We start from the raw sequence: 57,443 nt of genomic DNA, 5'->3' as shown, positions 1-57,443 counted from the left end.
CCGACCTCGGCAAGGACAAGGAAAAGCTGCTCGAAGTCATCGGCCAATATGACGGCCTGGCCATCCGCTCGGCGACCAAGGTCACCGAAAAGCTGATCGCTGCAGCGACCAATCTCAAGGTCATCGGCCGCGCCGGCATAGGCGTCGACAATGTCGATATTCCTGCCGCCTCGCGGCGCGGTATCATCGTCATGAACACGCCCTTTGGCAATTCGATCACCACCGCCGAACACGCCATCGCGCTGATGTTCGCGGTCGCCCGCCAGTTGCCCGAGGCCAATGCCTCGACCCATGCCGGCAAGTGGGAGAAGAACCGCTTCATGGGCGTCGAGATCACCGGCAAGACGCTCGGCCTGATCGGCTGCGGCAACATCGGCTCGATCGTCGCCACGCGCGCCGTCGGCCTCAAGATGCATGTCGTTGCCTTCGATCCGTTCCTGTCCGAGCATCGCGCCGAAGAACTCGGCGTCGAAAAGGTCGAGCTCGACGAGCTGTTCGCCCGCGCCGACTTCATCACGCTGCATACGCCACTGACCGACAAAACGCGCAACATCATCAACGCCGAGTCCATCGCCAAGATGAAGACGGGCGTGCGCATCATCAACTGCGCCCGCGGCGGCCTGATCGTCGAGAAGGACCTGATCGCCGGCCTGAAAAGCGGCAAAGTGGCAGGCGCCGGCATCGACGTGTTCGAGGTGGAACCGGCTGAGCAAAACGAACTGTTCGGCATGGACAACGTCGTCTGCACCCCGCATCTCGGCGCCTCGACCTCGGAAGCGCAGGAGAACGTCGCCTTGCAGGTGGCCGAGCAGATGGCCGACTATCTGGTCAAGGGTGCTGTTTCCAACGCCATCAACATGCCGTCCATCACCGCTGAGGAAGCGCCGCGGCTCAAGCCCTTCGTCAAGCTCGCCGAAGTGCTCGGCGCCTTTGTCGGCCAGGTGACGGAAGACCCGATCACCGAGGTCGAGATCCTGTTCGACGGCCAGACCGCACAGATGAACACCAAGGCGCTGATCAGTGCTGCGCTCGCCGGCCTGATCCGGCCGCAGGTCTCCGACGTCAACATGGTGTCGGCGCCGATCATGGTGAAGGAGCGCGGCATCATCGTCGCCGAGGTCAAGCGCGACAAGTCGGGCGTGTTCGACGGATACATCAAGCTGAGCGTGAAGACCGAGCATATGACGCGCTCGATCGCCGGCACGTGCTTCTCCGACGGCAAGCCGCGTTTCATCCAGATCAAGGGCATCAATCTCGATGCCGAGGTCGGCCAACACATGCTCTATACCACCAACGCCGACGCGCCTGGCATCATCGGCCTGCTCGGCACCGTGTGCGGCGAGAGCGGCGTCAACATCGCCAACTTCCAGCTCGGCCGCGACCGGCCGGGTGGCAATGCGATCGCCTTGCTCTATCTCGACGCACCGTTCCCCGAAGACGTGCTCGCCAAGGTGCGCGACCACAAGTCGATCGACTCGGCCAAGCGCCTGCAGTTCGACATCAACGGGATCTGACAAAGCCTCCCAAGGCACCAAAGGGCGCGGGCCGATCCCCGCGCCTTTTTCTTTTCAGGCATCGGAGCTGTGTTCTTCGGCAGCCAAAAGCTCCTCGGCGCTCGCCATTTTCCGCCCGGAGTGCTCGGCAAGCCAGATGCCGCCAAGCACCAGCACGATGGCGACTGCGTGGTAGAGCTGGAAGTCCTCGCCGATGATCATCACCGACAACAACGTGCCGAAGATCGGCACCATGTTGATGAACAGGCCCGCACGATTGGCGCCGATGAGTTCGACACCCCTGATGTAGAAGATCTGCGCCAGGATCGAGGGAAACAGCACCATGTAGGCGGTGATCGCCCAGCCCGTCGCATCGGGCGCGATGGCCCTGCCAGTGCCGATTTCCCAGGCGACGAACGGAAGCGAGGTGACGAATGCGGCCGATGTCATGACGATCATCAGGCTCAGCCAGTGGATGTCCGGCTTGAAGCGCAGCGCAACCGTGTAGGCACTGTAGACGAGAACGGCGATCAGCATCAGCGCATCGCCGAAATTCATGTCGAGCGCGAGCAAGCTCCTGAGATCGCCATGGCTGGCGGTCAGCGCGATGCCTGTCAGCGACAACAGGAAGCCCAGAATCTGGCCCCAGCTGACCCGCATGCGAAACAGGATGAAGTTGGCAGCAAAGATGACCATGGGCATGCCCGCCTGCTCGATGCTGGCATTGATGGCCGAGGTGAAATTGAGCGCGGAATAGAGGGCGGCATTGAAGGCGGTGAAGCCTAACCCGCCCAAGGCGACAAGCAGCCAGAGTTGCCTGCGCGCCACCGCCCAGTCCACCCGGAGCCTGGACCAGCCGACGGCGCCGAGAAATGCGGCGGCGAACGCCCAGCGCAATGAGGTCAAAAGCATCGGCGAGGCGTGGCCCACGGCAAGCTTGCCCGCCACCGCATTGCCACCCCAGAACAGGGTAGTCGCCAACAGCAGGACATAGGCGTTTCGATGCATGCGGCCGGACTTTCGCTGGCGAGGGGCACCATGCCGACCTAGGTGCTGGCTGTCGGCATGTAAATGCGCCCAAAGGCTGAATTTGTTGTGCCTGAGGCGGCAAAGAAAGGTCGCACATCCAATTGCTTGGCGTTATAGAGGCCTGTCATTTTGCACTGTTCGCGGCCTAGCCGCGATGTCGGAAGGAAAATATTATGGCCAATGTGGTGGTCGTCGGTTCCCAGTGGGGCGACGAAGGCAAGGGCAAGATCGTCGACTGGCTGTCGGAGCGCGCCGATGTGGTGGTGCGTTTCCAGGGCGGGCATAATGCCGGCCATACGCTGGTGGTCGACGGTGTGGTCTACAAGCTGTCGCTGCTGCCATCCGGCGTCGTGCGCGAGGGCAAGCTGTCGATCATCGGCAATGGCGTGGTCTTCGACCCGCATGCCTTTGTCGCCGAGATCGAGAAAATCCGCGCCCAGGGCGTCGAGATCGGCCCCGATCGCCTGAAAATAGCCGAAAACACCGCGCTTATCCTGTCGCTGCATCGTGAGCTGGATGGCTTCCGCGAGGACGCCGCCTCCAATTCCGGAACGAAGATTGGCACGACCCGTCGCGGCATCGGCCCCGCCTACGAAGACAAGGTGGGCCGCCGTGCCGTCAGGGTGATGGACTTGGCGGATTTGGAAACGCTCCCCCAGAAGGTCGACCGTTTGCTGACGCACCACAATGCCATGCGCCGCGGGCTTGGCCATCCCGAGGTGACGCACGACGTCATCATGGCCGAGCTGACCTCGATCGCCGACAAGATCCTGCCCTACATGGACCGCGTCTGGAAGGTGCTCGACGACAAGCGTCGCGCCGGCGAACGCATCCTGTTCGAAGGCGCCCAGGGCACCCTGCTCGACATCGACCACGGCACCTATCCGTTCGTGACCTCGTCGAACACAGTCGCCGGCCAGGCGGCAGCGGGTTCCGGCATGGGCCCGGGCTCGATCCACTACGTGCTCGGCATCACCAAGGCCTACACCACCCGCGTCGGCGAGGGCCCCTTCCCGACCGAGCAACAGAACGAAGTCGGCGAATTCCTCGGCACCCGCGGCCACGAATTCGGCGTCGTCACCGGCCGCAAGCGCCGCTGCGGCTGGTTCGATGCCGTGCTGGTGCGCCAGGCGGTTGCCGTCAACGGCATCAAGGGCATCGCCTTGACCAAGCTCGACGTGCTCGACGGTCTCGACGAGATCAAGGTCTGCACCGGCTATATGCTCGACGGCGAACTGATCGACTACCTGCCGGCGAGCCAGGGCGCCCAGGCGCGTGTCGAGCCGGTCTACGAGACGCTGGAAGGCTGGAAGGGCACCACCGCGGGCGCCCGCAGCTGGAACGACCTGCCGGCCCAGGCGGTAAAGTATGTGCGCTATATCGAGGAGCTGATCGGCGCCCCGGTGGCCATGCTTTCCACCAGCCCGGAGCGGGATGACACGATACTTGTGACCGATCCGTTTGAAGACTAGTTTTGGCAACTTTCCGGCGGCTGATTTGCCGCCGGAATCGCCGCGGCCCAGAAGAAGAGATAGGTCGACGAGAGAATGGCAGACTTCGTAGCGGTTCTGAAAAAGACGCTGGATGGCATGGGCGACACCACGCCGGCGATGCGCGCGCGGGTGTATGACAAGGCCCGCAGCACCATCGCGGCCAAGCTCGCCGCGCTCAACCCGCAGCCGCCCGCAGCCGTTGCCGAACGCCAGACCAAGTCGCTCGAGGACGCGATCGCGATCGTCGAGGCGGAATTCCATCCGCCCGTTGTGGAAGACGATCCGCTGGCCGAGCTGGAAAACGTCTTTACCTCGATCGCCCGCAACAAGGATCAGCCGGCCTATACCAGGGCAGCACCTGCACCGGAGCCACGCAGCCCGGTGACCCCGGTCGCGCCACCGCCTGCCGCAGACCCCATTCCGGCCTACACGCCGCAGCAGCGCGAGCCCCTGCCCGACTTCTCGGCAAGCGACGATGACGAAGCGCAGGACGGCGAAGGCGACAACAACTTCGGCGACGCCGCAGCCAACAATGGCGATCCATTCGCCAACACGCGGCAGAAGCCGCGCAAGCGCATCAGCGGCGGCCTTATCGCAGCGGCACTTGCCGTGGTGGTGGTCGGCGCCGGCGGCTATGCGCTGTGGTCCAACCGCGATGCCTTTGTCGGCAGTGGCGGCGACACGGCGGCGGAAACGCCCCCGCCAACGAATGAAGCAGCCACTCCTCCGCCCGCCAATGGCGGCCAGGCAGCACAAGCGCCGGCAAGCGACGAGCCCGGCAAGTTCACCCAGCGCATGACCGCGGATGGCAAGGAGGTCGATCCTGGCCCGGCCAGCGGCAGCAACACCGTCGGCGAAGGCACCTCGGTTGCAGCACTGACCCAGCCGGCTCCGGCAACGCCACCGGCGACGCCCGAGACCGCGCCGGCAACCCCTGCCACGCCCGCGACACCCGCCGAGGGAACACCGGCGACGACAACGCCTGCGGCAGGCGAAAACGCACCCGTGGCCGTCGGCCAGAAGGCGATCTTCTACGAAGAGCGCACCAACGTCGCCCAAGGCTCGGCTGAGCCGGGTTCCGTCGTCTGGACGGTGGTACAGGAATCGCCCGGCGGCGACCTGCCGCCCGAGCCTGCCATCCGCGCCGAAGCGACAATCCCCGGCAAGGACATCCAGTTGCGCATGACCATCCGCCGCAACGCCGACAAGACGCTGCCGGCGAGCCATATCCTGGAAATGATCTTCCTGACGCCTCAGGGCTTTGACGGCGGCGGCATCGAGAACATCCTGCGCGTGGCGATGAAGAGCTCGGAACAGGACGCCGGCAATTCGCTGCTCGGCATTCCGGCCAAGATCGCCGACGGCTTCTTCCTCGTTGCGCTCAACGACACCAAGGCCGAGGTCGACGCCAATCTGAACCTCCTGCGTCGGCAGAGCTGGATCGACGTGCCGGTCGTCTACAAGTCGGGCCGCCGCGCGCTGTTCACGCTCGAAAAGGGCATCCCTGGCGACAAGGTGTTCGAAGACGCGATGAAGGCTTGGCAGGCCAAGGAAGCCGGCTGATCTGGAGCTTTCGCTGGCGCGGATGATCATCCTCCGCGTCAGTAGCCTTGGAACGGCGCGCCTGCAGGGCAACTATGACCGCCGCGTGCACGACGACCGAGACGTACCTTTCGGTCCTCGCGCGTCGTCTCACGCCAGAGATTCCAGCCGGCGGCTTAAAGTAGAAACCCCTGAAGTAAGATGTTAGGCTGAAGAACGCGTTCGGCCGCGTCCAGGCTGACGGATATGACCCAGCCGACGGAAAGCCGAACGCCTTCGGTACATCATGTGCGCTGCGACGACAGATCTTCCGCATCTCGGCGCTTCCGTCGCACTCACCGACGGCGGCCTCGAGACAACGTTGGTCTTCCTGGACGGGATGGACCTGCCGTGTTTCGCAGCGTTTCCACTGTTGCTCGATGCGGCCGGCTGCGACAGGCTCGACGGCTATTTCAGGCGCTACCTCGATATCGCCGAACAACACGACTTGAGTTTCGTGCTGGACACGCCGACATGGCGCGCCAATCCTGACTGGGGTGAGAAGCTCGGTTACTCCCGTACGGCACTTTCGGACATCAATCGTCGCGCCGTCGCCCAGGCGAAGGCGCTGCGGGCGCCCTATCTCGCCCGCGGCATGACGGTGCTTGTCAATGGCGTGGTCGGGCCGCGTGGCGATGGCTACCGCCCCGACATGAAGATGACGCCTGTCGAGGCCTCAGACTATCATCGCGACCAGGTCGTCGCATTCCGCGACGCCGGCGCCGACATGGTCAGCGCCGTGACCATGAACTATCCGGAGGAAGCTGTCGGCATAAGCTGTGCCGCCATGGGCGAGGGCCTGCCATCGGTGATCTCTTTCACGGTCGAGACCGACGGGCGGTTGCCGTCGGGAGAGAGCCTGGCGGAAGCGATCGAGATCGTCGATGACGAGACGGACGGCGCGCCCACCTACTTTATGATCAACTGCGCCCATCCCAGCCATTTCCAGAACGTGCTGGCGGACGCCGGCAGCTGGGTCCAGCGTATTGGCGGCGTGCGGGCAAACGCATCGACAAAAAGCCACGCCGAACTCGATGCCGCAACAGAGCTCGACCCCGGCGATCCTGACGATCTCGCCCGCCGCTATCGCGCAATGCGGGACGGCTTCGGCCACATCAAGGTTCTTGGCGGTTGCTGCGGCACCGACCATCGCCATATCGCGGCGATCTGTGAAGCCTGCCTTTAGGCCCCTGGCTAGCCTTCCAGTTCCTCGCGCAGCATCTCCAGCTCCAGCCATTCCTCTTCGAGAGCGGTCAGCGTCGCGCGCTCCTTGTCGAGCGCGGCTATGGTCTTCTGGAAGCCGTGCGGGTCGCGCTCGTAGAAGGCCGGATCGGCGATCTGGTTTTCCAGCCGCGAGATCGAAGCGGTCACCGCCTCCATCTTCTTGGGCAGGCTTTCGAGCGCGAACTTCTGCTTGAACGACAGCTTTTTCGACGCGGCCTTGGGCGCTTCGGCCTCACTGCGGCCGGCTGAGGCCTGACCACTGGCCGCCTTGCGCGACTTGCGGTCATCGAGCTTGGTGCCTCCGCGCTGGGCCAGCATGTCGGCGTAGCCGCCGGCATACTCGATCCAGCGGCCCTCGCCGTCGGGCGCGATGATGCTGGTGACGGTGCGGTCAAGGAAATCGCGGTCGTGACTGACCAGGATGACGGTGCCGGCGAAACCGGCGACCAGTTCCTGAAGCAGTTCCAGCGTCTCCATGTCGAGATCGTTGGTCGGTTCGTCGAGCACCAGAAGGTTTGCCGGACGCGCCAGCACGCGCGCCAGGATCAGCCGGGCACGTTCGCCGCCGGAGAGTTCGCGCACCGGCGTCCGCGCCTGCTCGGGCTTAAACAGGAAGTCCTTCATGTAGGAGACGACGTGGCGCTGCTCGCCATTTATGACGAGGTTTTCGCCACGGCCATCGGTCAGGTAGCTCGACAGCGTCTCGTTCGGATCGACCGCCTCGCGCTTCTGGTCGAGGGTGGCGATCTCCAGATTGACGCCAAGCCGCACGCTGCCGGCATCGGGCTCCATCTCGCCGGTCAGCATCTTGAGCAAGGTCGTCTTGCCGGCGCCATTGGGGCCGACGAGACCGACGCGATCACCGCGCTGGATGCGGGTCGAGAAACCCTTGACGACTGAAAGCTCGCCAAAGCTCTTGTCGATGTTCTTGGCCTCGATGATAAGCTTGCCGGATTCTGCCGCCTCGCTCGCAACCATGGTTGCCACGCCCTCGGCACCGCGATGGCTGCGGAACGTCTGGCGCATCGTCTGCAGCTCGCCGAGACGGCGCATGTTGCGCTTGCGCCGCGCCGTCACGCCATAGCGCAGCCAATGCTCCTCGCGCACGATCTGACGGCCTAACTTGTGCTGCTCGCGCTCCTCTTCCTCCAGGATCTGGTCCCGCCATTCCTCGAAATGGGCAAAGCCGCGGTCGAGCCGGCGCGTCTGGCCGCGATCGAGCCAGACGGTGTTGCGGCTGACGCGCTCGAGGAAACGGCGGTCGTGCGAGATCAGGATCAGCGCCGAGGAGGTGCGGATCAGTTCCTCTTCCAGCCATTCGATGACCGAGAGGTCGAGATGGTTGGTCGGCTCGTCGAGCAGCAGGATGTCGGGCTCGGGCGCCATGACGCGGGCAAGTGCTGCGCGGCGCGCCTCGCCGCCCGACAGGTCGGCCGGAGGCTCCTCGCCGGTCAGGCCGAGATGGTCGAGCAGATAGGTGGCGCGATGCGGATCGTCAGCAGGTCCGAGCCCGGCTTCGACATAGGCGCGGACAGAGGCGAAGCCGTCCATGTCGGGCATCTGCGGCAAGTAGCGGATGGTTGCCGTCGGCTGGCGGAACACCACGCCGTCCTGCGGCTCGATCATGCCCGCCGCGATCTTGAGCAGCGTCGACTTGCCCGAGCCGTTGCGGCCGACAAGCGCGATCTTGTCGCCGGCAGCGGCCGTCAGTGCGGCGCCATCGAGCAGCGGCGTGCCGCCAAAGGTCAGACGGATGCCGTCGAGATTGAGAAGCGGAGGCGCCATGTTTCAGAAATCCGAGGCAGGAAAGGGATGAGCGAGGAGTAGGGCACGGCCGCTGCCGAGCGAAATCCGCAACGGACCCCGCACTTCATTGGAAAGGGTCAGCGACGAACCGAACGGCACGTCGACATTGTCGAGCGGCCACTTGGCGCCCTGTTCGGACAGCCCGGTCAGCTCGGAGAAGGCGAGCACCGAAAACAGCATGCCGTCTTCATAGTCGAAGCCTGCGCTGCCGGGCAGGAGCGGCAAAGCCTCCTGGCGCCCGCTGCTCAGCAGCACCTCGATGCCGGCTTCGGCAAGCCTGAGCGCAAGGGCGAAATGAAGGAAGGCGTGGTCGGCGCGGGCGCCGCCGAAGGCGCCGACAAGCACCAGCGAGGTCGCGCCGAGCCGAAGCGCGGCATCGATGGCCAGTTCACCGTCGGTCCTGTCCTTTTCGGCCGGAAAGGTCGCCCGCGGCAGGTCGGCAAAACGCGGGTCGAGATCTACCGGCACGGAATCGAAGTCGCCGAGCCACAGTTCCGGCATCAGCCCGAGCGTGGCGGCATGGCGGATACCGGCATCTGCCGCAATCACCCTGCTGCCCGCCACCTGGCGGTCGAGGCGCGGGGTGCGGAAAAGCTCGCCGCCGAGAAGTATGGTGAACCGGGTCATGGCATGCGCATTACCAGCCCGGCAGCCGAAACGGAAGGCCGCGACGCGGTCGGTGGCCGGCAAACTACCGCTTGCGTGGCCTGATGCGCGAGCCTATTTGTTGAACCGCTCTAACGGGGTGCCGGTCGCGCAATTGCGTGCCGGCTGAGAGGCATAGGGAACCGTCCCGGCCAACCCGCTGAACCTGATCCGGTTTGTACCGGCGGAGGGATTAGATGCTTCGGACGCCCGGCGCTTCAAATTCCCTTTCAACACCTATGAAGGAGGCGCCGATGCGCTCGTTGATCCTGTCCATGACTTCCGCCCTGGCGCTGGCCACGGTTGCTTTCCCTGCCGCTGCCGAAGGCAAGCTTACCGTCTACACCTATGAAAGCTTCACCTCCGAGTGGGGCCCCGGCCCGCAGGTCAAGAAGGCCTTCGAAGCCGACTGCGCCTGCACTGTCGACTTCGTCTCGGTCGCCGATGGCGTAGCACTGCTCAACCGCGTCAAGCTCGAAGGTGCATCGACCAAGGCCGACATCGTGCTTGGCCTCGACACCAACCTGACAGCCGAAGCCAAGGCCACCGGCCTGTTTGCGCCGCATGGTGCCGCCGGCGCCGACGTCAAGGTTCCGGGTGACTGGAAGGACGACACCTTCGTTCCCTACGACTACGGCTACTTCGCCGTCGTCTATGACACCGAGACGCTGAAGAACCCGCCGAAAAGCCTGAAGGAACTTGTCGAGGGCAATCCGGAAGAAAAGATCGCGATCCAGGATCCGCGCACCTCGACGCCGGGCCTCGGCCTGCTGCTCTGGGTCAAGTCGGTCTATGGCGACAAGGCGCCGGAAGCCTGGGCCAAGCTCAAGGGCCGCGTGCTGACCGTCACCCCGGGCTGGAGCGAGGCCTATGGCCTGTTCACCAAGGGCGAGGCGCCGATGGTGCTGTCCTACACCACCTCGCCAGCCTACCACATGGTCGCCGAGAACACCGAGCGTTACCAGGCGGCGTCCTTCGAGGAAGGCCACTACCTGCAGATCGAGGTCGCCGGCATCACCACGACCGGCGCCAAGAACCCGCTGGCCGAAAAGTTCATGGCCTTCATGACCAGCCCAGGCTTCCAGGACGCCGTACCCGAAACCAACTGGATGCTGCCCGCCGGCAAGACCGACAAGCCGCTCAACCCTGCCTTCGACAAGCTGGTGAAGCCGACCAAGACGCTGATCTTCAGCGCCGACGAGGTGGCTGCCAACCGCAAGGCCTGGGTCGACGAGTGGCTCGGCGTGATGAGCAAGTAAGGCTCTGTCGACCTGCCATGGTTGCGCTTGAACATCCCCTTCTGGCCTGCCGGCCATCTCCCCCGCAAGGGGGGAGATTGGTAGTGGAATGGCTCTCGCCAACCCCAGAGGTTGCCGGTGGTGCGTGGGCATCCAAGCCGCTGATCTCCCCCCTTGCGGGGGAGATGGCCGGCAGGCCAGAGGGGGGTGGGACAGAGCGCGACCCATCGCGGCTGCCGCACCTGCGCCTAGCCAATCGCGGCCCTGCATGTCGGTGAGCCGTACAGACCCCCGCATCGCCGCCGGCATCATCGCGCTGGCGGCCATCGGCATCCTGATCGGCGGCGCATTTGCCGGTCTTGGCATCGAGGCCGCACGCAATCCACAAGGTGCTGCCGACGCCTTCGATTCCTATCTCTTCCGCATTGCCCGTTTCACCCTGTGGCAGGCGCTGCTGTCGACCTTGCTGTCGGTTGTGCCGGCGATCTTCGTTGCCCGAGCGCTCGCACGGCATCCCGCCTTTCCCGGCCGCGCGCTGATCCTGCGCCTGTTTGCCGTTCCCCTCGCCTTGCCGGCGATCGTCGCAGCCCTTGGCATCCTGTCGCTCTACGGCCGCGCCGGCTATTTCGCTGAACCGCTGGCGGCGCTGACCGGCGGCACCTGGCCCGGCATCTATGGGCTGTCCGGCATTCTCGTTGCCCATGTCTTCTTCAACCTGCCGCTGGCGACGCGGCTGATTCTGGAGGCGCTGCAGACGGTGCCGGCGGACCAGTGGCGGCTGGCGAGCCAGCTCGGCATGGGCGCACGGTCGAGCTTCCGCATGATCGAATGGCCGGCAATCCGAGCAGCCTTGCCCGGCATTGCGGGCCTCGTTTTCATGCTGTGCATCACCTCCTTCACCATCGTGCTGACGCTCGGCGGCGGCCCGGCCGCAACAACGCTTGAGGTTGCGATCTATCAGGCGTTGCGCTTCGACTTCGACCCCGCGCGCGCAGTCGCCCTGACCCTGCTGCAGATCGCGCTCACGGCAGTTGTGGTTCTGGCGCTGATGCGGCTCGGTGCCAACACGACCGGCGACGCCAATCTGCCGGTGGCCCAGCGCAACTACATCAAGGCAAAGACCGGCGAGAAGGCGCTCAACACCGCCATCATCGTTGTGGCGCTCGTCTTCGTCGGCGGGCCGATGCTGGCGACAATCGTCTCCGGGCTTGAGGCCAATCTCGGCCGCCTCGCCGGCGAAGCGGCGGTGCAGCGTGCGACACTGACCAGCATCGTGCTTGCGACGCTGTCGGCAACACTCGCAACCATGCTTGCGCTGTCCCTCGTCATGGCGCGCCGGGCACTGGCCGGCAGCAGGACAGGCGGCGAAAAGACATTGCTCGAACGCTTCACCGACACCGGCGCCGGCTTCGTATTGGTGGTGCCGCCGATCGTCATCGGTGCCGGCTGGTTCGTGCTGGTGCGGCAGTCGGTCGAGGTGTTTTCGCTGGCGCCATTCATGGTCGTCACCGTCAACGCCGTTATGGCCATGCCATTTGCCGTCCGCGCCGTCCGCCCTGCCTATGACGCGGCCAGCGAACGTCACGAAAGGCTGTGCGCCCAGCTCGGCATCTCAGGCTGGAACAGGCTGCGGTTGATCGACTGGCCGGTGCTCAAGCGCCCGCTTGCAACGGCATTCTCCTTTGCCATGGCGCTGTCGCTCGGCGATCTCGGTGTCATCGCGCTGTTCGGCAGCGACGCGGTGCAGACCTTGCCCTACCTTTTGCTCGCCCGCATGGGCAGCTACCGCACAGATGACGCGGCGGGACTTGCATTGATGCTCGGCCTGTTGTGCCTGGCGTTGACAATGCTCGCCGACCGCCTCGGCAGGGAGACTGCGAAATGACCTCGACCAGTGCCGCGGTACGCCTCGACCATGTGGTGTTCAGCTATAGCGACACCATGGTGCGCTTCGACGTGACCTTTGCACCGGGCGAGATCACCGCGATCATGGGACCGAGCGGCGCCGGCAAGTCGACATTGCTCAACCTCGTCGCCGGCTTTGAGACACCGCGCGAAGGCCGCGTGTTGATCGGCGACGTCGACGTGACGATCGCACCGCCATCCGAGCGGCCGGTGTCGATGGTTTTCCAGGAAAACAACCTCTTTGCCCATCTCGACGTCGAGAAGAATGTCGGGCTCGGTCGCTCGCCTGCGCTGCGCCTGGCCACTGCCGACAGGCGGGACGTGGCAACCGCACTGACACGCGTCGGCCTCGCCGGCATGGAGAAGCGCCTGCCCCGCGAACTGTCGGGCGGCGAACGCCAGCGCGTGGCGCTGGCGCGCGTCCTTGTCCGCGACCGGCCGATTCTCCTGCTGGATGAACCCTTTGCCTCGCTTGGACCAGCATTGCGCGAGGATATGCTGGATCTCGTGGCGAGCCTTCATGCAGAACGCGGCATGACCGTGCTTTTCGTGACACACCAGCCCGAAGATGCCCGAAAACTGGCTAAAAACATGGTTTTCGTCGAGGCTGGCACTGTCGCGGCGGCTGGAAAGACTGCGGATTTCTTCACCAATGCTGGACCTGAAGCGTTCAGACACTATATCGGCGGTGAACGGTGATGACGCGATCACGCCGGGTTGCCCGGAAGCGGACATAATTTACAGCCAAATCGCCACATTGGCGGTATCGGCCTTATTGTGTCGGCGAGTCGTCTGTGGCTACGTCCATCTGGTCGGGCCCGCTTCTGCTTTGCCTGCCGCCTAAAGACTTCGAAAGGACGCGAGCTCTGCCCACCTGCCGCGACATGTTGATCGAGACGAGAACGCCCCGCTATGCGCGCCTGATGGTTGCCGTCGCGCTGTCGGCGCTTGTCTCGGGTTGCCAGATACTCAACCCCTCCGATGTCCGCGAGTCAGGCTTCCAGCCGTCCAACAATCCTGTCACCGTCGACAACGTCACCCGCAACGACAAGCTCGCCGAGATCGCCAAGGCGCAGCATCCGCGCATTCTGGCGACCTATGGCGGCGAGTATTCGGATCCCAAGCTTGAGCGCATGGTCGCCAAGGTTGTCGGCAGCTTGACCACCGTGTCGAGCAACCCGAACCAGACCTACCGCATCACTATCCTGAACTCGCCCAACGTCAATGCCTTTGCGCTGCCCGGCGGCTATCTCTACGTGACGCGCGGCCTGCTGGCGCTGGCCAATGATTCGGCCGAGCTTGCCGCCGTCATCTCGCACGAGATGGGCCACGTCACTGCCAACCACGGCATCCAGCGTCAGCAGAAGGAAGCCGAGGAAGTGTTGGCGACCAAGGTCGTCACCGACGTGCTCGGCGAAAGCCCGACCGCCAAGGCAGCGCTGATCCGCGGCAAGCTCCGGCTCGCCCAGTTCTCGCGCAATCAGGAGCTGGAAGCCGACGGCATCGGCATCAAGATGAGCGGCCAGGCCGGCTACGATCCGTTTGCCGCAGGACGCTTCCTGCAGTCGATGGCCGCCTACTCCGACCTGCGCGCGGTCAGCGGCGCCACCGACGCCAGCCTCGACTTCCTGGCGAGCCACCCCAACGCGCCGCAGCGCATCGACCTTGCCCAGCGCCACGCCCGCCAGTTCGGCGCGCCCGGCATCGGCCGCCGCGATCGCGATTCCTTCCTCGCCGGCATCGACGGCCTGCTGTTCGGCGATACGCCCGACGAAGGTTATGTGCGCGGCACCACCTTCATGCACCCCAAGCTCGGCATCTCGTTTGCCGTGCCGCAAGGCTTTGTCATCGACAACACGGCAGCCGCCGTCACAGCGACCGGACCTGACAATACGGCTATCCGCTTCGATGGCGTGGCGATCGACGCCAAGCTGCCACTGACCGACTACGTCAAGAGCGGCTGGGTCGCAGGCCTCGACCCGTCGAGCGTGCGCGCCGATACGATCAACGGCAACGAGGCGGCCTTCGCCCGCGCCAGCGCCGAAGGCTGGCAGTTCGATATCGTCGTGATCCGCAATGGCGCGCAGGTCTATCGCCTGCTGACGGCCGCTCCGACGGCCAGCACCGCGCTGGACCAGATCGCCCGTTCGGTCAGCTCCAGCTTCCGGGTCATGACGGCAGCGGAGAAGGCTGGTCTGAAGCCGTTGCGCATCCGCGTCGTCACCGTCCAGCCCGGCCAGAACATGGGCTCGCTCGCCGCCAGCATGGTCGGCGTCGACCGCAAGCTCGACCTGTTCAGGGTTCTGAATGCGCTGGCGCCCGGCGCCTCGGTCTCCGCCGGCGACAAGGTCAAGATCGTCACCGACCGGTAGCGCATCGGCCCGGAAATCGGGACGTTCGGCAAGCACGATGCAGGTCCAAGAGATCAGCGCTCAGGCGACCTGGAACGCCGAGTTCTTCCGCTCCAGCGCTGATTTCAGCTTTTCCATGGCGCGGGTCTCGATCTGGCGAACCCGCTCCTTCGAGATGCCGAGCGAGGTGCCGAGCTCTTCCAGCGTGGCACCTTCCTCCGTCAGCCGACGTTCTTCGATGATCTGCAGTTCCCTCGCATTGAGCACGGTGAGCGCGTCATGCAGCCATCCCGAGCGGCGCTCGATGTCGATCGCCTCGCCGACCAGCTCGTCCGGCAAGGGATCGTCCGAGACCAGCAGATCCATCCGTTCGCCCGAATCGCCATCGTCGCTGAGCGGCGCATTGAGCGAGGTGTCGGGCACCGACAACCGCATGTCCATCAGCGCGACGTCGGCTTCCGACACGCCAAGGGCTACCGAAATCTCCTGATAGGCTGCGGTGCCGCCGAGCGGGTCGCCGCCCTGGGCGAGCCGGGCGCGCATGCGCCGCAGGTTGAAGAACAGCGACTTCTGCGCCGAACTCGTGCCGCCACGGACGATCGACCAGTTGCGCAGGATATAGTCCTGCATCGAGGCGCGAATCCACCAGGTCGCATAGGTCGAGAAGCGGACCTCACGCTCCGGGTCGAAGCGTGCCGCCGCTTCAAGCAGCCCGACATGGCCTTCCTGGATGAGGTCGCCCATCGGCAGCCCGTAGCGCCGGAACTTGACCGCCATGGCGATGACGAGGCGCATATGGGCGGTGGTGATGCGGTTGAGCGCATCCTGATCGTGCCGCTCTTTCCAGCGGATCGCCAGCTCGAGCTCTTCGCCGCGCTCCAGATAGGGCGCGCGCGACGCCGCCCTCAGCATCATCTGCTCGCCAGACAGGCCTGCCCGATCCATATACATCTTGCGCCCCTTGTCCTGAGAGCAGCCAGACGCGCACCGCAATTGCCGCGCTGCCCCGCAGCGCCATTAACGCGCCGTATCGTCGAATGTTCCGGGGCGGCTGGCGGCCTTCAGTTGCGTAGATTCGCATTCCAGTATTGCGTCGATTTTGAAATTTCATTCCTTATGTCGAGAGCTGGCTTCTGACAGATTGCCGCCAATCACAACTTTCCCGGCCAGCAAGCCGGGCACAAAATCGGGATCACACAAAATGAAGTGGTTTAAGTCGCTGGCCGTTGCCGCAACGATCCAGCTCGCAGCCGTCGCCGCCGGCCATGCCGGTGAAAATCTCAATGAGATCAAGGCAGCCGGCGTATTCAAGATCGGCACCGAGGGCACCTACGCGCCCTTTACCTATCACGACGCATCGGGAGCGCTCGTCGGCTTCGACGTCGAGATCGGCAAGGAAATCGCCAAGCGCCTCGGCGTCAAGGCAGAGTTTCTCGAAGGCAAGTGGGACGGCCTGATCGCCGGCATCGACGCCAAGCGCTATGACGCCGTCATCAACCAGGTCGGCATCACGGAGGCGCGCAAGGCCAAGTACGACTTCTCCGATCCCTACATCGCCTCGAAGGCAGTGCTGATCGTCAGCGGCAAGAATGAGGACATCAAGGGCTTCGCCGACCTCAAGGGCAAAAAGTCGGCCCAGTCGCTGACCAGCAATTTCGGCAAGATCGCCGAGGCCAATGGCGCCGAGCTCGTCGGCACCGATGGCTTCGACCAGTCGATCCAGCTGGTGCTGAACGGCCGCGCCGACGCCACCATCAACGACTCGCTATCGTTCTTCGACTTCAAGAAGCACAAGCCCGACGCCGACGTGAAGATCGTCGCCGAAGAGGCCAAGGCCGACTTCTCCGGCGTGATCGTGCGTAAGGGTGAGCCCGAGCTGGTCGAGGCAATCAACAAGGCGCTGGCGGAGATCAAGGCCGACGGCACCTACAAGAAGATTTCCGAGACCTATTTCGGCGCCGACGTCTCGCAGTAACAGCATTGCCCTTCAGGCGGCGCCCGGCGTGGCGGCCGCCTGTCAGGCGCTCATTTTCCACCTCTCATTTTTTCCCATGAACTTGCCCGGAAAATCTGCGATTTTCCGGGCTTGTTTGTTGTGGAGAGGGAGCATTCATCTTGCCACACTGGCTTCAATTGATGCTGGACTCGCTCGGCCCACTGTTGTGGGCCGCGCTCGTTTTCACAGCCCCGCTGACGCTTCTCTCTTTCGCCTTCGGCCTGACCGTGGGGCTGGGCGCAGCCCTTGCCCGCCTGTTCGGGCCTACCTGGCTTTCTGGCATCGTCCGCTTCTACGTCTGGATCATCCGCGGCACGCCACTTCTGGTGCAGCTGTTCCTGATCTTCTACGGCCTGCCCAGCATCGGCATCGTGCTCGACGCCTTTCCGGCGGCACTGATCGGCTTCACCCTCAATGTCGGCGCCTATTCCTCCGAGATCATTCGTGCCGCCATCAGCTCGGTGGCCAAGGGGCAGTGGGAAGCGGCTTACTCTATCGGCATGACATGGTCGCAGGCGATGCGTCGCACAGTCCTGCCGCAGGCGGCCCGCGTCGCCGTGCCACCGCTGTCCAACACCTTCATCTCGCTGGTCAAGGACACCTCGCTGGCTGCCGCCATCACCGTGCCGGAGATGTTCCAGGCAGCCCAGCGCATCGTCGCCACCACTTATGAACCGCTGATCCTCTATGTCGAGGCGGCCATACTCTATCTCGCAATGAGCTCGGTGCTGTCGTCGCTTCAGGTCAGGCTCGAGAAGCGGCTCAACCGTTACGGCGGCTTCCTGGAGGCACGGTCATGATCGGACTGTCTCACATCGTCAAACAATTCGGCGACAATGTCGTGCTCAAGGATGTTTCGGTCGAGATCCGCGAGGGCAGCGTCACCGCCCTCGTCGGGCCTTCCGGCGGCGGCAAGAGCACGCTGCTGCGCTGCATCAACCTGCTGGAAATTCCGACCTCCGGCACTGTGCGCATCGGCGACGACACGCTCGAATTCCGCCCCGGCCACCGCGTCGCCACCAAGGCAATCCAGCAGTTGCGCCGCCAGACAGGCATGGTGTTCCAGAACTTCCAGTTGTTTCCGCATCGCACGGCGATCGAGAACGTCATGGAAGGGCTGGTGACGGTGCTGAAATGGCCAGATGCGAAGGCACGCGAGCGGGCCATGACGCTGCTCGACAAGGTCGGCATGGCGCACAAGCTCGACGCCTGGCCCGCGACCTTATCCGGCGGTCAGCAGCAGCGCGTGGCCATCGCACGCGCGCTGGCGCCGTCGCCCAAGGTGCTGTTGTGCGATGAGCCGACCTCGGCACTCGACCCGGAACTGGCGCAGGAAGTGGTCGACGTGCTCGGCCAGCTGGCGCGCGAGGGCACGACAATGGTGATCGCTACGCACGATCTGCGCCTGGCGTCGAAGATTGCCCATGAGGTGCTGTTCCTGGAAGCGGGCTCGGTGGTTGAAAAGGGCCCTGCCAACGAGGTGTTCGGCAATCCCAGGCACGAGCGCACCAAACGGTTCATCGCGACGATCACGCATCAGCACGACCACGGCAAGGGCGGCGAAGGCTAGATCTCGCTGCCGCCCCAGGCAGTGGTCAGAACGAGATTGCCACGGCCGGGCGGACATCGACCACGGCATCGCCGGCACCAAAACCGTCGAGCGTTTCGTTGTGGTGGGCGATGATGTCGACATGGGTGAGATGGGCCGAGTCGGCGGTCGTATGGCAGTCAGCGACGAGCGTGACGTCGTAACCGAGCGACACGGCCCGACGCACAGTCGTGTCGACGCAGAACTGGGTCATGCAGCCGCCGACGACAAGATGCGAGATACCAAGCTCCCCAAGGCGGGCGCCGAGCTCGGTCTCGTGAAACGAGTCCGAGCTCTTCTTGCGAACGAGAAGGTCACCGGCCCGCGGGGCCAGCTCCGGCCGGACTTCCCAACCTTCCGTGCCAACTGCCAGGCGGTGGCCCGCAGGGCCGTCATGCTGGATGACTATGACCGGCACGCCCGCAGAACGCGCTCTGTCCTGGAGATCACGCAGCCTGCCAATGGTATCGTCGAGCGCAGCCTCGAGCAGTGGCTGCCGCTCCGAGGTGCCTTTGCCCCTCAGGATCGCATTCTGCACGTCGATGACAAGAAGTGCGGTGCCCATATGCTGCCTCTCCTGTTGCGAGATTGGCGTCGGATACAGCAAAACCGATCGGCTCAGTAGCGGCTTTCACGCCGAACTGCTCGGCCAGCAGGGCCACCTTCTGGCCTGTCCCATCGGTCGCAGGGTCACGGCAACCGCGGTGACGGTCCAGAAGTGGCGGCATCTCATCCAGCCAGAGCCTCTAGGATATTTGCCAGAAGTGACTTTCAGCCGATTGGCCGCGCAACGCACCATTGTCTGCTGAGACGCACTGCCTCTCGGCAGACAAACAAAAAACCCGGCCAATGGCCGGGTTTTTCATAGCGGATCTTACAAGCCCTATCAGGCAGCTTCTTCCTGCTCGGCGTCGGCTTCTTCGTTGTCAGCCTTGGTGCCGCGCTTCGGACCCTTGTTGAGGTTGGTCTCGATGAGACGGACAGCCTCGGTCTCCGACAGGCGGTTGACCGCTGCCAGTTCGCGCGCCATGCGGTCGAGCGCTGCTTCATAGAGCTGGCGCTCGGAGTAGGACTGCTCCGGCTGGTTGTCGGCGCGATAGAGGTCGCGCACGACCTCGGCGATCGAGATCAGATCACCGGAATTGATCTTCGCATCATATTCCTGGGCGCGGCGCGACCACATGGTGCGCTTGACGCGGGCGCGGCCCTGCACGACCTTCAACGCACGCTCGACATAGTCGGTCTCCGACAGCTTGCGCATGCCGATGGACGTTGCCTTGGCGACCGGCACCTTGAGGCGCATCTTGTCTTTCTGGAAATCGATTACGAACAGCTCGAGCTTGTGTCCCGCCACTTCCTGCTCGTCGATCGATACGATCTGGCCGACGCCGTGCGCCGGGTAGACAATGTACTCGCCAGTCTTGAAACCGTGACGTGCTGCGGATTTCTTCTGCGGGATGGAAGTTGCCATACGCCCTGAACTCCTTCTTGTGACACCGGCCCGCCGAGGCCGGTTGATCGGGACGGTCGCAAAACGCGACCTTCTGCCGCACGACATTCGACCCCCAATCGGAAGAGCCTGGACCGGCAAACCGCAAAACGTTGCGACCGCCGGGCCCAGATTACTCTGGTCCGGATTAGGGTTGTCACCTTTCAGTGAATTAGGCTATGCGCCATAAATCGACGTTGTGTCATCGGCATGTTGGGCTAGCTCTAACACAAAAAGTCGGAAGAATCAAGATTTTGCTGCATACGCGAACAATCTGCCGCGTCAAGAGTCGACGGCGGCTCTCAATCCAACGATCTAGCGCCATTTAGGGCGCGCTACCCTCAGTTGCCTTCGCCAGGCTCGGCCGAAAAGAACTTCTCGAACTTGCCTTCGACGCCGTCAAATTCCTTGGCGTCTGCCGGCGGCTCCTTCTTTGCCGTGATATTCGGCCATTTTTCGGCATATTCGGTGTTGATCTGCAGCCATTTGTCGAGCCCCGACTCAGTGTCAGGCTTGATCGCGTCGGCCGGACATTCCGGTTCGCAGACGCCGCAGTCGATGCACTCGTCGGGATGAATGACGAGCATGTTCTCGCCTTCATAGAAGCAGTCGACCGGACAAACCTCGATGCAATCCATGTATTTGCATTTGATGCAGTTGTCGGTGACGACGTAGGTCATGAAGCAGGCTCCGGGACTTCCCGTAGTTTGTATCTTTCGGGTGAGGTATCCCCTTTGCGGGGTCGTTGCAAGGGCGGCCATTCCGCGCAGAAGCACGTTTGCGGAACGTAATTCTCAACTTCGTTGCCGCCGCTCCAGAGCCTTTGCGTCACTGGTCGCGCAGCCTGTCGGTGGCCCGCCGTTCTTTCTTGGTCGGACGGCCACTGCCAACCTCGCGCAGCGGCGGCCTGGCGTCGGGCGGCGCCTCATCCCTCGGCGTGGGTGCGGGAGAGATGTCGTCGTAGAGCTTGCGTGCTTCTTCGGCCGGCCCGCGACGCTCGCCAGCCAGCAGAATCTTGTAGACCAGGATACGACGATCGAGCGTAATCGTCAGCACGTCGCCTGCCTTGACGATGTCGGAGGCCTGGCTGAGCTTCTGGCCGTTGCACCTGACGCCGCCAGATTGCGCGAGCTTGGCGCCAAGCGAGCGCGACTTGACCGCGCGCGAGAAGAACAGCCACTTGTCGATGCGCTGTCTTCCCTCGCCGGCCAAGGCGCTTACTTCTTGAGCTGGTCGCGCAGCGCGGCGAGCTTGGCGAAGGGCGAATCCGGATCGATGCGCACCGGACGCTCCTCGCGTGGCTTGGGCTGGAAGGCGGGCTTGCCCTTGGGGCCGTTGCGGTCGCCGCCGTGCCTGTCGCCCTGCGGACGCTCATTGCGATTGCGGTGTTCGGGACGCCCACCCTCGCCCTGCGGCTTGCCGCCGGGCTTGCGGTCGAAACGCGGACGGCCGCCATCACGGCCTTCGCCACCCTCGCGCCCGCCACTGCGGTTGCCCTCGCCCTGGCCCTGACGGGCTGCGGGTGCGCCGGCGGCACGCTGCTCGCGCTGGCCGCCGCGTGGGCGATTGTCCTGGCGATGACGCGGGCGCTGCTCGAAGCGGCCCTGACGCCACAAAAGGATCGGCTTGGGTTCTTCGGCAGGCTCCGCGGCGGCAGTTGCCGGCTGGGCTTCGGCTGCAGCAGTCTCGACGGCCGCCGCTTCCGACAGCGTTTCGGCTACAGGTTCTGCGACGGCTTCCACTTCTGCGGCGGGTGCAGCAACTGCCTCGGGTTCGACGGCAGGCTCGGCCGCCACTTCGGCCACGACCTCAGCTGCAACCTCGGCAACAGCTTCCGGCGCCTGCTCGGCATCCGCTTCCTGCGCGTCTTGGGCAAATGCTTCCGTGGAAACCTCGGCGGCCTGGCCGGCAGCGGCAGCTGCCGCTGCGGCCTTGTCGGCCTGCGCCTTGGCCACGGCCTCGCGCGTGGCAGCATCGATCGTCTCGAGCTTGTCCTTGACCTCGGCAGCCGGCTTCGGCTCGGCGCGATAGCCGAGGCCCTTGAGGATTTCTTCCATGTCGTCGCCGGTTGCGCCGAGGATCGACATCATCTGCGGCGTGACGATGAAGGCGCTGCCGTCATAGGCTCCGTCAGGACGCGCACCGATGCCCTGCTTCCAGGCAAGCGCCGGGCGGATCAGATCGGCGAGACGTTCGAGAATGTCGACACGCACGGCGCGGCGGCCAAGATTGCGGAATCCGGCGAGCTTGTAGAAGGTCTTGTCGAAAGCCTGATCGATGACAACAGACGTACGGCCGGCGGCCAACGCATGGACGACATCGCCGAAGCCCGGCTTGTCCTTGCCGTCATTCTTGAGCGCCCAGAGCAGTGTCACCAGGCCGGACGGTGCCGGCTTGATCAGCGCCGGTACAAAGACGTGGTAGGCGCCGAAGCGGACGCCGAGACGGCGAAGTGCTGCGCGACCTTCCTGGTCGAGCGACTTCACCTCGTCGGCGATGTCGCGGCGATTGATCAGGCCGAAATTCTCGACCAACTGGAAAGCGATGCCACGACCAATGCCGGAAAGCTGTTCGCCGGCCTTGAGATCGACCAACGGCTTGAGCAGCGACTCAATCTGGAAATTGACGAAACGGTCGGCGCGCGCCGCGACCTTGTCACGGGCCGGGCCCGTCAGTTGCTCGTCGGCGAGCAGCACGACGCGCGGCTTGAGCGCGTCCTCGCCCTCGACCAGCGTGCCGATCGGCGCGCCGATCCAGCGCAGAACGCCGTCGGAGCCAAGCGCGATATCGCCATTGGGCGACGCCGAGAAACGCTCCGCGCGGGCATCGAATTCTGTGGCGAGCGCCTTCTGTGCTGCCGTGCGCACGGCCTTGGCGTCTTCTCCGCCAGCGCTCTGATCTGCGGTGAAACGGAACCCTTGCAGTTCGCCGACATGGTGGCCCTCGACGAGGACAGTTCCGGACGGGCTTATTTCGGCTTCAAGCATAGTGTTTTCTCTAAGGCGGCGCATGAGGACGGAAGTCCTGCGGTCTACAAAGCGTTTCGTCAACCGCTCATGCAGTGCATCCGACAATCTGTCTTCGATGTTTCGCGTTTTTTCTTGCCAGTGTGCCGGATCGGCAAGCCAGCCAGGGCGGTTTGAGACAAAAGTCCAGGTCCGGATCTGTGCGATCCGGTGGGAGAGCGTGTCGATGTCGCCTTCGGTGGAATCGGCGCGGCGCACCTGTTCGGCCATGTAGTTTTCGTCGACATGACCGTTGCGGGCGAGATCGTCATACATCGACGCAATGAGGTCGGCGTGCTGGGCAGGCGCAATCCTGCGATAGTCGGGCAGCGCGCAGGTCTCCCACAACAGGGCGACACGTTCGCGACCGGTGGCGAGCGAGCGGATGTTTTCGTCACGCGACAGGTGTTCGAGCGCCTGGGCGTCGACCGCAGGCAGCGCCCGCGTCAGGCCCTCGACGGGCGCCACCGTGTCGATCGAGCGCTTGAGCGTGTCGAGGCTTGTGAAGTCGAACGAAGCGGTGCGCCACTGCAGCACCTTGACCGGCTCGAAATCGTGCCCTTCGATCTTCTCGATCAGCTCCTCGTCGAACGGATCAACCTGGCCGGTAACGCCAAAGGTGCCGTCGCGAAGATGACGGCCGGCACGGCCGGCGATCTGGCCAAGCTCGGCGGCGGTCAGCTGGCGATACTGGTAGCCGTCGAACTTGCGGTTCTGGGCAAAGGCAACATGGTCGACATCGAGATTGAGGCCCATGCCGATGGCATCTGTGGCAATCAGGTAGTCGACGTCGCCGGACTGGTAGAGTTCGACCTGGGCGTTGCGGGTGCGTGGGCTGAGCGCGCCGAGCACGACGGCAGCGCCGCCCTGCTGACGGCGGATGAGCTCGGCGATGCCATAGACCTCATCGGCCGAAAAGGCGACGATGGCCGAGCGGCGCGGCAGGCGTGTCAGCTTCTTGGAGCCGGCATAGGCAAGATGCGACAGGCGCGGCCGGGTGACCACCGACACGCCCTTCAAAAGCTTCTGCAGGATGCCGTGCATGGTGGCAGCACCCAGCAGCAGCGTTTCCTGCCTGCCCCGCAGGTGCAGGATGCGGTCGGTGAAGATATGGCCGCGCTCGAGATCGCCGGCGAGCTGTACCTCGTCGATGGCGACGAAGGCGGCATCGGTCTGACGCGGCATCGCCTCGACGGTGCAGACGGAATACTTGGCACCGGCCGGCAGGATCTTCTCCTCGCCGGTCACCAGCGCAACCTTATGGGCACCAACCTTCTCGCAGAGCCGGCCATAGACCTCGCGGGCAAGCAGCCTGAGCGGCAGGCCGATGATGCCGCTTTCATGCGCGACCATGCGCTCGATGGCGAGATGCGTCTTGCCGGTGTTGGTCGGCCCGAGGACCGCTGTCACATCGCGACCCGACAGGATCAGGGGGTCATTCTGCTTGGAGTGAACATTCATTCTAAGGAACCGCCCTCGGCGCCGGGCCCACCCGGCGTTGCGCCGCTTTCACGACGACTGGACACATAGGGATTTGCGAGACGAAGCGAAAGCGGAATGTTCCAGATTTAAGAGTTGGAACGAGTCTGGAACGAATCAGCGACGAATCACTGACTCCGGCAGATTCAGGTTTTGTTCACCCCAACATATAGATTTCGTGCTGGCAAGTCGCACCACATGCAGATTCTCTAAAGTGGCCCGTTTCATGCTTTAGCCCACTGCTGTTAACCTTTGCCGGCCAAGCGCCCGAACGCTCTGGCAAACCCGACGCAAAATAATGATTTTGTTGATGTTTCCTATCTCCGGGTTAACGCTGGAATCGTCGATGAGCGGCATTTCGTTAAGATTTGAACCAAATGCGGAACGAACAGGCGACGAATCACTGATAGGACAAGTTTCCTGATTTGTTCACCGCTAGATGTTGTGTCTTCCCCAACGACTCCACCGATTATCCACCGTGGAGTCACAGGCTTGTCCACAACAGGCTCCCGGGCGCGTTAATCTTTGCGTGCCAAAGCGGCACACCGCTGGTTCGACGAAAATATCTGTGATTGCATTACGTTAAGGGAACCACACCCGTTGAATGCGACAGCGAGGCATGTCTCCATCCGCATGTTGAGTCTGCGCGGCGGGGATTGCCCAGGCGGGGCCTCCGGAAAATGCGGCGCACCACGCAGGCGCACGACATCTGGAGGGAAGATCATGAGCAAACGTCTATTCGCCGAGTTCCTCGGCACATTCTGGCTTGTCTTTGGTGGTTGCGGCAGTGCGGTGCTTGCGGCTGCGTTTCCCGAACTCGGCATCGGCTTTGCCGGCGTAGCCCTGGCATTCGGCCTGACCGTGCTGACCATGGCCTATGCCGTCGGCGGCATCTCGGGCGGCCACTTCAACCCCGCAGTCTCTGTCGGCCTGATGATGGCCGGTCGCTTCGAAGCCAAGAACCTTGTGCCTTATGTCATCGCCCAGCTTGTCGGCGCCATCGTCGCCTCGACGGTGCTCTACCTCATCGTCAGCGGTAAGGCCGACTTTGCCGGTATCGGCGGCTTCGCGACCAACGGCTATGGCGACGCTTCACCCGGCAAATATGGCCTGACCTCGGCATTGATCATCGAGGTCGTTTTGACCTTCATGTTCCTGATGATCATCCTGGGCTCGACCCATGGACGCGTGCCGGCCGGCTTCGCACCGATCGCCATCGGCCTTGCGCTGACGCTTATCCACCTGATCTCGATTCCGGTCACCAACACCTCGGTCAACCCGGCCCGCTCGACCGGACCGGCGCTGTTCGTCGGCGGCATCGCCCTGCAGCAGTTGTGGTTGTTCTGGGTAGCCCCGATCGTCGGCGCGGCGATCGCCGGCATCGTTCACAAGGCGATGTTCGAAAAGGACTGAGCCTCACCGGCCAGACGCGAAAACGGCGCCTTGCGGCGCCGTTTTCTTGTTTCGGGGCAGCAAGCCCGACGGTCAGACGAAATATTGTCCGCCGTTTGCGGACAGGGTCGCGCCCGTGATGAAGCCCGATTGTTCCGATGCCAGGAACACCACGCAGCGCGCGATCTCTTCAGGCTCGCCGAGCCTGCTGACCGGGATCTGGGCGATGATCGATTCCCGCACCTTTTCCGGAACCGCCATCACCATCTCGGTGGCAATGTAGCCGGGACAGATGACATTGACGGTGATGCCGGCGCGGGCGCCTTCCTGGGCCAGCGCCTTGGTGAAGCCGATGTCGCCTGCCTTGGAGGCCGAATAATTGGCCTGGCCGGCCTGGCCCTTCTGGCCGTTGATAGAGGAGATGGTGATGACGCGGCCGAACTTGCGGTCACGCATGCCGCTCCACAGCGGATGGGTCATGTTGAAGGCACCGTTCAGGTTGGTGTCGATGACTTCCTTCCACTGCTCGCGCGTCATCTTGTGGAACATCGAGTCGCGCGTGATGCCGGCGTTGTTGACCAGCACCGAGACGGGGCCGAGGTCAGCCTCGACCTGCTTGATGCCGGCCTCGCAGGCGTCGTAGTCGGCGACCGACCATTTGTAGACCGGAATGCCCGTCTCGGCCTTGAACTTCTGCGCAGCTTCGTCATTGCCGGCGTAGTTGGCCGCAACCGAGTAGCCCGCCTCCTTCAGCGCGATCGAAATAGCAGCACCGATGCCGCGCGATCCTCCGGTAACCAGTGCAACCTTGCTCATGCGTTTCCCCTTTTCTGCTGCTTGATGGACTGCCCTTGCGACAGGCTTTTCCCTTGCGAGAGGCTTTTAGAGACAAAAAGGGCGGCACATCGGCCGCCCTTTTGTTTTCGATTTACATCGCCTCGACACACATCGCGACGCCCATGCCGCCGCCGATGCACAGGGTCGCCAGACCCTTTTTCGCACTGCGCCGGCGCATTTCGTAGACCAGCGTGTTGAAGACGCGGGCGCCGGACGCGCCCACCGGATGGCCGATGGCAATGGCGCCGCCATTGACGTTGACGATCGCCGGATCCCAGCCCATGTCCTTGTTGACCGCGCAGGCCTGTGCGGCGAAAGCCTCGTTGGCTTCGACCAGGTCGAGATCGCCGACCGACCAGCCGGCCTTTTCCAGCGCCTTGCGCGACGCCGGGATCGGGCCGGTGCCCATGATCTGCGGGTCGACGCCGGCTGTCGCCCAGGAAACGATGCGGACCAGCGGGGTGAGGCCGCGGCGTACAGCCTCGGCTTCGGTCATCAGCACGACAGCGGCAGCGCCGTCATTAATGCCGGAGGCATTGCCGGCGGTGACGGAACCTTCCTTGTCGAAGGCAGGCCGCAGCTTGGCAAGCGAATCGAGGGTCGCACCGTGGCGGATGTATTCGTCCTGGTCGACGATGGTGTCGCCCTTCTTGCCCTTGATGGTGACCGGAACGATCTCGTCCTTGAAGCGGCCTGCAACCTGCGCGGCTTCGGCCTTGTTCTGCGAGGCGACGGCGAACTGGTCCTGCTCGTCGCGGGTCAGCTGCCACTGGCGCGCGACGTTCTCGGCGGTGTTGCCCATGTGGTAGCCGTAGAAGGCGTCGGTCAGGCCGTCCTTGATCATCGTGTCGATCATCTTGAAGTCGCCCATCTTCACGCCGCCACGCAGGTGCTGGCAGTGCGGCGCCATCGACATCGATTCCTGGCCGCCGGCGACGATGATCTTGGCGTCGCCGGTAGCAATCTGCTGCATGCCGATGGCAATGGTGCGCAGGCCCGAGCCGCACAGCTGGTTGAGGCCCCAGGCGGTCGCCTCCTGCGGCACACCCGCCGCCATGGCCGCCTGGCGGGCCGGGTTCTGGCCGGCGCCGGCGGCAAGGATCTGGCCGAGGATGACTTCGTCGACTTCCCTGGGGTCGACACCGGCGCGTGCCAGCGCCTCGCGGACCGCGACCGCGCCGAGTTCATGGGCCGGGGTGTTGGCGAAGGCACCGTTGAACGAGCCGACCGGCGTTCGAGCGGCGCTGGCGACGACGATGGAGGACGAGGCGGACATGTTTCTCTCCAGACTTCGTTTGACGAATGGTTCTTGCGCCTCGAGGACATTGGCGCTCATGACTTTTCTTGCCCGTTCCAGGACCCGAGTCAAACCGGAAAATCAACGGATCGCCGATGCTGCGGCCGCACTGCAGCAATGCTGCGCAGCATTTTTTTGCCGGCGTTGCCTCGCCTTGCCTTCTCGCAGTGCACAAACCACTTGGATTTGCGATTGCTTTGCGCTTATCCTCGTGGCCGGCGAAATGTTACCGGCTGCTTACACGGCATTCCGGTCTTCCGGGGGAGGATGCTGATGGTTGCCAAAGACACGCCAATCGTAATCAAGAAATACGCCAACCGCCGTCTCTACAACACCGGCACGAGTACTTACGTCACGCTCGAGGACCTGGCCGAAATGGTCAAGAAGGGCGAGGAATTTACCGTGCAGGACGCCAAGACCGGCGAGGATATCACGCACCCGGTTTTGACCCAGATCATCTTCGAACTGGAGAACAAGGACGGCCAGAACATGCTGCCGATCCCGTTCCTCAGGCAGCTGATCTCCTATTACGGCGACCAGATGCAGATGGTCGTGCCGAGCTTCCTCGAACAGTCCATGCTCGCCTTCTCGAAGGAACAGGAACGCTTCCGCGAGCAGATGAAGGCGACCTTCGGCAAGGCGCCGATGGACATGATGAAGGGGACCGCGCCGATGAAGGCGCTGGAAGAGCAGACGCGCCGCAACATGGAGCTGTTCCAGAACGCGATGCGCATGTTCACCCCGTTTCCGATGCCCGGCACCGCAGCGCCCGCAGAGCCGGCGAAGAAAGAAACGCCCGAGAAGCCGGACGAGCTCAAGGAACTCAAGGACCAGCTCGCCGCCATGCAGCGCAAGATCGATTCGATGGGGTGAGCACCCGGTCCGCCTTGGCGGATTGAAACGTCCGGTGGACGTTTCAAAGGGTGCGAACGCCGGGAAGCTGCCGGAGGCAGCGGGGCCCGGCAGGGAACTGCGGCACTTAAGGCCGACGGAAAGCCAACTGCTTGGCTTTCCGAGCGTCGAACGCCCGGAGCGACAGCGAAGGGCCGGAGAGACTTGAAGCTTGAGCTCTTCCTTGAACCACCGGCAAGCCAACGCAGCACGCCCCCGCCCCTACCCTTTAGGACGAGAGATTTTCAACCTGACGCAGGGTTTTGCCGGGCGTCGGGAGGGTGTTTGCTAGACGCCCATCGATCTTATCAGGAGGACTGCACATGACCGAACTGACGCTGGCCAAGGCCAACGCCATCATCGACACCGCTTTCGGCCTTGCCGCCGAGCAGAAGTTCAAGCCCCTGGGCGTCGCCGTGCTCGACGCCGGCGGCCACCTCCTGGCCTTCCAGCGCCAGGACGGCTCGCCCTTCATCCGCGCCGAAGTGGCGTCGGGCAAGGCCTATGGCGCGCTTGCCGTCGGCTCGAGCTCGCGCGCACTCGGCGTTGCCGCCGTCGAGCGTCCGCATTTCTTCCAGGGGCTTTCGGCGGTGTCGGGCGGAAAGATCGTACCGGTGCCGGGCGGCGTGTTGATCCGCAACAAGAATGGCGACGTGCTCGGCGCGGTCGGCATTTCGGGCGACACGTCGGACAATGACGAACTGGCGGCCATGGCCGGCATCGAATCGGCCGGCTTCGTCGCCAAGGTCTGACCTACCAAGCGCGCTCCTCGAGGAGCGCGCTTCTACTCGCGCCCAAACGTGACGTCCCGGTTGGCCGAACGGATCGATACCGAGAAGCCAGCCAGCACGTCGAGCAGCGAAATCACCATCAATATGAAGAAGACCGAGCTGGTGGCGCCGCGCACCAGCAGGAATTCGACCAGGAACGCGACGAAGACGAAGGTCGAAAGCAAGTGATCGACGACAGAGGCGCTGCCCGTGCGGGTCGCCTTGACGATCTCGACGAAGAAAAGCAGCAGCGCCACCACGATCAGCAGGTCGCCGAGGGTAAGCGCAAAACTGCCGCCCGACATCATCCCCAACGTGAGGATCTCGGTTGCCCACGGATTGCCGTCGGGGCCGCTGCCGAACAAGCCGGCCACGCCGATATTGTAGAGGACGAAGGGGATGATCAGAAGGGGAATGCCCGCGAGCATGGACCGGTCTCCGCTTTGCGCTGGCACCTTCTAGAATCCCCGGACGGCCGGGCGTCAAGGAAATTCAGCACCATCATCCGGACATGCAAAAAGAAAGGACCGGCAAGGCCGGTCCTTTCCCAATTTGCTCGCTCGGGTAAAGCCGCTTGGCTTTCCCTCGGGAAAAGCTGCTTAGCTTTCCTTCGGCGTCAGAACCTGGCGACCGCGATACATGCCGGTCTTGAGGTCGATGTGGTGCGGGCGGCGCATTTCGCCGGAATTCTTGTCCTCGACATAGGTCGGGGCCTTCAGCGCGTCGGCCGAGCGGCGCATGCCGCGCTTGGACGGGGAGGTTTTTCGTTTTGGAACAGCCATGGATATACTCCACCAATCGGTCAAATGACCCTGTCCGCCCTCGTGAAAGGGCCGCGCATGGGCCGGAAACTGAGAAAGTTGGCGAGCCTATACACGGCGAACGCAGGCTTGACCAGCCCGAAGCGACTCTTTTTTCAGCCGACAGCCGTCTATCTAGTTCAGGCACTGCACATAGGCGCCTGCCTTGGTGGCGCGGCGCTCGATGAGCGATGCGAGCCGCCTCAGCCCGGGTCCAGGCTTGGCTGGATTGCGTGCCGCCGGATTGGGCAAGGTTACCGCCAGAAGCGCTGCCTGGCGCCGCGACAGCTGGCTGGCCGGCTTGCCGAAATAATGCTGCGACGCCGCCTCGACGCCGTAGATGTTGGGGCCCCACTCGGCGATGTTGAGATAGATCTCCATGATCCGCCGCTTGGGCATCAGCGCATCGAAATAGATCGCCAGCGGCAGTTCCAGCGCCTTCCGCAGGAACGAGCGGCCATTCCAGAGATAAAGATTCTTCACCGTCTGCATCGGGATGGTCGAAGCACCACGAGTCGATTCCCCGTCGAGCGCATCGCTGATGACACCACGCAACTCACCCAGGTCGACGCCCCTGTGGGCGCAGAATTGCCCGTCCTCGGACATGATGACGGAATGCGCCATGACGGGCGCGATGTCGTCGAGCGGCACCCACTGGCGGTCATAGCCCTGCAGCGTGACGACATCCTTGATCATCAGCGTCGAGATCGGGCGCACGACCGGAGGCAGATAGAGGATGGTCAACACCACCGGCAGCGCGATCATCAGCGCGGCGAGCAGCACACCGAGCCGCACCCAGCGGCGCAGGCTTCCGCGCGAGAACATCCCGCGTCGCGCTGCTGCCATCTCCAGCCTTTCGGTTTCCGGCTCTATGATCGGTTCCGACAACCCGTCCGCCCTGTCTTGTCAGCCTTTTGGCATAAAGGCGCTTGGCTTCTTGCGCAACGTCTGACTGTCGGCTACCGCTCGCCGCCATGACGATCGACAGCGATATCATGTTCGAAACCTTCCTGCGCATGCGCGCGGAAACAGTCGAAACGCGGTTGCGGCAGTTGCTCGGCGAGAGCCCCCTGTCCGGCGAGATCGCACGGCCCGGGCATCTGATGGCGGCGATGCGCCATGGCGTGCTCAACGGCGGCAAGCGGCTGCGCCCATTCCTGGTGCTGGAGAGTGCTGCCCTGTTCGATGCTGATGGCGAGGCAGCTCTGCGTGTCGCAACTGCGCTCGAATGTGTGCATTGCTATTCGCTGATCCATGACGACCTGCCGGCGATGGACGACGACGACCTGCGCCGCGGCCAACCGACGGTGCACAAGGCTTTTGACGAGGCGACGGCGATCCTCGCCGGCGACGGCCTGTTGACCTTTGCCTTCGACATTATTGCCGACGAGGCGACGCCGTTGCCGGCCGACCGCCGCGCAGCCCTCGTCTTGGCGCTGGCGCGCGCTGCCGGCCCCGGCGGCATGGTCGGCGGCCAGGCGCTCGATCTCGACGCCGAACACAACAAACCCGACGAAACAGGCATCATAAAACTGCAAGCGATGAAGACCGGCGCCCTGATCCGCTTCGCCTGCGAGGCCGGCGCCATCGTTGGCGGCGCATCTGCCGACGAGCGTGAAAGACTGGCCGAGTTCGGTTCGGCGATCGGGCTCGCCTTCCAGCTTGCCGACGACCTGCTCGACCTCACCGCCGACGCCGAGACGATGGGCAAGGCAACCGGCAAGGACGCAGCCGCCGGCAAGGCGACGCTGGTTTCACTCCACGGCCCCAACTGGGCCCGCTCCCAGCTTGTTGGCCTGGTCAACCAGGCGCACGACTTGCTGGAGCCCTTCGGCGAACGCGCAATCATGCTCAAAGCTGCCGCAAGTTTCGTCGCAGAGCGCAACAGCTGATCTTTACTGTCAGCCGGCAAGCAACATTTCGCGGACAAGTTGTGCGGGTCAGAAACTCTTAATGTTAATGGTGTCTATTCCGGCTCTGTAAAATTGTGCGTATGTGTTTGGGGTTGCGCATGCCGGAGCACTCGTCCTTCATCCGTTCCATACGGATCCGATATCTTTCGGGTCTCCTGATCTTCGCCCTGACGTCTATCGCCGTCATGCTGGCCTTCAGCCAGGGCAATACTTATCGCCGCGACGTCGATGCCATTGCCGCCGAGCTACAACTGTTCTCACGCGAGCTGCGCAATGCCAGCAGCTTCGCCGAGACGACGAACGGTACCTGGCGGCCGGAAACGCAGGAAGCGCTGGCGGCTGCCGCCCGCAACCATGCTCTCAGGCTCGACGCCCGCATCAGCCACCTGGCCAGCTCGATCGACACCGTCCGCCCCAGCCTGTCCGACAAATCCGTGCGCGAACTCGACAGCGCATCCGTCAATGGCGATCTGTTCTGGTCGGCACGCGACATCACCCACAACCTCGGAGCGCTGGCGAGTGCCAAGACCTCCGACGAATGGAGCTATCGCGAGATCCGCAACCAGAACGATCTTTTCGCCCAGCCGATGCTGCTGCGCGCCACGGCCGCCATGGAAAACGAACGCCGTTATGCCGAAGCGCGCAGCGACCGGCTGCTGACCACGGCCGCCGCACTGCTGATCCTGGTCATCGGCGGCGTCGCTGCGTGGGTCTTCCGCCCGATGGAACACGCCATCCGCAAGGCATTCTCCGAAAGTGCCGAGTCGCTGTCGAAGGCCGAAGCGGCCGACCGGGCAAAGTCGGAATTCCTTGCCAATATGAGCCATGAGATCCGGACGCCGATGAACGGTGTCCTCGGCATGGCCGAGCTCTTGGCACGCACCGACCTGACCCCACGCCAGAAGACCTTCACTGAAGTCATCGTGAAATCGGGCAACGCGCTGCTGACGATCATCAACGACGTACTCGACTTCTCCAAGATCAACGCCGGCCAGTTGACGCTCGACCCGGCCCCGTTCCATCTCGGCGAGGCGGTCGAGGATGTCGCGACGCTGATCTCGGCCCGGGTTGCCGAAAAGAACCTCGAGCTCATCGTCCGCGTCGATCCCCGCCTGCCGAGCCATGTCACCGGCGACGTCGGGCGCTTCCGCCAGATCATCACCAACATGCTCGGCAATGCGGTGAAGTTCACCGAGCGCGGCCATGTGCTTGTCGACGTGACCGGCGAGGTCGTCGATGGGACCGTGGCACTCAGCATCCGTGTCGAGGACACCGGCATCGGCATCCCCGCGGACAAGCTGCAGAGCGTGTTCGAGAAATTCGCTCAGGTCGACGGCAGCTCGACGCGTCGCCATGAAGGCACCGGCCTCGGCCTTGCCATCGCGGCCCGCCTTGTCGACCTGATGGGGGGCCGTATCGGCGTCGAAAGCGAGCTGGGCAAGGGTTCGGTGTTCTGGTTCACAGCGATGCTGCCGGTCCATGAAGCGCAACAGGAAAGCAGCGTCGTGCCGGTCGACGTCACCGGCGCGCGCGTGCTGGTCATCGACGACAATCCGGTCAACCGCGAAATCCTGCTGGAGCAGCTGAAGAGCTGGGGTTTCGACTGTGCAGCCGCGGAAAGCGGCGCCATCGGCCTCGCCTTCCTGGACCGCGCCGCCCAGCTCGGCGCCAGCGTCGACTGCGTCATCCTCGACTACCAGATGCCCGGCATGAACGGCGCCGATGTCGCCAAGGCAATCGCCGCCGACAGCCGCATCTCGTCGATCCCGGTGGTGCTGTTGACTTCGGTCGACCAAATCGATTTCTCCCGCATGGTGCTCGATTTCGGCATCGCCGCGCATCTGACCAAGCCCGCCCGCTCGGCAGTGCTGCTCGGCACGGTGATCGCTGCGGTGCAGAAGGCCCGATCGCAGGCCGGCCGCACCGAATTCGTGCGCGAGCCGGTCCGACACACACCTGCATTCACGGTCATCCGCGGCCCTTCCGTCGCACCGGTCGCCCATCACGAGCCGGCAGTGTTGCAATCCAGCGGGCTCGACGTCCTGGTGGCCGAGGACAATGAGGTCAACCAGCTCGTCTTCGGCCAGATTCTATCCGGCCTCGGGCTCAGCCACCGCATCGCCGGCAATGGCCGCACGGCGGTGGAGATGTACCGCACCTTCAAGCCCAAGCTGATCCTGATGGATGTTTCGATGCCGGAGATGAACGGCTACGAGGCGACACGCGCCATCCGCTTGGAGGAAGCGGCCAATGGCAGCCGCACGCCGATCATCGGTGTGACAGCGCATGCGTTGAAGGGCGACCGCGAGAAATGCATTGACGCCGGCATGGACGATTACCTGCCCAAGCCGGTGTCGCCCGACAAGCTCGGCGCCAAGATCGGCATCTGGCTGAGCGAGAGCGCCGAGCTCGTCCAGTCTGCGTGACGACGCAAACTGCCTATGACTTCTTTATTTCTTGGCAGTTCCGCCCGTCTCGAATCCTGATGCGGCTGATTTTACCTTCCTGACGCGACCGGACGACGGCGACCTCGCCGCTCCGGCGTGAACAACAAGGAAGTAAGAAAATGCTTCGTACCCAGATGCCCGACCGGTTCGTCAGTGCACGGACCACAGAGCCCACGCGCCGTGATGCCGCCAATGACGGTAAGCTGGTCAAGGGCCAGACCGAGCCCTTCATGTTCACCCGCCTGTTCTTCGTCACCGGCGTGCTGCTGGGCGGCCTGGCGTTGGCCACCATGCTTTCAAGCTGACAATGGAAATCTCGGACGTCATTTCGGTCGAGGATGTGGTCCTCGACCTCCGGCCGGAGAGCAAGACACGACTGCTCAAAGCGCTTGCGGCGCATGCCGCGCGCCGCACCGGCTGTCCGGCCGCCGAGATCAGTTCGATGCTTGCAGCCAGGGAAAAGCTCGGCTCGACCGGGCTTGGCCAAGGCGTCGCCATCCCGCATTCCAGGTTGCGTGGGCTGCAGACGCCCTATGGCGCGTTTGTAAGACTGGCCGCCCCCTGTGCCTTCGAGGCTATCGATGACCGGGATGTCGACCTTGTCGTGCTGCTGCTGTTGCCGGAGGCCTCGCCGCAGGAACATCTCAACGTGCTGGCCAAGATCGCCCGTCGGCTGCGCGACGTCGAAGTGGTGGCAAGCCTGCGCAAGGCAGGCGACGCTGCCACTTGTCATCGCTTGCTCACGGACCAGCCGCTCAAGAGCTCGGCAGCCGCCTGAACAGACCGGCCGTCAGCGGTTCCTGACCACGATGCAGGAGCCGCCGATGCTGCGCAGGCTCTGGCAGATCTGGCCTGCTTCGTTGCGGTCGTCGGCGCCGATGCGCACGGCATAGATGCCACGTCGGCCGATTGGCGTACGCACCCGACTTACGACAGGATCATGCGACGACAGCAGCTTCGGAAATCGTCCCTCGAGCCGCTGCCACTGCCTGATCGCCGCCGCGCGGCGGAAATTGCCGGCGACCTGGATGCCCCAGGGTTTCACATGCACGCTGGCCATGGCGACTGTCTGGGACATGATCACCTTCAGGTTCTGGCAGGCGGCGGCAAAAGACATGTTCGGATCGAGCGGCCGGTTCGTCCCGACATGGGCCTTGTCGGCAAAATTGTCGGCCGGCTCGCCCATGATGTCGAGCACATAGTCCTCGGTTTCGAGCGGCAGGAAGCCGCCTGACGACAGCCAGCCCGCGACGCGGTTCTCGCCGGCATTGTAGGCAGCCGCGGCCAGGCCAAGATTGCCGAAGCCGGATTTGAGCTCGCCGAGATAGCGCGCCGACGCCGGGATCGCCTGCTCCATGTCGAACGGATTGGCGAGGCCGCGCATCGCGGCGGTACCGGGCATGAACTGGGCAATGCCTTCCGCACCTGCCGGGCTCACCGCATTCGGATCGAAACGGCTCTCCTTCCAGATCAGTCTTGCGAAGAACTCGCTGGGCAGGCCGTGGCGTCGGGCATGGGTGTCGATGAGCTCGCAGACGCGCGCGGCATGGGTCTTCTTCGGCGACCGTGGCGGATCGGCCAATGCAGGCAGGCACATGGCAAGCGAGACGAGGAAAGCCAGAGCTGCCCTCGACAGGTTGCGCATCCCTATTCGGCTGCCGCCTGGCCGCGGCCGAAACGCTGCTCGATATAATCGGCAACCATCTTTTCGAAATCCGCGGCGATCGCTGGACCGCGCAGCGTCGCGGCCTTCTTGCCGTCGATGAACACAGGCGCCGTCGGCGTCTCGCCGGTGCCAGGCAACGAGATGCCGATGTCGGCATGCTTGGATTCGCCCGGACCATTGACGATGCAGCCCATCACCGCAACCTTCAGCATTTCGACGCCGGGATACTTCTCGCGCCAGACCGGCATGTTCTTGCGCAGATCGTCCTGGATGTTCTGGGCCAGCTCCTGGAACACGGTCGAGGTGGTGCGGCCGCAACCCGGGCATGCGGCAACGATCGGCACGAACTGGCGGAAGCCCATCGTCTGCAGTAGCTCCTGCGACACCTGGACTTCCCTGGTGCGGTCGCCATTGGGCTCAGGCGTCAGCGAGATGCGGATGGTGTCGCCGATGCCCTGCTGCAACAGGATGCCCATCGCCGCCGACGAGGCGACGATGCCTTTCGAGCCCATGCCTGCTTCGGTCAGGCCGAGATGCAGCGCGTGGTTGGAGCGAGCGGCGAGCATTGTGTAGACGGCGATCAGGTCCTGGACGCCGCTGACCTTGGCCGAAAGGATGATGTTTTCACGCGGCAGGCCGATTTCTTCGGCGAGATCCGCCGAGATCAGCGCCGACTGCACGATCGCCTCGTGCATGACCTGGCTGGCGGTGAGCGGCGAGCCGTTCGCCTGGTTCTCGTCCATCAGCCGGGTCAGCAAATCCTGGTCGAGCGAGCCCCAGTTGACGCCGATGCGCACAGGCTTTTCGTGGCGGATCGCCATCTCGACGATGTCGGCAAACTGCTTGTCCTTCTTCTCCTTGAACCCGACATTGCCCGGATTGATGCGGTACTTGGCCAGCGCCTCAGCACAAGCGGGATGGTCGGCAAGCAGCTTGTGGCCGATGTAATGGAAATCGCCGACCAAAGGCACGTTGATGCCAAGGCGGGCGAGACGGTCGCGGATATGCGGAACGGCGGCGGCACTTTCGTCGCGGTCGACGGTGATGCGCACGATTTCGGACCCGGCGCGATGAAGCGCTGCGACCTGGGCGACGGTCTTGTCGATGTCGGCCGTATCGGTGTTGGTCATCGACTGCACGACGACGGGTGCTTCGCCACCAACGATCACGCCGCCGACGCTGACGCCGACCGACTTGCGGCGGGCAAATGGGGACGAAAAATAGCCGGTCATCGACGGCCTTCTTGAAGCTCGAGGTATCCGCGCCTGAGGTGGCGCGCGCTGGGCGCGATGTCAATATCGCAGGTGGTCGCGCCCGCCAAGGGCGGCGTTAACCTGGCAGCAAGCGGAGATGAACAACGGCGTCCAATGCTGTAGTGTGGACCCACATCCATGGGGGATTTCATGGCAGCATCGCTCCGCAGTCCCGTCTTGCCGCTTGTCGCCCTGTCAGCACTGCTAGTTTGCGCCCAAGCCCGCACCCAGGCAATCGAACCCGGCAAGGAGGGTGAACTCGCCAATTTCATCCCCCCTGAAGCCGGCGCACGCGCCTGTTTCGGCCGGATCTACGACGAAGCGCATCTCAAGGCGCATCCGAAGCAGCAGGTGACGGAAATGCAGTTCCGCATCGCCTACTACATTCACGAGCCGGACGCGTTTTACCCCAAGGGCCAGCGCAACTATTATTTCGAGGTCCTGGCCAAGCTGCGCGGCCACAAGCAGGCGAAGCCGCTCAGCGCGATGGGCGAATGCAGCCCCAGCGACGACGGCAAGTCGATCTTCTGCGGCGTCGATTGCGACGGCGGCGGCGTGATGGTCAAACGCAGCGTCGGCGGCAAGATAGTGGTCGATCTCGAGGCGCTCGGCCGACTGCGTATGACATCGGATTGCGGCGAGGACGAAGAAGGCGGGGTCGAGTTGTTGTCCGGCGCCGACGACAAGCGCTTCCTGCTGTCGAAGCAGGCCTCATCCGAGTGCCCGGCCTACGACGACTGGTAGGAAAAACTCGGTCCTCACCCCACAATTTCACGAAACTGTGCGACAGCGGTGCTTCTTTTGCGCCGCACAGCACGTATATGTTGCATCGCACCATAAAGATTCCCGAAGGATTTTCCTGCATGACCGCGACCAGGACCGCCATCGTCACCGGCTCGACCTCCGGCATCGGCCTCGCCATCGCCGAGGCTTTTGCCCGCGACGGCATGAACGTCGTCATCAACTCCTTTTCCGATACGCCGGCCGACCATGCCATCGCCGAACGGCTGTCGAAGGAACACAAGGCCGAGGTCGTCTACATCAAGGCCGACATGTCCAAGGCGGCCGAATGCCGGGCGCTGGTCGCCAGGGCCGCCAAGGAATTCGGTACCGTCGACGTTCTGGTCAACAATGCCGGCATCCAGCATGTCGCCCCGGTCGAGGACTTCCCTACAGAGAAGTGGGACGCCATCATCGCCATCAACCTGACGTCGGCGTTCCACACCACCGCGGCCGCGATCCCGCTGATGAAGAAGGCCGGCAGCGGCCGCATCATCAACATCGCCTCGGCCCATGGCCTGGTAGCCTCGGCCTACAAGTCTGCCTATGTCTCGGCCAAGCATGGCATTATGGGCCTGACCAAGACGGTGGCGCTGGAACTGGCGCAGGACAAGATCACCTGCAACGCCATCTGCCCCGGCTATGTGCTGACCCCGCTGGTCGAGGCGCAGATCCCCGACCAGATGAAGGCGCACAACATGGACCGCGAGACGGTGATCCGCGAGGTCATGCTCGACCGCCAGCCGACCAAGGAATTCGTCACCGTCGAGCAGATCGCAGCGACTGCCGTCTTCCTCGCCTCCCCGGCGGCAAGCCAGATCAACGGCACCCACATCTCGGTCGACGGCGGCTGGACGGCTCAGTAACGCTCCGCCAGGCGGACGAACCCCGACACAAAGGACAATGACGCCATGACTGGAAACGGCACGGCGGAGGAGAACAAGCCGATCAACGTGGCGCTGCAGGGTGGAGGTTCGCACGGAGCCTTCTCCTGGGGCGTGCTCGATCGCCTGCTGGAGGACGGCCGGCTCGACATCAGGGCCATCTCCGGCACCAGCGCCGGCGCGATGAACGCGGTGGCGTTGGCCGACGGCTGGGTCCGCGGCGGTGCCGAGGGAGCACGCGCCAAGCTCGCTGGGTTCTGGCGGGCAGTCGCACGAAAGGGACGCTTCAGCCCGGTGCAGCGTTCGCCATGGGACGTGCTGTGGGGCAATTGGTCGATCGAGAACACCCCCGGCTACATCTGGTTCGACACCATGTCGCGGGTGCTGTCGCCCTATGTCGCCAATCCCCTGAACCTCAACCCGCTGCGGGACGTCGTCGCCGAGGAGATCGACTTCGCCAATGTCCGCGCCTGCAAGGACATCGACCTGTTCATCTCGGCGACCAATGTCGAGACCGGACAGTTGCGTGTGTTCAGCGACGGCGAGATCGACCTCGACACGGTGATGGCCTCGGCCTGTCTGCCGCAGATCTTCCAGGCCGTCGAGATCAATGGCGTGCCCTATTGGGACGGCGGCTATGGCGGCAATCCAGCGATCTATCCGTTCTTCAAGGCCAATGAAACGGACGACGTCCTGCTCGTCCAGATCAACCCCGTCATCCGCGAACAGACGCCGAAGACGGCCAACGAAATCCAGAACCGCATCGACGAGATCACCTTCAATGCCGGATTGCTGCGCGAATTCCGCGCCATCGCCTTCATCAAGGAGCTGATCGCCGCAGGCCGCCTGCCTCATGGTGAGTTCCGCGACATCCGCATGCACCGCATCGACGCCGACGAGGCGTTCAAGGATCTTTCAGCGTCGTCGAAGGTAAATGCCGAGTGGGCGTTCCTCGAATACTTGCGCGACCTTGGCCGCACGGCGGCCAGCGACTGGCTCGAGGACAACTTTGATTCGGTGGGCACGAAGGCCACGCTCGACCTATCCGGGCAGCTCGACGACGGCTTCAAGCCGCTGCATGGCCCCTCGGTCGGGCGCCGCGTCCGCGAGTTTCTGGCCACCAGAACCAAGCCAGCTGCCGTTCGCCAGCACAACTAACCCGCGAAAATCCGCCATTGGGGACAAGCAACCACGGCGTGCTGACACCTCCTGCCAGTTTTGTCAGGATGATGTTTCCATTCTTTTTTATCACTATTTTGTAATCTTCATTTGATGTAGAAGACGCCCTTCCGCCGCTTTGCCCCCGCGGCGGATTGAATGCGGTATTGCGCGCCACCATATCGGGGCGACGCGCCAGGCAAGATGGCGGTAGCCGCAACCGTCCTTAACGGATAACGACAATGTCGAAGATTAGGTTCCATAAGCTTGCAGCCTTGGTCGTGCTCGTGGCATTCGCCGCGTGGATGGGCACTGGCGAATTCTCTTCGGTGGGCAGCGCTCAGACTCAACCCGACGAAAAACCTGCCCAGGCCGCAGAACAACCAAAGGCGTCGCTGCGCACTGTCATGGTTGTCGCGCCGCCACGCGTCGAACACGCCCGCGCCATCCGCATTTCCGGCCAGACCGAAGCAGAAAAGCGCGCAACGCTTGCCACTCGTGCGGCCGGCATCATTGCCGAACTGCCGGTCAAGCAGGGCGACCACATCAAGCAGGGTGACCTGATCCTGATGCTCGACGCCGAAGAGAAGGCCGCAGCCGTCGAAACGGCAAAGGCGGTGCTGTCGCAGCGCAAAGCCGAATGGGAAGCAGCGCAGAAGCTCACCAAGGCAGGCTCTGCAGCCAAGCTGACCGGCGACATTGCATGGTCCAACTACCAGACCGCACAGTCGCAGCTCCAGGCATCCGAAGCCGAGCTGTCGCGCAACCAGGTCAAGGCTCCGTTCAACGGCGTCGTCGATCGTGTTTCTGTGGAGCTCGGCTCCTCGGTCGCGCAAGGCGGCGAGGTTGCCACGATCCTGAGTCTCGATCCGATCCTCGCCAAGGGCGAGATCAGCGAGCGCGACCTGCGCTACGTCAAGATCGGCGATGAGGCCGATGTCAGCCTGATCAACGGCGAAGTGGTCAAGGGCAAGGTTCGCTATATCAGCCGCGACGCCACCGCCAAGACCCGCACCTTCCCGATCGAGATCGCGGTCCCCAACAAGGACAATGCCATCCCGGCCGGCATGACCGCTGAAATCACCGTGCGCGCCAACCCGACCGACGCGGTGGTGTTGCCCCGTTCGGTGGTGACGCTCGGCCAGAACGGCGACCTCGGCATCCGCGCCATCGACGCGGCGTCGAAGGTGGTCTTCTTCCCGATCGACCTGGTCGACGACACCCAGAAGGGTCTCGTCCTCGGTGGCATCCCAGCTGACGCGAAGGTCATCATCGCCGGCCAGGACCTCGTCAAGGAAGGCGACGAAGTGCAGGCCCAGGTCGCCGACGAGGCGGCCCTCAAGAAACTCGCTGAAAGCGCAGCCGGGACGCAGTAAAAATGGACATCGTCAGCCTTGCGATCCGCAATGCGCGACTGACCCTTTCGGTCTTGCTCTTCCTGGTCATCGCGGGGGCGCTTGCCTACCGCGCCGTGCCCAAGGAAGCCGAGCCGGACGTCGCCATTCCGATCATGTATGTCAGCCTGGTGTACAACGGCATTTCGCCTGAAGACGCCGAACGACTGTTGCTGCGCCCTGTCGAATCTCAGCTCAAGAGCCTGAAGGGGCTCAAGGAGATGAAGTCGAACGCCTATCAGGGCGGCGCCAACGTCGTCGTCGAATTCGATCCGTCGGTCGATTTGGGCGACGCGTTGATCGACACGCGCAACAAGGTGCAGGACGCCAAGCGCGACCTCCCCGCGGGCGTCGAAGAACCGACAGTCAACGAGGTGAATCTGTCCGAATTCCCGGTCGTGTTCATCACGCTGTCCGGCGACATTCCGGAACGCGCTCTGACCGCCGCCGCCAAGGACCTGCGCGACCGCATCGAAGAGGTGCCCGGCGTGCTCGAGGCCGAGATCCAGGGATCTCGCGACGAGCTCGTCGAGGCGATCGTCGATCCGGTAAAGCTGTCTTCCTATGGCCTGCAGCTCGACCAGCTCATCCAGGGCGTCGGCGCATCGAACAGTCTCGTCGCCGCCGGTACCATCGAGGGAGCGGAAGGCAAATACGCGGTGAAGGTGCCGTCGCTGATCGAAACGCCGGAGGACGTCGCAAACCTGCCTGTCGTGGCCGGCCCGAACGCTGTCGTCCGAGTTCGCGACGTCGCCACCGTGCGTTCGACCTTCAAGGACGCCGAGACGATCGCCCGCATCGATGGCAGGCCGGCGATCACGCTGGCGGTCAAGAAGCGCATCGGCGCCAATGTCGTCGAGACCATCGAAGGCTCGAAGAAGGTTGCCGAAGAGTTCGTGGCAAAGAGCAAACAGGCGCTGCCCGACCTGCAGGTGACCTACACCCAGGACAAATCGGTTTTCGTCAACCAGCTGCTGAACGACCTGCAGAACCACGTGATGATCGCCGTCATCCTGGTCTTCATCGTCATTCTCTATGCGCTTTCGGGGCGCGCCTCGATGCTGATCGGACTGGCGATCCCGTCTTCGTTCCTGATCGGCATCCTGCTGCTTGCCTTGATGGGCTACACGATCAACATGATCGTGCTGTTCTCGCTCATTCTGGCGGTTGGCATGCTTGTCGACGATGCGATCATCGTCACCGAATATGCCGAGCGCCGCATGTCGGAAGGCATGCCGAAGGCGCAGGCGTTCGAGGAAGCCGCCAAACGCATGGCCGGACCGGTCATCGCGGCGACCCTGACCCGCATCGCGGCGTTTTCGCCGCTGCTGTTCTGGCCAGGCATCGTCGGCGACTTCATGAAGTATCTGCCGATCACGCTGATCGTCACGCTCGCCGCCTCGATGGCCTATGCGTTGATTTTTGCCCCGGCGATCGGCGCAATCATCGGCAAGGCGCCGCTTCATGGCGAGGAAGAAAACCGCGACGGCCTCTACATGGCGATCGTCAAGAAGGCCGTGGCCTTCCCGATCACCGCTATCGTCCTGACGCTGATGCTGCTGGGCGGCGGCCTCTATTCCTACGTCAAGTTCGGCAATGGCGTGGAGTTCTTCCCCTCGGTCGAGCCGGACTACGGCCTGCTTTACGTCCACGCCCGCGGCAACCTCTCGCTTGAGGAAATGGACGCCGCAACACGCATCGCCGAACAGCGCATCATCGGCTGGCCCGGCATCAAGTCGGTACTGACCAAGGTCGGCAAGACACGCGGCGGCGAGGACGTTCCGGAAGACGTCGTCGGTGTCATCAACTATGAGTTCATCGACTGGCGCGAGCGCGAATCCGCGCACAAGATCCTCGAAGACCTGCGTGTCGCGATGGCCGGCATTCCGGGCGTCGATGTCGAGGTGCGCGTTCCGGACGCCGGCCCGCCGACCGGCAAGGCCATCCAGGTGCAGCTTTCGGCGACGGACCCGACCGGGCTCAACGACTATGCCAAGCTGGTGGCCGCGACCGTGGCCAAGGTTCCCGGCGTCATCGACCTTTCCGATGGCCTGCCGCCCCCCGGGGTCGACTGGGCGCTTGAGGTCGATCGCTCCAAGGCCGCGCAGTTCGGTATCAGCCCGACCTCTGTCGGAACGGTGGTTCAGCTCGTGACCACGGGCCTGAAACTGACTGACTATCGGCCCGCGGGCACGGACGACGCCGTCGACATCAGGCTGCGTCTGCCGGAGGACCGACGCACGCTGTCGGCGCTCGACGAGTTGCGCATCGAAACGGCACAAGGGTCTGTGCCTATCTCCAACTTCGTCTCGCGCAAGCCGGAGCCGACCGCTGGCGTCCTGAAACGTATCGACAGCAAGCGCACCATCACCATCCAGGCCAATGTGGCAGGCGGCTTCCAGGTCGCCGAAGTTCAGGCTGCGGTCGCCAAGGCCGTTGGTGAGATTGCCAAGCCGGGCGTCGACTGGAAGCTCGCCGGGTCGAACGAAGACAGCGCGGAGGCAGCTGCCTTCCTCAGCAATGCGTTCGGCGCCGCGATCTTCCTGATCTTCATCGTGCTTCTGGCGCAGTTCAACAAGTTCACCAGCGTGCTCTTGGTGTTGTCCTGCGTCGTCATGGCGGTGATCGGTGCGCTGCTCGGCATGTTGCTGACCGGTCAGACCTTCGTCATCGTCATGTCGGGCATCGGCTTCATCGCACTGGCCGGCGTGGTGGTGAACAACAACATCGTGCTGATCGACACCTATGATCGGCTGCGCGATGAAGGTTGGAACAAGCTCGACGCGGTGCTGCAGACCTGCCGCGAACGCGCGCGGCCCGTGGTACTGACCGCACTGTCGGCCATCCTTGGCGTCATGCCGATCGCCTTTGGCCTCGGCCTGGAGATCTTCCACCACGAGACGACGATCAACGCCCCGTCGACGCAGTGGTGGATCGCGCTCTCCTCGGCGATCGTCTTCGGCCTGTCGTTCGCCACCGTGCTGACACTGGTGGTGACGCCGGCGATGCTGATGGTGTTCACCCGCGAGAAACGCAAGCCCGGCCAGCGTGGCTGGTTCAGCAAGCTTCTCCACCGGAAGGACAAGGTCGAGGCTAGCGCCACCCCGGCGCCTGGCCCCGACGAACCTGCTGTCGCCTTCCCCAAGGCAGCGGAATAGACTGACCAAGCAAGACCCCATGAAAGGCCGCCCAGGAACAACCGGGCGGCCTTTTGCGTTGCTGCCTCGATGAACCCCAAAGAATCCGAGGCATGAACAATGACGATTTCAACCCTGCTCATCATCATCCTGATCCTGATCCTGCTCGGCGCTGTGCCGGCCTGGCCGCACTCGCGCGGATGGGGATATGGCCCATCGGGCATCGTCGGCATCCTGCTCGTGGTGCTCTTGGTGTTGATGCTGATGGGGCGGATCTGACCGTCAGCGGACCAGCCGGCTAAGGCGACTGGAGCAAGCCTGCGCAGGTCGCCAGCCCCTTGCGGTAATCGTGCCGGGCCGGGACGCCCCGGTCCGCAACGCATGCTGGACATCGATGACATAAGCATTGAAGTCGGACGACGCCTCAAGGCTGTAGGGGTTGGCGGCCCCGCCGACATCCATGGCCTTCAAAGCCCAGGCCTTCTCCCGCTAGACGAGCCTCTCGATGTCGGCGGCAGTCTGGGCGGCGTCGTCCACCTTCTCGATCAGGCTTTCAAGCACGGCCGACCGGGCGGAGATCGTGTCGTGTAGGTCCCGGCTGTCGGAGATCGTGTCGGCCACGGCCGGCGCCGTTGCAAGCTGCGAGCAACAAGGCGATACCGGTCAACGCGCTCATCCAACGCAACTATCTCATGCACAGTCACGGCTGGAAGCTGAAAGGCTTCAGGCGGCCGACTTGAGTCTGGAAGGGAGCAAGTCAAGATCGTCGAGCGCGCCCTTCACCGCCTCGTCCAGCGGCGTGTGCGGGATCTCGCCGATGGCGGCTCCCAGCCGCATCGAGACGAGGCGATGCGGTTCGAAGCGCAGATAGGACATCGATACGATCGCCTTCCACATCGGCACGAACGGGCTACCGGCGCGCAGCACCCACCACGGCATGCTGGCGAGCTTGAGCTTGCGGCCTGTCACACGCCCCATTGCCGCCTTGATCTCCAGGTCGGTCAGGGAGTGGCCCGGGAGATTGAAGCTTTCATAGGCGCCGAGAGACTCTCGCCTGTCGGCCAGCGCCACAAACGTTCTGGCGAGATCGGGCAGATAGGCCCAGGCATGAACGAGATCCACGGGGCCAGGCGCGGTGTAGACGCCCTTGGCCAGCTTGGAGGCGATGATCAGGTCGAACCAGGAGCCCGTGCCCTTGCCGCCAAAGAAGTCGCCGGCCCTGAGCAACACAGTCCGAACCCGGCCGGCATCGGCCTCGTTCCGGTACAGCTCTTCTTGCTCTGCGCGGATGCGGCCCTTGTCGGTCGTCGGTCGCTGCGGCGTGTCCTCTGATATGACGGCAGGCATCGGCGAGCCGAAGTTGTAGACGGTACCGGCAACCATGTGCAGCGCGCCATTGGCGTGGCAGGCAGCCATGACGTTTTCGGCCATCGGCAGCACCGAGCTCCAGTCGGTGTAGACGGGACTCAGGCCGTTGAAGACGATGTCCATGCCACGTGTGGCAGCGACAAGCGACTGCCGGTCGAGCGCGTCGGCGGCGAACGCTTCGGCGCCAGCAAGCTCAGCCGGCAGCGTCCCGTCGCGGGTGATGGCCCTCACCTGGTATCCCGCGTCGAGAAAGGCCTTGGCGACGGCGCGGCCAAGCCGGCCGCGGCCACCCAATATTGCGATCTTGGTCATGTCGGTCACTCCTGTTGTGTGACCGCAATGTCGTTCATTCATTTCGGGAAATAAATTGACTGGAAATGGCAACCTGATATTCGTTTTTGTATAGATGCCTGAGCTCGACTGGAACCTCATCCGAAGCTTCGTCGCGGTTGCCGAAACCGGCAGCCTGTCGGCCGCGGCGCGCAAACTGGGCTCCAGCCAGCCGACCCTGGGTCGCCATATCGCCGAGCTCGAGCACGTACTCGACGTCACGCTGTTTCGGCGCGGCCGCCAGGGTTATGTGCTGACCGAGGCCGGTAGCCTGCTGTTCGAGCGGGGCCGTGCCGTCAGCGAACAGGCAACATCATTCGCGCGACTCGCTTTGGGCGCGGTGGAAGCGATCGAAGGCACGGTCCGGATCGCGGCGAGCGAGATGGTTGCCACCCATGTCCTGCCTGTGATGCTGGCACGTCTCGGAATGGAAGAGCCGGGCATCGAGGTCGAGGTCGTCGCGTCCAACCAAGTCGAGAATCTTCTGCGCCGCGACGCCGACATCGCGATCCGCATGGTGCAGCCGGCCCAGAACGAGCTGGTGGCCCGCAAGGTCACCGACATCGTGCTACGGATGTGCGCTGCTACAACCTATCTCAACCGCCGCGGCCGGCTGGGGCATCCGGAGGATCTGCAGCAGCATGACCTGATCGGGTTCGACCGCAGCGACGAGATGATCCGCGGCCTCGAACGCTTTTACCCCGGGATGACGCGGCATGCCTTCCGCTTCCGCTCCGACAACCACATCGTGCTCTGGGAGGCCGTGCGGGCCGGCAACGGCGTGGGTATCGGCCAGTTGCCGCTGATCCACCGCGAGTCGGGGCTGGAGGTCGTCCTGCCTGACCTGCCGCTGCCTGTACTGCCGGTCTGGCTCGCCATGCATCGCGACGTGCGCGCAAGCGTACGTATCCGTCGCGTCGTCGACTTCCTGCATGTAGAGCTGAAGCGTTATTCCGCCGGCGCCGCTTGAGTCATTGCCCTGAAGTCGGCATGGCGGGCGAGCCCGGCCATGACGGATACCACGACCAGCAGGCCGGACAAGGTGACGAAAACAGGCGCAAAGCCCGTATGGCCGGCGACGAAGCCGATCGCCGACGGCGCCACCAGTATGCCTGAATAACCCATCGTGGTGACCACGCTCATGCCGATGTTCGGCACCACGCCGGGCTGGTTTCCGGCGGCGGAGAAGGCGATCGGCACCATGTTGGCGACGCCCAGCCCGCACATGGCGAAGGCGGCGATGGCGATCCAGGGATTGGGCGCAAGGCCTGCAGCCAGCATGCCGGCAGCGGCGACCAGTGCCGAGACGCGCAGGGTGTTGACCGCACCGAAGCGGTTGCGGACACCATCACCCAGGAACCGCATCAGTGCCATGATGCCGGAGAAGGCGGCAAAGGCGAAACCGGCGGTAGCGATGTCGGCGCCAAGTTCCTGCTTGAGGTAGAGCGCCGCCCAGTCGAGCACCGCACCTTCCGGGATCATCGAAAACAGCGCCATGACACCGACGAGATAAATGGCCGCCAGGCGCGGCATACGGAAATGCCGATGCTCATGCGCCACCGGCTTGTCCTCGATCAGATAGCGCAGGGCAAAGGCGGTCATGGCCGCTGCAACGAGCGTGACAAACAAGGCATGCGGCAGATGCCCGAACTGCTGGATGATGATGCCGCCAAGCCCGCCGCCGACGAAGCCGCCAAGGCTCCAGAAGCCGTGCGACGACGACATGATAGCGCGCGACAGCCGCTTTTCCACCGCAACGGCATTGGCGTTCATGGCGACATCCATGGCGCCCGCCGTGGCGCCGAAGATGTACATCGTCACCGCAGTCAGCCAGACATTGGGCGCCAAGGCTACCATCAGCAGTGCAAAGACCAGAATCCAGGCGAAGCCGATGACAACAGGGCGTGAGCCGCGCTTGGTCATCAGGTAACCGGAGAACGGCATCGCCGTCAGCGCGCCGATGCCGAAACCAAGGATCAACAGGCCGAGCACGAACTCGCTGATGCCGAGCCGGGTGACCAGCAACGGAATCTGCGGCGCCCAGCTTCCGGTCATGAAGCCGTTCATGAAAAATGCTGCTGCGACGGCCCATCGGGCCGAAGCGTTGGCGGGTGTCGGGGTGGCGTCTTTGATGCTCATCGAGCGCGACTCCTAACATAGCTGCCTGGCAGCTGAAATCGATTTCAAACTGCCGTGATCGTCGGATTCAAAAAGTGACCGCCAAGCTCGACAGGTCCCGGTGTCGCCACCGCATTTCAAGGCGAATGCTGATTTTTAAATCGATTTAGAAGCCAGTCAAGTCAGCTTCCATGGCAAGCATTGGGCCAGGACGGTAACAAAGGTTAACGATTGCCCGAATTCCGTCGAATAGCTGGGCTAGCAGGGAAGCTAGGAAACTGCGGCGGGACGGGCAACACACTCCACGTTCGCAATCGTTTCGATACATTGCATGCTAAATCGGGTTGGGGGTCGGCTTCGGCATGTCGCCGGGCTGTACCAGTGTGGAGTCTTGTACCATGAATACCCCCGCCTTCCGGCTTGCCGGGATATCAAGCGGCCTCGCCGCCCGTCTGCCCCGGCTGCATCTGTCGAAGCTCGAAATCGGCTTGCTTGGCGCAGCTGCGACGCTGGCGATCGCCATCGTCGCATTCGGGCTCACCGGCAGCGACAAGCCGGACCCGATAGAAACCGCAGCCGTCCTGCCCCCGCGCCTCGAAACCAAGAACCCCGGCACGGAAATGCCCGCCGAGACAGCCAAGCCGATCGCATCGGCCACCGGTCAGACAGCAGCCGCTCCGGTTCCGGCAGTGCCAGCGCCAACACAGGCCCCGCTCCTGTCAGCCCTGGCCTCGGCACCCGCAACCAGCCATTTCGAAAAGCCCCAGGCGACGGCAGCTGCCGGCCCGGACGAGCGAGGCGAGACGGCCACAACGCCATTGACCACGGCCGCCGACCAGGCGCCCGATCCAGCGCCGACCACGGTCATTCCAACGGAAGGATTGCGCGGCTCGATCGACGTCCAGGTGGCGGAGACGGAAACGGAGGTGGCGATGCTCGAGCAGCAGACCGGCATGATAGACGGCGAGACCGGTAATGTTGCACAGGCGACGACCGGTCCGCTGCCGGAGTTGCGCCCGGCAAAGGTGGTGAAATACGCCAATTTGCGTGACGGACCTGCCGACGAGGCCAAGGTGATCGTCGTCGTTCCGGCCAATGCCGAGATCGAGGCCGAGGTCGACTGCAACTGGTGCACGGTCGTCTACAAAGGCCAGCGCGGCTACATGTATAAAAACCTGATCCGCCGCACCGTGGCGGAAGAAGCAAAGGCAGGTCAGGGGCTGTTCTGAGCCCCCGACCCTGAGCGAGATCAGCCGTAGACGACCAAAAGGTCCTTGGCGTCGATCTGGTCGCCGGCACGCACCAGCACCTCGGCGATGGTGCCGTCGCGTTCGGCATGCAGTGCCGTTTCCATCTTCATGGCTTCGATCGACAGCAGCACGTCGCCGGCCTTGATCGGCTGGCCGGCTGAGACGGCGAGCGTCGAGACGACACCCGGCATCGGCGCACCGACATGGGCGTCGTTGCCCGCCTCGGCCTTGCGCCGTGCCTTGGAGGCGGATGCGCCATGGGCACGGTCCGGCACCTTGACGCGGCGCGGCTGGCCGTTGAGTTCGAAGAACACCGTCACCATGCCCTTCTCGTCGACGTCGCCGACAGCGAGGCAACGGATGACCAGCGTCTTGCCCTTTTCGATATCGACGAAAACCTCGTCCTCCGGCTTCATGCCGTAGAAATAGACCGGCGTCGGCAGCACGCTGACCGGACCGTAGGTGTCCTGGGCGCCGACGAAGTCGGTGAACACCTTCGGGTACATCAGCCAGGAGGCAAACTCGTCCTCGGACAGCTTGCGCCCGAGCTTGCTCTCGATTTCCTTGCGGTTGGCCTTGAGATCGGCCGGCTTGAGCAGCGAACCGGGGCGCGTGGTGATCGGTGTCTCACCCTTCAGCACCTTTTTCTGCAGTGCCGCCGGCCAGCCGCCCGGCGACTGGCCGAGATCGCCGCGCAGCATCGACACCACCGAGTCCGGGAAGGCAATGTCCTTGGCCGGGTTCTCGACGTCGGCGACGGTCAGCTCCTGGCTGACCATCATCAGTGCCATGTCGCCGACGACCTTGGACGACGGCGTCACCTTGACGATGTCGCCGAACATCAGGTTGACGTCGTGATAAGCCTGCGCCACCTCGTGCCAGCGGGTCTCGAGGCCGAGCGAGCGGGCCTGTTCCTTCAGGTTGGTGAACTGGCCACCCGGCATCTCATGCAGATAGACCTCCGAAGCGGGTCCCTTCAGGTCGCTCTCGAAGGCGGCATACTGGTTGCGCACGGCTTCCCAGTAGAACGAGATGCGGCGGATCCATTCGGGCGCCAGGCCCGGGTCGCGATCCGAACCACGCAGTGCCTCGACGATCGAGCCCAGGCACGGCTGCGAGGTGTTCCCGGAGAAGGCATCCATGGCCGCGTCGATGGCATCGACGCCGCTTTCGACCGCCGCCAGCACGGTTGCCGCCGACAGGCCCGACGTGTCGTGGGTGTGGAAATGGATCGGCAGGTCGGTGGCCTCACGCAGCGCCTTGAACAGCACGCGCGCCGCAGCCGGCTTGAGCAGGCCCGCCATGTCCTTGACGGCGATGATGTGCGCGCCGGCCGCTTCCAGCTCCTTGGCGAGGCCGACATAATACTTCAGGTCGTACTTCGCCCTGTTCGGGTCGAGGATGTCACCGGTGTAGCAGATCGCCGCTTCGCAGAGCTTACCCTCGGCACCGACCGCATCCATCGACACGCGCATGTTCTCGACCCAGTTGAGGCAGTCGAAGACGCGGAACAGGTCGACGCCACCTGATGCAGCCTGGCGAACGAAATGCTGGACGACGTTGTCGGGATAGTTGGTGTAGCCGACGCCGTTGGCGCCGCGCAGCAGCATCTGCAGCAGGATGTTGGGCGCCGCCTGACGGACTTTCGATAGCCGCTCCCACGGGTCTTCGGTCAGGAAGCGCATGGCGACGTCGAAGGTGGCACCGCCCCAGCATTCGAGCGACAGCAGCTGCGGCAGCGCGCGCGCATAGGTACCGGCAATCTTGGCGATGTCATGGGTGCGCACCCGCGTCGCCAGAAGCGACTGGTGGCCGTCACGCATCGTCGTGTCGGTGATCAGTACCTGCTTCTGCGCCCGCATCCAGGCCGCGAACTTCTCCGGGCCAAGCTGGTCGAGCATCTGCCTGGTGCCGTCGGGGATCGGGCCGGTGAACCACGGCACGACGGGTGCTGCGGCCTCTGGATTGGGCGCGGCGCGGCCACGCGTCTCCGGGTGGCCGTTGACGGTGACGTCGGCGAGGTAGTTGAGCAGCTTGGTGGCGCGGTCCTGGCGCTTGACCTGCGCGAACAGCTCGGGCGTCGAGTCGATGAACCTGGTGGTGTAGGAATTATCGCGGAACGACGGGTGCGTGATGATCGCTTCGAGGAAGGTCAGGTTGGTCGCCACGCCGCGAATGCGGAACTCGCGCAGCGCCCGATGCATGCGCGCGATCGCCTCGACCGGGTTCGGCGCCCAGGCGGTGACCTTTTCCAGCAGCGGATCGTAGAAACGGGTGATGACCGCGCCCGAATAGGCCGTGCCGCCGTCGAGGCGGATGCCGAAACCGGTGGCGCCGCGATAGGCGGTGATGCGGCCATAGTCGGGAATAAAGTTCTGCTCCGGGTCCTCGGTCGTGATGCGGCACTGCAAGGCATGGCCGTTGAGGCGGATGTCTGCCTGGACGGGCACGCCCGATTCCGGCGTGCCTATGGCGAAGCCGTCGAGGATGTGGATCTGTGCCTTGACGATGTCGATGCCGGTCACCTGCTCGGTGACGGTATGTTCAACCTGGATGCGCGGGTTGACCTCGATGAAGTAGAACTTGCCGGTGTCGGCATCCTGCAGGAACTCGACAGTGCCCGCGCCGATATAGGCGGTGTCGCGGGCGAGCTTGAGGGCATAACCGCACAGCTCCTGGCGCAGCTCCTCGCTGAGGTAAGGTGCTGGTGCGCGCTCGACGACCTTCTGGTTGCGGCGCTGGATCGAGCAGTCGCGCTCGAACAGGTGCACGGCGTTGCCATGGGTGTCACCCAGCACCTGCACCTCGACGTGGCGAGCGCGTTCGATCAGCTTTTCAAGATAGACCTCGTCCTTGCCGAACGCCGCCTTGGCCTCGCGCTTGCCTTCGGTCACCTCGCGGATAAGGTCGGCCTCGCTGCGGATGGCGCGCATGCCACGACCGCCGCCACCCCATGAGGCCTTGAGCATGACGGGATAGCCAACCTCGGCGGCGAGCCTCTTCACCTCGTCCATGTCGTCGGGCAGAGGGTCGGTCGCCGGGATCACCGGCACACCGACTTCAATGGCAAGGTTGCGCGCCGCCACCTTGTTGCCAAGCCGGCGCATGGTCTCGGGCTTCGGCCCGATGAAGGTGATGCCATTGGCAGCACAGGCGTCAGCGAACTCGGGGCTCTCCGACAACAGACCATAGCCGGGATGGATGGCATCGGCACCCGACAGCCTGGCGACGCGGATGATCTCCTCGATCGACAGGTAGCTTTCGATCGGTCCCATGTCCTTGGTGAGATGGGGACCACGGCCGACCTGGTAGCTTTCGTCGGCCTTGAAGCGATGCAGCGAATATTTGTCCTCTTCGGCCCAGATCGCCACGGTTTTGAGCCCCAGCTCATTGGCCGCGCGGAAGACGCGGATGGCGATTTCGGATCGGTTGGCGACGAGGATCTTGCTGATCGGCACGAATACGCTCCAGGGAACCGGATATTTAAGAGGCGGCGAATGATTAGCGGGAAAATGCTGCGGTGCAACCGAAAACACACATTGCTAAATCGATTTAATTTCCGTTGGGTCAGACCGGCATTTTTCCACGGCACAAAAAAATGCCCGACGCTTTCGCGCCGGGCATCTCACATCAGCAGACCCTGCTGAAATTACTTCTGCGGCTTGTAGGTGTACTTGCCGTCGTCGCCCTTCACCCATTCATACATGATGTAGCCGGGCAGCTTCGGGTCGCCCTTCTCGTCGAAGCCCATGTCGCCAAGCACGGTCGGGAAGGTGTTCGCCTTCATTGCCTTCGCCACTTCCTGCGGATCGACCGAACCGGCCTTCTTGGCAGCTTCGGCGATGACCTGCATCGCTGCGTAGGAGTAGAGGGTGTAAGCCTCGGGGTTGAAGCCGGCGGCACGGAACTTTTCGACCAGCGCGTTGTTCGTCGGGTTCAGCGTCGGATCGGGACCGAAGGTGTTGAGGGTACCGGCAACAGCGTCGCCAGCGATCGAGGCGAGTTCGTTCGAGACGATGCCATCGCCCGAAACCAGCTTCGCCTTGAGGCCCTGGTCAGCCGTCTGGCGGATGATCAGGCCGGCTTCGGTGTGTAGGCCGCCCCAGTAGATGATGGTGACGCCGGCTTCCTTCATCTTGCCGATGAGTGCCGAGAAATCCTTGTCGCCGATGTTGACGCCTTCGTACATGACCTCGGTCAGGCCGGCAGCGTTCATCGCCTTCTTGGTTTCGTCAGCCAGACCCTGGCCGTAAGGCGTCTTGTCGTGGATCACCGCGATCTTGGCGTCCTTGAACTTCTCAGCCAGATATGCGCCGGCGATGGCGCCCTGCTGGTCGTCACGGCCGCAGGTGCGGAAGGTGTTCCACAGGCCACGCTCGGTGAACTGCGGGTTGGTCGCAGCCGGGGTGATTTCGAGAATGCCGTTCTCGGCGTAGACTTCCGAAGCCGGGATCGAGACGCCCGAGTTGAAGTGACCGACCACGAACTTGACGCCGTCAGCGACGAACTTGTTGGCGACCGAGATGCCCTGCTTCGGATCGGAAACGTCGTCGCCGACAACCAGCTTGATCTGCTCGCCATTGATACCGCCAGCTGCGTTGATGTCGGCAACCGCCTGCTCGGCGCCCTTCTGGAGCTGCGCTCCGAAGGCTGCGTTCGGGCCGGTGATCGGGCCAGCGACGCCAACAATGATATCGGCCCATGCGCTGCCGCTGAACGCCACAAGCGCGGTCAGTGCAACAGCCGACAAAAGTGACTTTTTCATTGAAACACTCCCATTAGTTGAGTGGGCGTGGATGTTCTTTCATGCGATGCCCACCCATATCGCAGAAAGGTGAGTTTGCCGATTTTCCGGCAGTTGTCACGCCGATTCATTGGCGAATCGGCGCGTTAGAACCCCCTCAAGACTTGGCGCGCCAAGAAAGCGGCGAGGCCTTTTCATAGAGCCAGTGATATTGCTTCACCATCTGATTGGTGCGGGTGTATTTGTAACCAAGCGTTGCAAAAACCAGCAATATGACGGTGTCGACGATATAGTATTGCAGCGAGAACATGGTGCCCTCGAACAGCGCGTGGTGGATGAAGCGTACGCCGAGCCCAAGCCCCAGAATGTACAACACGAGCTGCGCGTAGCTGCGCCAGGTCTGGGCACAGGCGCGTCCGGTCATCCAGGCCGCCCATCCACCCAGCAGGCAGCTGACGAACAGGAACTGCCAGATCGAGGCTTCCTCGTAGAGAATGCCGTGCATGATGGTGTCTCCTAGTGACGGCCGCCTTCGAGATAGGCTGCGCGAACCTCGGGATCGGCGAGCAGATCCTTGCCGGTGCCGCTCATCGTGACGACGCCGTTGACCATGACGTAGCCGCGCGTCGCCAGCTTGAGCGCGCCGAAGGCGTTCTGCTCGACAAGGAACACGGTCAGCCCTTGGGTGCGGTTGAGCTCGCGGATGGCGTCGAAGATCTGCTTCACGATCAGCGGCGCCAGGCCGAGCGAAGGCTCGTCGAGCAGCAGCAGCTTGGGTCGAGCCATCAGCGCGCGGCCGATCGACAGCATCTGCTGCTCTCCCCCGGAAAGCGTGCCGCCGCGCTGGCCGATGCGCTCCTTGAGACGTGGAAACAGCGTGAACACCTTCTCGACGTCCTCATCATAGTATTTGAGGTTGTCGAGGCTTGCGCCCATCTGAAGATTTTCCATCACCGTCATGCGCGGGAAGATGCGCCGGCCCTCGGGCGATTGCGCGATGCGCAACCTCGCGATCTCGTGCGTCGGCATGTCGGTGATGTCGGTTCCGGCGAAGGTGATGGTGCCGCGGCGCGCCCTTGGCGTACCGAAGATGGTCATCATCAGCGTTGACTTGCCAGCGCCGTTGGCGCCGATCAGCGCGACGATCTCGCCTTCATTGACAGCGACGTCGACGCCGCTGAGGGCGCGGATGTTGCCGTAGTAGGTCTCGACACCTTTGATGTCGAGCAAGGTCTTAGCCGTCACTTGCCACCTCCGCGCTTGGCTTTCGCCGGCTTGGCCGCTTCACGCGCCAGCGCCTTGGCCTGCCCCACCCAGTCTTCCCGTTCGATGCGGCCGTCAAAGGCGAGATAGGCCTCGGCCGCCGCGATGTCCGACTTCTTCCACGCCGCCACCTGGTCGAAATGGAAGATACCGTGCTCGTTGAGCTTCTTTTCGTTGACCGGCCCGATGCCCTTGATCGCGATGAGCCGGTCGGCAACGCCGCCACGCGGAGCGGCAAGTACGTTGGAGATGGTCTTCGGAGCTGAGGGCTTCGCGGCGGCAGGTTTGGACGCCGCCGGCTTGGCGGCAGTCGGTTTGGGCGTTGACGCCGCAGGTTTGGCGGCCGGCTTGGCCGCAGCCTTCGCAGCCGGCTTGGCGGGCGCCTTTGTCGCAGCCGTTGATGACGGTTTTGCTGGCGTCTTCGTTTCGGCTTTGGCGACCGCTGGCTTGGCAGCCGGGGCAGGCTTGGCGCTGCCCTTTGGTGCCGGCGTGGCCGTGACTGCAGACTTTACGACCTTTGCTGTCTTGGTAGCAGGATTCGCGGCTGGTGTCGCCCTGGCAGCCGGTTTCGCCGGCGGCGTGGCCGTGCTGGTCGGCTTCGCAGCGTTCGTGGCTTTGGCAACCGGCTTGGCCGATACAGCGGCTGGCTTGGCTGCCGGAGCAGCCTTCGCCGGGGCCTTGGTCGTTGTCTTGGCAGCAGCCTTCGGCGCATCCCCCCTGGCGACTTGCTTTGCAGGTGCCGGCGCTGCCTTGGCCGCGGGCTTGACCGCCTCTTTCACGACCGCAGGCCTGCTTGCCCTGGCCGCAGGCTTCGTCTCAGCCTTTGCCGCTAACTTGGCAGCAACAGCAGCGGATGCCTTGCCGGCTGCCGCCTTGGGCGCAGGCTTGACCGGCGCAGACATCAACCCCGCGGCTGGTGCAGCCGCAGGCTTGGCCTTCGTCGCCTTTCCGGCGGGAGCCATCTGGCTTGCAGACGCGGCGGCTGCCCTTGCAGCCTGCACTTCAACCTGACTGGCTTTCGATGCGCCCTTGGAGACCGAGACGACTTCGCCATGATCATCGCTGTGGCCAATGGTGTCGCTCACCGGTCCGGCCATCATCGACGAAGACGAACCAGGTCCATGGGCCGGATCCGGCATGCCTTCGAGCTCTTCGATGACCTGCTCGTCGCCAACCTCGACCAGAACGTTGGATACCTCTTCGTCGTCGACGCCGAGATAGGCGGCAATGACCTTCGGATCCGTCCTGACCGACATCGGGTCGCCATCGGAAATCTTGCGGCCGTATTCCAGCACCACGACGTGGTCGGAAATCTGCATGACCACCGACATGTCGTGCTCGATGAGCAGGATCGACGTGCCGGTGTTGTCCTTGATGTCGTTGAGCAGCGTATTGAGTGCCAGCGACTCTTTGGGGTTGAGGCCGGCCG

At 63.7% G+C, this 57,443-nt stretch carries 49 protein-coding genes, 1 pseudogene and 1 riboswitch (2 of these 51 only partly in view); of the genes and pseudogenes, 26 read left to right on the top strand and 24 right to left on the bottom strand.

Features of this window, described 5'->3' with window-relative positions; translation table 11 throughout:
- A protein-coding gene (gene serA / locus H5P29_RS07785) for a phosphoglycerate dehydrogenase (RefSeq protein ID WP_154386623.1) crosses the window boundary here: on the top strand, window positions 1-1,514 show its 3' portion. The gene continues 85 nt to the left of window position 1, outside the view; the window shows 1,514 of its 1,599 coding nt (coding positions 86-1,599); its start codon lies beyond the left edge, outside the window; its stop codon occupies window positions 1,512-1,514.
- A gap of 54 nt (window positions 1,515-1,568) precedes the next feature.
- Here serA and H5P29_RS07780 read toward each other — a convergent pair whose 3' ends face one another.
- Entirely contained in the window at window positions 1,569-2,501 is a 933-nt protein-coding gene (locus H5P29_RS07780) for a DMT family transporter (protein ID WP_154386624.1), read from the bottom strand.
- Window positions 2,502-2,695: 194 nt separating this feature from the next.
- On the opposite strand from H5P29_RS07780, the gene H5P29_RS07775 reads away from it, so the two are divergent.
- The 3 genes from H5P29_RS07775 (at window position 2,696) to H5P29_RS07765 (ending at window position 6,782) form a co-directional block, all read left to right on the top strand.
- Entirely contained in the window at window positions 2,696-3,994 is a 1,299-nt protein-coding gene (locus H5P29_RS07775; protein ID WP_067956749.1) for an adenylosuccinate synthase, read from the top strand.
- Window positions 3,995-4,069: 75 nt separating this feature from the next.
- Window positions 4,070-5,578: a hypothetical protein gene (locus H5P29_RS07770; protein ID WP_154386625.1), complete on the top strand. Its 1,509-nt coding sequence runs from the start codon at window positions 4,070-4,072 to the stop codon at window positions 5,576-5,578.
- A gap of 265 nt (window positions 5,579-5,843) precedes the next feature.
- Window positions 5,844-6,782: a homocysteine S-methyltransferase family protein gene (locus H5P29_RS07765; protein WP_154386626.1), complete on the top strand. Its 939-nt coding sequence runs from the start codon at window positions 5,844-5,846 to the stop codon at window positions 6,780-6,782.
- A gap of 8 nt (window positions 6,783-6,790) precedes the next feature.
- Here the strand turns inward: H5P29_RS07765 and H5P29_RS07760 are convergent, their stop codons facing one another.
- Both H5P29_RS07760 and H5P29_RS07755 read right to left on the bottom strand, forming a co-directional pair.
- A complete protein-coding gene (locus H5P29_RS07760; protein ID WP_154386627.1) occupies window positions 6,791-8,605 on the bottom strand; it encodes an ABC-F family ATP-binding cassette domain-containing protein in 1,815 nt (604 codons plus the stop codon).
- Between the two features lie 3 nt (window positions 8,606-8,608).
- On the bottom strand, window positions 8,609-9,253 hold the full coding sequence (locus H5P29_RS07755; protein WP_067966047.1) for a thiamine diphosphokinase: 645 nt from the start codon (window positions 9,251-9,253) through the stop codon (window positions 8,609-8,611).
- Window positions 9,254-9,357: 104 nt separating this feature from the next.
- Window positions 9,358-9,481, top strand: a riboswitch (TPP riboswitch).
- Window positions 9,482-9,525: 44 nt separating this feature from the next.
- On the opposite strand from H5P29_RS07755, the gene thiB reads away from it, so the two are divergent.
- From thiB to H5P29_RS07735, 4 genes and pseudogenes are all read left to right on the top strand, one after another.
- Entirely contained in the window at window positions 9,526-10,530 is a 1,005-nt protein-coding gene (gene thiB, locus H5P29_RS07750) for a thiamine ABC transporter substrate binding subunit (protein ID WP_154386628.1), read from the top strand.
- 247 nt (window positions 10,531-10,777) lie between these two features.
- Window positions 10,778-12,394 (top strand): thiamine/thiamine pyrophosphate ABC transporter permease, encoded by a 1,617-nt coding sequence (gene thiP, locus H5P29_RS07745; RefSeq protein WP_067956737.1) that lies wholly within the window; start codon window positions 10,778-10,780, stop codon window positions 12,392-12,394.
- Window positions 12,391-13,151, top strand: a pseudogene (thiQ, locus tag H5P29_RS07740) (thiamine ABC transporter ATP-binding protein). The gene thiP and the pseudogene thiQ overlap by 4 nt, the downstream one beginning before the upstream one ends.
- A 186-nt stretch (window positions 13,152-13,337) precedes the next feature.
- Window positions 13,338-14,786, top strand: coding sequence for a M48 family metalloprotease (locus H5P29_RS07735; protein WP_154386648.1), 1,449 nt, complete (start codon window positions 13,338-13,340; stop codon window positions 14,784-14,786).
- A 60-nt stretch (window positions 14,787-14,846) separates the two neighbouring features.
- On the opposite strand, the gene H5P29_RS07730 is transcribed toward H5P29_RS07735, so the two are convergent.
- Window positions 14,847-15,716: an RNA polymerase factor sigma-32 gene (locus tag H5P29_RS07730; RefSeq protein WP_067956731.1), complete on the bottom strand. Its 870-nt coding sequence runs from the start codon at window positions 15,714-15,716 to the stop codon at window positions 14,847-14,849.
- 250 nt (window positions 15,717-15,966) lie between these two features.
- Between H5P29_RS07730 and H5P29_RS07725 the strand changes: the two genes are divergently transcribed.
- The 3 genes from H5P29_RS07725 (at window position 15,967) to H5P29_RS07715 (ending at window position 18,331) form a co-directional block, all read left to right on the top strand.
- The gene (locus H5P29_RS07725; RefSeq protein WP_154386630.1) at window positions 15,967-16,740 is read left to right on the top strand and encodes an amino acid ABC transporter substrate-binding protein; all 774 of its coding nucleotides are present in this window, start codon (window positions 15,967-15,969) and stop codon (window positions 16,738-16,740) included.
- Between the two features lie 140 nt (window positions 16,741-16,880).
- On the top strand, window positions 16,881-17,561 hold the full coding sequence (locus H5P29_RS07720) for an amino acid ABC transporter permease (protein WP_067956726.1): 681 nt from the start codon (window positions 16,881-16,883) through the stop codon (window positions 17,559-17,561).
- Complete coding sequence (locus tag H5P29_RS07715; RefSeq protein ID WP_067956723.1) at window positions 17,558-18,331, top strand: amino acid ABC transporter ATP-binding protein; 774 nt, start codon at window positions 17,558-17,560, stop codon at window positions 18,329-18,331. The genes H5P29_RS07720 and H5P29_RS07715 overlap by 4 nt, the downstream gene beginning before the upstream one ends.
- A gap of 25 nt (window positions 18,332-18,356) precedes the next feature.
- On the opposite strand, the gene H5P29_RS07710 is transcribed toward H5P29_RS07715, so the two are convergent.
- The 5 genes from H5P29_RS07710 to H5P29_RS07690 form a co-directional block, all read right to left on the bottom strand.
- The gene (locus H5P29_RS07710; protein ID WP_154386631.1) at window positions 18,357-18,914 is read right to left on the bottom strand and encodes a cysteine hydrolase family protein; all 558 of its coding nucleotides are present in this window, start codon (window positions 18,912-18,914) and stop codon (window positions 18,357-18,359) included.
- Between the two features lie 321 nt (window positions 18,915-19,235).
- On the bottom strand, window positions 19,236-19,820 hold the full coding sequence (locus H5P29_RS07705) for a CarD family transcriptional regulator (RefSeq protein ID WP_067956717.1): 585 nt from the start codon (window positions 19,818-19,820) through the stop codon (window positions 19,236-19,238).
- 359 nt (window positions 19,821-20,179) lie between these two features.
- Window positions 20,180-20,518 carry a ferredoxin FdxA gene (fdxA, locus tag H5P29_RS07700; RefSeq protein ID WP_067956714.1) on the bottom strand — a complete coding sequence of 113 codons (339 nt, stop codon included), beginning with the start codon at window positions 20,516-20,518 and terminating at the stop codon, window positions 20,180-20,182.
- 148 nt (window positions 20,519-20,666) lie between these two features.
- Window positions 20,667-21,050, bottom strand: a complete 384-nt coding sequence (locus H5P29_RS07695) for an RNA-binding S4 domain-containing protein (protein ID WP_067956710.1) — start codon at window positions 21,048-21,050, stop codon at window positions 20,667-20,669.
- A 5-nt stretch (window positions 21,051-21,055) separates the two neighbouring features.
- A complete protein-coding gene (locus H5P29_RS07690; RefSeq protein WP_067956708.1) occupies window positions 21,056-24,304 on the bottom strand; it encodes a helicase-related protein in 3,249 nt (1,082 codons plus the stop codon).
- A 741-nt stretch (window positions 24,305-25,045) separates the two neighbouring features.
- Here H5P29_RS07690 and aqpZ point away from each other — a divergent pair.
- Window positions 25,046-25,735 carry an aquaporin Z gene (aqpZ, locus tag H5P29_RS07685; protein WP_067956705.1) on the top strand — a complete coding sequence of 230 codons (690 nt, stop codon included), beginning with the start codon at window positions 25,046-25,048 and terminating at the stop codon, window positions 25,733-25,735.
- A gap of 72 nt (window positions 25,736-25,807) precedes the next feature.
- Here aqpZ and H5P29_RS07680 read toward each other — a convergent pair whose 3' ends face one another.
- Window positions 25,808-26,530, bottom strand: coding sequence for a beta-ketoacyl-ACP reductase (locus H5P29_RS07680; protein WP_067956702.1), 723 nt, complete (start codon window positions 26,528-26,530; stop codon window positions 25,808-25,810).
- Window positions 26,531-26,642: 112 nt separating this feature from the next.
- A complete protein-coding gene (locus H5P29_RS07675; protein WP_067956699.1) occupies window positions 26,643-27,827 on the bottom strand; it encodes an acetyl-CoA C-acetyltransferase in 1,185 nt (394 codons plus the stop codon).
- 294 nt (window positions 27,828-28,121) lie between these two features.
- Here H5P29_RS07675 and phaR point away from each other — a divergent pair, with 294 nt between their 5' ends.
- Window positions 28,122-28,721, top strand: a complete 600-nt coding sequence (gene phaR / locus H5P29_RS07670; protein WP_067966042.1) for a polyhydroxyalkanoate synthesis repressor PhaR — start codon at window positions 28,122-28,124, stop codon at window positions 28,719-28,721.
- A 341-nt stretch (window positions 28,722-29,062) separates the two neighbouring features.
- Window positions 29,063-29,491, top strand: coding sequence for a heme-binding protein (locus H5P29_RS07665; RefSeq protein ID WP_067956696.1), 429 nt, complete (start codon window positions 29,063-29,065; stop codon window positions 29,489-29,491).
- 32 nt (window positions 29,492-29,523) lie between these two features.
- Here H5P29_RS07665 and H5P29_RS07660 read toward each other — a convergent pair whose 3' ends face one another.
- The 3 genes from H5P29_RS07660 to mtgA all read right to left on the bottom strand — a co-directional run bounded on the left by H5P29_RS07660 (window position 29,524) and on the right by mtgA (window position 31,155).
- Entirely contained in the window at window positions 29,524-29,937 is a 414-nt protein-coding gene (locus H5P29_RS07660) for a hypothetical protein (RefSeq protein ID WP_067956693.1), read from the bottom strand.
- Between the two features lie 171 nt (window positions 29,938-30,108).
- Complete coding sequence (gene rpmF, locus H5P29_RS07655) at window positions 30,109-30,291, bottom strand: 50S ribosomal protein L32 (protein WP_008834724.1); 183 nt, start codon at window positions 30,289-30,291, stop codon at window positions 30,109-30,111.
- A gap of 153 nt (window positions 30,292-30,444) precedes the next feature.
- Window positions 30,445-31,155: a monofunctional biosynthetic peptidoglycan transglycosylase gene (gene mtgA, locus H5P29_RS07650; protein WP_185910382.1), complete on the bottom strand. Its 711-nt coding sequence runs from the start codon at window positions 31,153-31,155 to the stop codon at window positions 30,445-30,447.
- A gap of 128 nt (window positions 31,156-31,283) precedes the next feature.
- Between mtgA and H5P29_RS07645 the strand changes: the two genes are divergently transcribed.
- The 4 genes from H5P29_RS07645 (at window position 31,284) to H5P29_RS07630 (ending at window position 35,447) form a co-directional block, all read left to right on the top strand.
- Window positions 31,284-32,201: a polyprenyl synthetase family protein gene (locus H5P29_RS07645; RefSeq protein WP_067956690.1), complete on the top strand. Its 918-nt coding sequence runs from the start codon at window positions 31,284-31,286 to the stop codon at window positions 32,199-32,201.
- A gap of 119 nt (window positions 32,202-32,320) precedes the next feature.
- Entirely contained in the window at window positions 32,321-34,648 is a 2,328-nt protein-coding gene (locus tag H5P29_RS07640) for a response regulator (protein ID WP_067956687.1), read from the top strand.
- Window positions 34,649-34,788: 140 nt separating this feature from the next.
- Complete coding sequence (locus H5P29_RS07635) at window positions 34,789-34,974, top strand: hypothetical protein (RefSeq protein ID WP_154386633.1); 186 nt, start codon at window positions 34,789-34,791, stop codon at window positions 34,972-34,974.
- 2 nt (window positions 34,975-34,976) lie between these two features.
- A complete protein-coding gene (locus H5P29_RS07630; protein ID WP_067956685.1) occupies window positions 34,977-35,447 on the top strand; it encodes a PTS sugar transporter subunit IIA in 471 nt (156 codons plus the stop codon).
- 12 nt (window positions 35,448-35,459) lie between these two features.
- On the opposite strand, the gene H5P29_RS07625 is transcribed toward H5P29_RS07630, so the two are convergent.
- Both H5P29_RS07625 and ispG read right to left on the bottom strand, forming a co-directional pair.
- Window positions 35,460-36,314: a lytic transglycosylase domain-containing protein gene (locus H5P29_RS07625; protein ID WP_154386634.1), complete on the bottom strand. Its 855-nt coding sequence runs from the start codon at window positions 36,312-36,314 to the stop codon at window positions 35,460-35,462.
- Between the two features lie 2 nt (window positions 36,315-36,316).
- Window positions 36,317-37,567: a flavodoxin-dependent (E)-4-hydroxy-3-methylbut-2-enyl-diphosphate synthase gene (gene ispG / locus H5P29_RS07620; RefSeq protein ID WP_154386635.1), complete on the bottom strand. Its 1,251-nt coding sequence runs from the start codon at window positions 37,565-37,567 to the stop codon at window positions 36,317-36,319.
- A gap of 171 nt (window positions 37,568-37,738) precedes the next feature.
- Here ispG and H5P29_RS07615 point away from each other — a divergent pair, with 171 nt between their 5' ends.
- From H5P29_RS07615 to H5P29_RS07590, 6 genes are all read left to right on the top strand, one after another.
- The gene (locus H5P29_RS07615) at window positions 37,739-38,332 is read left to right on the top strand and encodes a hypothetical protein (protein WP_154386636.1); all 594 of its coding nucleotides are present in this window, start codon (window positions 37,739-37,741) and stop codon (window positions 38,330-38,332) included.
- 119 nt (window positions 38,333-38,451) lie between these two features.
- The gene (locus tag H5P29_RS07610; RefSeq protein WP_154386637.1) at window positions 38,452-39,234 is read left to right on the top strand and encodes a 3-hydroxybutyrate dehydrogenase; all 783 of its coding nucleotides are present in this window, start codon (window positions 38,452-38,454) and stop codon (window positions 39,232-39,234) included.
- A 45-nt stretch (window positions 39,235-39,279) separates the two neighbouring features.
- Complete coding sequence (locus tag H5P29_RS07605; protein WP_067956662.1) at window positions 39,280-40,410, top strand: patatin-like phospholipase family protein; 1,131 nt, start codon at window positions 39,280-39,282, stop codon at window positions 40,408-40,410.
- 242 nt (window positions 40,411-40,652) lie between these two features.
- Window positions 40,653-41,786, top strand: coding sequence for an efflux RND transporter periplasmic adaptor subunit (locus tag H5P29_RS07600; RefSeq protein ID WP_154386638.1), 1,134 nt, complete (start codon window positions 40,653-40,655; stop codon window positions 41,784-41,786).
- A 2-nt stretch (window positions 41,787-41,788) separates the two neighbouring features.
- Complete coding sequence (locus H5P29_RS07595; RefSeq protein WP_067956658.1) at window positions 41,789-44,962, top strand: efflux RND transporter permease subunit; 3,174 nt, start codon at window positions 41,789-41,791, stop codon at window positions 44,960-44,962.
- 99 nt (window positions 44,963-45,061) lie between these two features.
- Window positions 45,062-45,220, top strand: a complete 159-nt coding sequence (locus tag H5P29_RS07590; RefSeq protein WP_083948446.1) for a DUF3309 family protein — start codon at window positions 45,062-45,064, stop codon at window positions 45,218-45,220.
- Between the two features lie 210 nt (window positions 45,221-45,430).
- Here H5P29_RS07590 and H5P29_RS32800 read toward each other — a convergent pair whose 3' ends face one another.
- Together H5P29_RS32800 and H5P29_RS07585 are read right to left on the bottom strand one after the other, a co-directional pair.
- Window positions 45,431-45,562, bottom strand: coding sequence for a hypothetical protein (locus H5P29_RS32800; RefSeq protein WP_256438672.1), 132 nt, complete (start codon window positions 45,560-45,562; stop codon window positions 45,431-45,433).
- Window positions 45,563-45,664: 102 nt separating this feature from the next.
- On the bottom strand, window positions 45,665-46,621 hold the full coding sequence (locus tag H5P29_RS07585; protein WP_154386639.1) for an NAD-dependent epimerase/dehydratase family protein: 957 nt from the start codon (window positions 46,619-46,621) through the stop codon (window positions 45,665-45,667).
- A gap of 94 nt (window positions 46,622-46,715) precedes the next feature.
- Between H5P29_RS07585 and H5P29_RS07580 the strand changes: the two genes are divergently transcribed.
- Window positions 46,716-47,609: a LysR family transcriptional regulator gene (locus H5P29_RS07580; RefSeq protein WP_154386640.1), complete on the top strand. Its 894-nt coding sequence runs from the start codon at window positions 46,716-46,718 to the stop codon at window positions 47,607-47,609.
- Here the strand turns inward: H5P29_RS07580 and H5P29_RS07575 are convergent.
- Complete coding sequence (locus tag H5P29_RS07575) at window positions 47,588-48,778, bottom strand: MFS transporter (RefSeq protein ID WP_154386641.1); 1,191 nt, start codon at window positions 48,776-48,778, stop codon at window positions 47,588-47,590. The two genes, H5P29_RS07580 and H5P29_RS07575, sit on opposite strands and share 22 nt — an antisense overlap.
- Window positions 48,779-49,155: 377 nt before the next feature.
- Here H5P29_RS07575 and H5P29_RS07570 point away from each other — a divergent pair, with 377 nt between their 5' ends.
- Entirely contained in the window at window positions 49,156-49,986 is an 831-nt protein-coding gene (locus H5P29_RS07570) for an SH3 domain-containing protein (RefSeq protein ID WP_185910301.1), read from the top strand.
- A 20-nt stretch (window positions 49,987-50,006) separates the two neighbouring features.
- On the opposite strand, the gene pyc is transcribed toward H5P29_RS07570, so the two are convergent.
- The 5 genes from pyc to H5P29_RS32325 form a co-directional block, all read right to left on the bottom strand.
- A complete protein-coding gene (gene pyc, locus H5P29_RS07565) occupies window positions 50,007-53,465 on the bottom strand; it encodes a pyruvate carboxylase (RefSeq protein WP_067956648.1) in 3,459 nt (1,152 codons plus the stop codon).
- A 191-nt stretch (window positions 53,466-53,656) separates the two neighbouring features.
- Complete coding sequence (locus tag H5P29_RS07560) at window positions 53,657-54,772, bottom strand: branched-chain amino acid ABC transporter substrate-binding protein (protein WP_067956644.1); 1,116 nt, start codon at window positions 54,770-54,772, stop codon at window positions 53,657-53,659.
- A gap of 136 nt (window positions 54,773-54,908) precedes the next feature.
- On the bottom strand, window positions 54,909-55,256 hold the full coding sequence (locus tag H5P29_RS07555) for a DUF6867 family protein (RefSeq protein WP_067956643.1): 348 nt from the start codon (window positions 55,254-55,256) through the stop codon (window positions 54,909-54,911).
- Window positions 55,257-55,267: 11 nt separating this feature from the next.
- A complete protein-coding gene (locus tag H5P29_RS07550; protein ID WP_067956640.1) occupies window positions 55,268-55,996 on the bottom strand; it encodes an ABC transporter ATP-binding protein in 729 nt (242 codons plus the stop codon).
- Window positions 55,993-57,443 carry the 3' portion of an ATP-binding cassette domain-containing protein gene (locus H5P29_RS32325; protein ID WP_154386182.1) on the bottom strand. It continues 586 nt past the right edge of the window, so only the last 1,451 of its 2,037 coding nucleotides appear in the window; its start codon lies off the right edge, out of view; it ends in the stop codon at window positions 55,993-55,995. The genes H5P29_RS07550 and H5P29_RS32325 overlap by 4 nt, the downstream gene beginning before the upstream one ends.

This window comes from Aminobacter sp. MDW-2 (genome assembly GCF_014250155.1).
Taxonomy (GTDB): Bacteria; Pseudomonadota; Alphaproteobacteria; order Rhizobiales; family Rhizobiaceae; genus Aminobacter; species Aminobacter ciceronei.
This window is presented reverse-complemented; position numbering and strand designations above follow the sequence as displayed.

Coding starts and splice junctions, on each gene's coding strand:
- H5P29_RS07780 (WP_154386624.1), bottom strand. CDS start 2,501: ATGCATCGAAACGCCTATGTCCTGCTGTTGGCGACTACCCTGTTCTGG.
- H5P29_RS07775 (WP_067956749.1), top strand. CDS start 2,696: ATGGCCAATGTGGTGGTCGTCGGTTCCCAGTGGGGCGACGAAGGCAAG.
- H5P29_RS07770 (WP_154386625.1), top strand. CDS start 4,070: ATGGCAGACTTCGTAGCGGTTCTGAAAAAGACGCTGGATGGCATGGGC.
- H5P29_RS07765 (WP_154386626.1), top strand. CDS start 5,844: ATGTGCGCTGCGACGACAGATCTTCCGCATCTCGGCGCTTCCGTCGCA.
- H5P29_RS07760 (WP_154386627.1), bottom strand. CDS start 8,605: ATGGCGCCTCCGCTTCTCAATCTCGACGGCATCCGTCTGACCTTTGGC.
- H5P29_RS07755 (WP_067966047.1), bottom strand. CDS start 9,253: ATGACCCGGTTCACCATACTTCTCGGCGGCGAGCTTTTCCGCACCCCG.
- thiB (WP_154386628.1), top strand. CDS start 9,526: ATGCGCTCGTTGATCCTGTCCATGACTTCCGCCCTGGCGCTGGCCACG.
- thiP (WP_067956737.1), top strand. CDS start 10,778: ATGTCGGTGAGCCGTACAGACCCCCGCATCGCCGCCGGCATCATCGCG.
- H5P29_RS07735 (WP_154386648.1), top strand. CDS start 13,338: ATGGTTGCCGTCGCGCTGTCGGCGCTTGTCTCGGGTTGCCAGATACTC.
- H5P29_RS07730 (WP_067956731.1), bottom strand. CDS start 15,716: ATGTATATGGATCGGGCAGGCCTGTCTGGCGAGCAGATGATGCTGAGG.
- H5P29_RS07725 (WP_154386630.1), top strand. CDS start 15,967: ATGAAGTGGTTTAAGTCGCTGGCCGTTGCCGCAACGATCCAGCTCGCA.
- H5P29_RS07715 (WP_067956723.1), top strand. CDS start 17,558: ATGATCGGACTGTCTCACATCGTCAAACAATTCGGCGACAATGTCGTG.
- H5P29_RS07710 (WP_154386631.1), bottom strand. CDS start 18,914: ATGGGCACCGCACTTCTTGTCATCGACGTGCAGAATGCGATCCTGAGG.
- H5P29_RS07705 (WP_067956717.1), bottom strand. CDS start 19,820: ATGGCAACTTCCATCCCGCAGAAGAAATCCGCAGCACGTCACGGTTTC.
- fdxA (WP_067956714.1), bottom strand. CDS start 20,518: ATGACCTACGTCGTCACCGACAACTGCATCAAATGCAAATACATGGAT.
- H5P29_RS07690 (WP_067956708.1), bottom strand. CDS start 24,304: ATGAATGTTCACTCCAAGCAGAATGACCCCCTGATCCTGTCGGGTCGC.
- aqpZ (WP_067956705.1), top strand. CDS start 25,046: ATGAGCAAACGTCTATTCGCCGAGTTCCTCGGCACATTCTGGCTTGTC.
- H5P29_RS07680 (WP_067956702.1), bottom strand. CDS start 26,530: ATGAGCAAGGTTGCACTGGTTACCGGAGGATCGCGCGGCATCGGTGCT.
- H5P29_RS07675 (WP_067956699.1), bottom strand. CDS start 27,827: ATGTCCGCCTCGTCCTCCATCGTCGTCGCCAGCGCCGCTCGAACGCCG.
- phaR (WP_067966042.1), top strand. CDS start 28,122: ATGGTTGCCAAAGACACGCCAATCGTAATCAAGAAATACGCCAACCGC.
- H5P29_RS07665 (WP_067956696.1), top strand. CDS start 29,063: ATGACCGAACTGACGCTGGCCAAGGCCAACGCCATCATCGACACCGCT.
- H5P29_RS07660 (WP_067956693.1), bottom strand. CDS start 29,937: ATGCTCGCGGGCATTCCCCTTCTGATCATCCCCTTCGTCCTCTACAAT.
- rpmF (WP_008834724.1), bottom strand. CDS start 30,291: ATGGCTGTTCCAAAACGAAAAACCTCCCCGTCCAAGCGCGGCATGCGC.
- mtgA (WP_185910382.1), bottom strand. CDS start 31,155: ATGGCAGCAGCGCGACGCGGGATGTTCTCGCGCGGAAGCCTGCGCCGC.
- H5P29_RS07645 (WP_067956690.1), top strand. CDS start 31,284: ATGACGATCGACAGCGATATCATGTTCGAAACCTTCCTGCGCATGCGC.
- H5P29_RS07640 (WP_067956687.1), top strand. CDS start 32,321: ATGCCGGAGCACTCGTCCTTCATCCGTTCCATACGGATCCGATATCTT.
- H5P29_RS07635 (WP_154386633.1), top strand. CDS start 34,789: ATGCTTCGTACCCAGATGCCCGACCGGTTCGTCAGTGCACGGACCACA.
- H5P29_RS07630 (WP_067956685.1), top strand. CDS start 34,977: ATGGAAATCTCGGACGTCATTTCGGTCGAGGATGTGGTCCTCGACCTC.
- H5P29_RS07625 (WP_154386634.1), bottom strand. CDS start 36,314: ATGCGCAACCTGTCGAGGGCAGCTCTGGCTTTCCTCGTCTCGCTTGCC.
- ispG (WP_154386635.1), bottom strand. CDS start 37,567: ATGACCGGCTATTTTTCGTCCCCATTTGCCCGCCGCAAGTCGGTCGGC.
- H5P29_RS07615 (WP_154386636.1), top strand. CDS start 37,739: ATGGCAGCATCGCTCCGCAGTCCCGTCTTGCCGCTTGTCGCCCTGTCA.
- H5P29_RS07610 (WP_154386637.1), top strand. CDS start 38,452: ATGACCGCGACCAGGACCGCCATCGTCACCGGCTCGACCTCCGGCATC.
- H5P29_RS07605 (WP_067956662.1), top strand. CDS start 39,280: ATGACTGGAAACGGCACGGCGGAGGAGAACAAGCCGATCAACGTGGCG.
- H5P29_RS07600 (WP_154386638.1), top strand. CDS start 40,653: ATGTCGAAGATTAGGTTCCATAAGCTTGCAGCCTTGGTCGTGCTCGTG.
- H5P29_RS07595 (WP_067956658.1), top strand. CDS start 41,789: ATGGACATCGTCAGCCTTGCGATCCGCAATGCGCGACTGACCCTTTCG.
- H5P29_RS07590 (WP_083948446.1), top strand. CDS start 45,062: ATGACGATTTCAACCCTGCTCATCATCATCCTGATCCTGATCCTGCTC.
- H5P29_RS07585 (WP_154386639.1), bottom strand. CDS start 46,621: ATGACCAAGATCGCAATATTGGGTGGCCGCGGCCGGCTTGGCCGCGCC.
- H5P29_RS07580 (WP_154386640.1), top strand. CDS start 46,716: ATGCCTGAGCTCGACTGGAACCTCATCCGAAGCTTCGTCGCGGTTGCC.
- H5P29_RS07575 (WP_154386641.1), bottom strand. CDS start 48,778: ATGAGCATCAAAGACGCCACCCCGACACCCGCCAACGCTTCGGCCCGA.
- H5P29_RS07570 (WP_185910301.1), top strand. CDS start 49,156: ATGAATACCCCCGCCTTCCGGCTTGCCGGGATATCAAGCGGCCTCGCC.
- H5P29_RS07560 (WP_067956644.1), bottom strand. CDS start 54,772: ATGAAAAAGTCACTTTTGTCGGCTGTTGCACTGACCGCGCTTGTGGCG.
- H5P29_RS07555 (WP_067956643.1), bottom strand. CDS start 55,256: ATGCACGGCATTCTCTACGAGGAAGCCTCGATCTGGCAGTTCCTGTTC.